The sequence below is a fragment of the Pseudomonas fluorescens genome (genome assembly GCF_003732425.1).
Classification (GTDB): domain Bacteria; phylum Pseudomonadota; class Gammaproteobacteria; order Pseudomonadales; family Pseudomonadaceae; genus Aquipseudomonas; species Aquipseudomonas fluorescens_BE.
Genome location: NZ_MOBX01000001.1, coordinates 83,073 through 139,601 on the forward strand (window position 1 = coordinate 83,073; position 56,529 = coordinate 139,601).

Below are 56,529 nucleotides of genomic sequence, written 5' to 3' on the forward strand. Positions count from 1 at the left end.
AGATAAATGGCCACAGCCGCGACCACGATCCACAAGGCGTTGATTGCCTCGCCGCGGCGCAATGCCACTACGCCCAGGGCGCACGCTCCTACGATTGCCAGCACTAGCCAGGGTAAGTGGCGTAGCAGGCTATTATTATTTTTCATTTTATTATTCCAGCCAGGGTGGACAAGAAAGACAGCCACCCCGAGTTTAGCGCTTACGGCGCCAAAGGCCATACCCCGACGTTGGTCTAGACGGCTTGTTGATTGGCAGCCACCCGCGAGTCGGGTCTATAGTCAGCGAACTCTTCCGAGGATTGCGCCATGAGCGAACACCCAGCCAATCGCCGTCGCTTCAAACGAATTGCGTTCGATGCCAGAACCGAGCTGAGTCAGGGCGAGTACATCTGGCCGGTCAATTTGATCGACCTGTCACTCAAAGGATTGCTCATCGAGCGGCCGGAGCCGTGGCTTGGGGATCGGGAAAAGGATTTTTTCGTCCACATTCATCTGAGCAAAGACGTCGATATCGAAATGGATGTGCATCTGGCCCATGAAGAAAATGGCCAATTGGGTTTTGTTTGCCGGCATATCAGTCTGGAATCAATCCAGCGGTTACGGCGGTTGATCGAGCTCAATCTGGCTGACGAAGCCGAACTGGAACGCGAACTGGGCGCCCTGATCGAAATCTGAGCCCTGACTCCTGCAGGAGCTGCCGAAGGCTGCGATCTTCTGATCTTGCTTTTGATTCCAGGAAATCCAGGATCAAAAGATCGCAGCCTGCGGCAGCTCCTACACAGGGATTGGTGTTACTCGAAAAGTGCGTCGAGCGCCTGTTCAAGGCGGGTCACGGCGATGATCTGCAAACCCGCAGGGGATTCTTTCGGCGCATTGCCCTTCGGCACAATCGCCCGTTTGAAGCCATGCTTGGCCGCTTCCTTCAAACGCTCCTGCCCGCTCGGCACCGGACGCACTTCACCCGACAGCCCGACCTCACCGAACACCAACAGATCATGCGGCAACGGCCGGTTGCGCAGGCTCGACATGACCGCCGCCATCAACGCCAGATCCGATGCCGTCTCCAACACCTTCACCCCCCCGACCACGTTGAGGAACACATCCTGATCGTGAGTCGGAATGCCACCGTGGCGATGCAAAACCGCCAACAACATAGCCAAACGGTTCTGATCCAGCCCCAACGTCACCCGCCGCGGATTGGCCAGATGACTGTCATCGACCAGCGCCTGCACTTCCACCAGCATCGGCCGCGTGCCTTCCCACGTGGCCATGACCACGCTGCCCGGGACTTCTTCCTGCGCACGAGTCAGAAATATCGCCGAAGGATTGGAGACTTCTTTCAAACCCTTGTCGGTCATGCCGAACACGCCCAACTCGTTGACCGCGCCGAAACGGTTTTTCACCGCGCGCAGCAAGCGCAAACGGCCATCGGACTCACCTTCGAAATACAGCACGGTGTCGACCATGTGTTCGAGAACACGGGGACCGGCCAACGCGCCTTCCTTGGTAACGTGGCCGACGAGGAAAATCGCCGTGCCGCTCTGCTTGGCATAACGCACCAGCAGCGCCGCGCTCTCACGTACCTGGGAAACGCCGCCGGGGGCCGATTGCAATTGTTCGGTGAAGATCGTCTGGATCGAGTCGATCACCATCACCTTGGGTTTTTCCTGACGGGCGGTGGCGATGATGGTTTCGATGCAGGTTTCGGTCATTACCCGCAGTTGATCCTGCGGCAATCCGAGACGCCGGGCGCGCATCGCTACTTGTTGCTGGGATTCTTCACCGGTGACGTACAGGGCGGGCATGCTTTTGGCGAGGTTGCACAGGGTCTGCAACAGGATCGTCGATTTGCCGATGCCCGGATCGCCGCCGATCAGCACCACCGAGCCGTCGACCAGACCGCCGCCGAGGACCCGATCCAGTTCACCGGAGGCGGTGGAAAAACGCGGAATCTCTTCGATGCTGACTTCGGCCAGGGTCTTGATCTGCGCCTGCTGCCCGGCCCAACCGGTGCGCCCGGTCGGTGCCGTGGCCCCGCCGCTCTCGATCATGGTCTCGGTCAGGGTGTTCCAGGCGCCGCACTCGCCGCACTGGCCCGCCCACTTGGGAAAGGTTGCGCCGCACTCTGTGCAGCCGTACATGCGCTTGGCCTTGGCCATCTGGATCCCCCGGCAAAAACCGCGATGATAACGCAGCCACCGCTCAGCGCGGCGCGGCCGTGCGGATTTCGCCGTTGGCCAGACGCGCGGCGCTATTGCCCAACGGATCTTCAGCGTTGAGGTCGGCGCCCTTGGCCTTGAGCGCGTCGAGCAGTTCGACGCGCTTGAACAGTCCGGCGTACATGGCGGCGGTCTGACCGGCGCCGTTGCGCTGATCGGGGCTGCAATCAGTGGCCATCAGCCGCTGGGCAATCCGCATCTCGCCCTTGAAAATTGCCCCCATCAGCGCCGTGTTGCCACGCTGGTCCTGGGCGCAGGCATCCGCCCCGGCGGCGAGCAGCCTTTCAACCGCCGGCGCCTGACCGTGATACGCCGCCAGAATCAGCGCGGTGTAGCCCTTGCTGTCGCGGGTATCGAGGGAATAGCCGGACTCGATGAAGGTGTCGAGCATCGGCACGTCACCGCGCCGGGCGGCATCGAAATAGTAATCCTGCAATTGGGCCTTGATCGCCTCAGGGCTTTGCCCGGCCTGCGCCGTCAGGGACAGACATCCGAGCAACAGAAAAAGACAGGAACGCATAAACGCTCTCCTTGGACAGAACGGGGCCAGAATCAGGCCCCGTTGCATAGCGTCGAGATCAGTCGGCCAGTTTGGCCGCCAGCGCCTTGACCCGGCTCAGGTCACCCTTGGCCACTTTGGTCACGCCGGTCCCGTATTCCGGGTCGGCCTTATAAAGGAAGGACAGGATGATGTGCTTGCTCTCGTCATCGGTGGTCGCCAGCGAGCCGCCGAAGCTGTCGATCAGGTCCTGACGCTCCTGCTGGCTGAACGAGCGGTACAGATCACCGGCCTGCTTGAAGTTCTGCTCACGCTGGATCTTCGCCTGTTGCGTGCTGCCCGACAGCGCCAACTGGCTGTAGCGCGCGTCAGTTGTCTCGTCACGGGGTTGCAGGCGGCTCGGCTGATAGTTCACACCGCTGTTGCTGGCGCCGAAGTTCATCGCACCGTCCTGATTGCCATTATTCACGGCAACTTTCGGTGCATTAATCGGTAATTGCAGGGCATTGGCACCCAGGCGATACATTTGCGTATCGGCATAAGAGAACACTCGACCTTGCAACAAGCGGTCTTCCGAAGGTTCGATACCCGGAACAACATTGGCTGGCGCCATGGCAACTTGTTCGGTTTCCTGGAATACATTTGCCGGATTACGGTTCAACACCATTTGTCCAACTTTTCGCTCCGCAATACCCGGCCAGATCTTGGTTGCGTCCAGAGGATCGAAATCAAACTTGGACAAATCTTGTGGTTTCAGCACCTGAATGTACAAGTCCCATTTCGGGAAATTGCCTTTGTTTATATTCGTCACCAAGTCATTGGTCATATGACTGTAATCTTGACCCTGAACTTTTGTGACTTGTTCAGGTGTGAGATTTTTGATGCCTTGCAAACTCTTCCAGTGAAACTTTACGTAGTGCACTTCGCCTTTGGCATTGACCAACTTGTAGGCATGTACTCCGTTGCCGTCCATTTCGCGATAACTGGCTGGAGTGCCTGAGTTGGAATACAACTCGGTCAGCGTACGTGTGGCTTCCGGTACATGGGAGAAGAAATCGAACCGGCGCGAGTCATCATCAAGGTTGGTGCGAGGGTCCGGTTTGAACGCATGCACCATGTCCGGAAATTTGATCGCGTCACGGATGAAGAAGGTCGGGAAGTTGTTGCCCACCAGATCCCAGTTGCCGTCAGCGGTGTAGAACTTGGTGGCGAAGCCGCGCGGATCACGCAGGGTTTCCGGGGAATGGTTACCGTGAACCACGGCGGAGAACCGCACGAATACCGGTGTGCTCTGGCCGGCAGCAAATACCTTGGCCTTGCTCAGGTCGCTGAGATCGTTGGTCACCGTGAAAGTGCCATGGGCGCCGGTGCCGCGCGCGTGAACCACACGCTCCGGAATGCGCTCGCGGTCGAAACGCTGCAGTTTCTGGATCAGTTGCACATCCTGCAGCAGCACCGGGCCGTTGGCGCCGGCGGTCTGCGAGTTCTGATTGTCACCCACCGCTGCGCCGTTGTCGCGGGTCAGGGGGGCAGCATGCACGGAAAAGGTCAGCAGGCTGGCGGTGAGCATGCCAAGCGTACGGCGATGGGGAAAAGCCCCCAGTCCAAGAGTGGAATTCATATCAGGATCCTCTGGTTTTTTTGGGCGCATCCAGGTGCGCCAACCCAAGGCTAGAGGCCTGTGCCGTCGAACATAAATAGAAAGAACGTACCGCCATGATTGAAAAATTTGGCTTCCCGATCAGCGAGTTAACGCGTATTCCGCGCGCGATTAGTGGCACTTTGCAAACTAATCGTCGATTATTGTGTCGATAAAAACGGGCATTGTAAGAAGGTGTTTCGCGCAGGACGCGTTTTGCTGATTTACACTGCGTACACCAAACTCATCTGTGACAAGGAAATAACCTATGGGCGTGCTAAATGAGTTCAAGGCCTTCGCGGTCAAGGGCAATGTGGTCGACATGGCTGTCGGTATCATCATCGGTGCAGCCTTCGGCAAAATTGTTTCATCCTTTGTCGGTGATGTGATCATGCCTCCGATCGGCCTGCTGATCGGTGGAGTGGATTTCAGTGACCTGGCCATTACGCTCAAAGCTGCCCAAGGCGAGGCCCCTGCGGTCATGCTGGCTTACGGCAAATTCATCCAGAGCGTGCTCGATTTCATGATCGTCGCTTTCGCTATTTTCATGGGTGTCAAAGCCATCAACCGCCTGAAACGCGAAGAAGCCGTGGCGCCTACCCTGCCACCGGTGCCGACCAAGGAAGAAGAGCTGCTGGGGGAGATCCGCGATCTGCTCAAGGCCCGCAACAATCAGCCCTGAATCAACTGCAGCATGAAACAACGGCGCCTTCGGGCGCCGTTTTTTTACCAGTAGTTTTCTACGGCCACCTGGCCCGGCCGGCGGGTGAGGCTGAGGCTCATGTGCCGTTTTTTCAGCAACGCACGAGTGTCGTCGATCATCTGCGGATTGCCGCACAACATGACCCGCGAATGTTCAGGCGATAACTCCACGCCCGCGGCCCTCTCCAGCTCACCGTTTTCGATCAGTGTAGTGATGCGACCGTTCAACGCGCCGGGGTGGGCTTCACGGGTGACTGTCGGGATGAAACGCAACTTGTGTGCGTGTTCACTCAGATACTCACGTTGCGCCAGCCCGCCAATCAGCTCCTGATACGCGAGCTCCCGCGCTTCGCGCACGCTGTACACCAGAATGATCCGTTCGAATTTTTCCCAGACCTCGAAGTCCTGCAGGATCGACAGAAAAGGCGCCACCCCGGTACCGGTGGATAACAGCCACAGATCACGGCCGTCGACGAAACGATCAAGGGTCAGATAGCCGAACGCCTGGCGATCCACCAGCAAGGTATCGCCGATCTGCAGTCGGCTCAGCTCGCTGGTGAACTCGCCACCCGGCACCACGATGGAGAAGAACTCCAGAAACTCGTCAAAGGGTGACGAAACCATAGAATAGGCGCGCCACACGGTGCTGCCGTCGGCCTTGGTCACGCCGAGCCGGGCGAATTGCCCTGCCCGGAAACGAAAACCGGCATCACGACTGGTGCGCAAGGTGAACAGGCTCGGGGTCAAGGGCTGCACGTCGAGCAAGGTCTGAGCGGTAAACTTCTCTGCACTGGCGGTCATGGGGCACTCCGTTGAACGATTAACAGCAGTGTCCCGCAAACCTGCACGCTTAAACACTGATGATTGGTAATGGCTTTCATCAACGCACGCTGCGATAAAAATCACCCTCATTTAAAGCGTACAAAGCACAGCCAAACTAAGCTTCAGGATGGTAACGTTATCACTTAGATGCCCTTATATCCTCATCATCGACTGTCGAGAGTAAAAAAAAATCAGCGTTTTCGTAGGAAACGTCCTACAATCCGACGCGTGCCGGATTTTTGGATCCATTCGGCAGACCCGGCAATAGCAATGGAGAGTTTGTAATGGAAACATGGAAGGAGTCACAGTTGAAGCAACTGACTTTCGCCAAGGGAATAGATTCGGCCTATCCGATCTTACTGAGATTTGCCGAGAATCTCGGGTTTAACTTTTGCGAAATTTCAGTCACTTCACCCCGCCGGGAGATTCATCTTAACAACCAGCAAATCAACAACTATCCTGAAGAATGGAATCAACAATATGCACAAAAAAATTTCAGAAACATTGACCCGGTAATAGCACACTGCAATCACTCAATGTTACCGATCGTATGGAATGAGTCGGTCTTTGCCAAGACGCCGCAATTATGGGAAGCACTGAAGGAACATAAACTTCAACACGGCTGGTCCCAGGCGTTCCATCATGAAGAAAGTGGCTTGTGCAGCATCATCAGCCTCGCCCGAAAGCACTGCCCGATCAGTCCTCTCGAGTTGTATGAGCATTTTGGCTATATGTTCTACGCCACCAGCCACTTGAGCGAACTGTTCGCCAAGGCTTTGCCCGCTCAGCCAGCCAAAGCCCAACCGCATCTTTCCCCCCGGGAACTGGAGGTTCTGCAATTTTCCGCCAGTGGCAAAACGGCTTATGAGATTTCGAGAATTCTCAGCTTGAGCGAACGCACCGTGAACTACCACGTGCAGAACGTGATCGAGAAGCTCAACGTCTGCAACAAGATTTCTGCTGTTATCGCGGCCGCCAGAGCGGGAATCATCTGAATGCAGGCATTCTCCCGGAATAAAACTTGCGGGTGTTCCCGCAGAAAAAAAAGTACCATTTGTGCCCTTCCTGAGTGATGACGCAAACCGCTTGCGTCGTAGTTCACTTGGTCGGGTTCCGCCGCAACACCCTGGCTGCGGGACACCTGTTGATTACCTGAGTCCCCGCCCCATGCCTTTGCTCGATACGCCCTTCGCCCAACTCGACTTGATCCGCCAGCCTGAACAGCAGAATGAACCGCTGCAGGCGTTCGATGCCGCTGACGAATATTTGCTCAATCATCTGGCAGCGCAGCACCCGACGGCTGACACGCGGGTCCTGGTGCTCAACGACAGCTTCGGCGCGCTGGCTGCCAGCCTGCTCGGCAAGGTTTCGGTCTGCAGCAGTGGTGATTCGTTTCTGGGCTTTCAAGGGCTGGAAAAAAACCTGCTGCGCAACGGCCAGGCATTCGATGCGATCCGTGGTATCCCGGCCAGTGAGCCTTTGCTCGGGCCGTTCGATCGGGTATTGATCCGCGTACCGAAAACCCTGGCTTTGCTGGAAGAACAACTGATTCGCCTGCAAGGGCAACTCGCGCCCGGCGCTGAAGTGGTCGCAGCGGCGATGGTCAAACACCTGCCTCGCGCGGCGGGTGATTTGCTGGAACGCTACATAGGTCCTGTACAAGCCTCGCTGGCGGTGAAAAAGGCCCGTCTGTTGATTGCCACCCCTGAGCCGAAAGCGCCGGCAGTGTCGCCCTACCCGTCCCGTTATCGCCTCGACACACCTGCCATCGAGTTGCTCAACCACGCCAACGTGTTCTGCCGCGAAGGCCTGGACATCGGCACCCGCGCCTTTCTCCCGCATTTACCAAAGAACCTTGGCAGCGCTCGCGTGGCCGACCTCGGTTGCGGCAACGGGGTGCTGGCCATTGCCAGCGCGCTGCAGAACCCCGACGCGCATTACACGCTGGTCGATGAATCGTTCATGGCCGTGCAGTCGGCCGCCGAGAACTGGCGTGCCGCGCTCGGTGATCGCGACGTGATCGTGCGTGCCGGTGATGGCCTGGCCGGTCAAGAGCCGCAATCTCTGGACGTGGTGTTGTGCAATCCGCCGTTCCATCAGCAGCAGGTAGTCGGTGATTTCCTCGCCTGGCGCATGTTCCAGCAAGCCCGCGAGGCGCTGGTGGTGGGCGGCGCGTTGTACATCGTCGGCAACCGCCATCTGGGCTACCACAGCAAACTGGCGCGGTTGTTCCGTGGCGTCGAGCAAGTGGCCGCCACGCCGAAATTCGTGATCCTCAAAGCACGCAAGTAAACCGTCAGGCAAAAAAAACCCTCCGCAAGGAGGGTTGCAAAACCGTACCCGAAGGCGCCGGGACGGGATGATTCAGTGTGTGGTCAAGCCTGCCGCATTCATGAACATACGCATCAGGCTGGCAGCGATAAACAGTACGCCAACGCTACCGACCCAGATCAACGCCAGCCAGCCGAGCCGCTGCCACAGCGGTTTTTTTTCGGCCTCTTCAATGTCGTGCAGGGAATGTTTGCCGGTCATTGCTTCATCCTCCATTTGAGGGAGATGGCGCTGCGGGCAGCGCCATCGTGATCACGACTAGTGATAACCGTCTTCATGGGTGACCTTGCCGCGGAACACGTAGTAGCTCCAGAAGGTGTAACCCAGGATGAACGGGATGATGAACAGCGTGCCCACCAGCATGAAGCCCTGACTTTGCGGCGGTGCGGCGGCGTCCCAGATCGAAATCGACGGCGGCACGATGTTCGGCCACAGGCTGATGCCCAGGCCGCTGTAGCCAAGGAAGATCAGCACCAGGGTCAGCAGGAACGGCATGTAGTTGGCGTTGCGCGCCACGGCACGGATCAGACCGTACATCGTCACCAGCACCAGAATCGGCACCGGCATGAACCAGAACAGGTTCGGCATGCTGAACCAGCGGGTTGCAATATCCGGATGAGCCAGCGGCGTCCAGATACTGACAATACCGATCACGGCGAGCAGCACGAAAGCCAGTGGCCGTGCCAGATCATGCATCTGCTCCTGAAGCTTGCCTTCGGTTTTCATGATCAGCCAGGTGCAGCCGAGCAAGGCATAGGCCACGACCAATGCGGCACCGCAGAACATCGTGAACGGCGTCAGCCAATCCAGTGAGCCGCCGGCGAACTGGCGATTGACCACCGGCAGGCCATCGATGAACGCCCCCAGCGCCACGCCCTGGAAGAAGGTTGCCGCGACCGAACCGCCGATGAACGCCTTGTCCCACAGATGACGTTTGTCGTCCTTGGCCTTGAAGCGGAACTCGAAAGCCACGCCGCGGAAGATCAAGCCGATCAGCATGAAAATCAGCGGCAGGTACAGCGCCGACAACACCACCGAATAAGCCAGCGGGAACGCGCCGAACAACGCTGCGCCCCCCAGCACCAACCAGGTTTCGTTGCCGTCCCAGACCGGGGCGACGGTGTTCATCATCACGTCACGGTCGACTTTGCCGGGGATGAACGGGAAAAGAATCCCGATGCCCAGATCGAAGCCGTCCATGACCACGTACATCATGATGCCGAAGATGATGATCACGGCCCAGATCAGCGGAAGATCAATACCCATGGCTCAATTCTCCTTGGTCAGGCTGGGGGTGTCGTGATCGGCATCGGCCGAATCGTCGGCGGCGGACAGCGGACGCGCCGGTGTGCGCTGTTTGCCAGGACCACCGTCCGGCGTCTCGGCGCCTTCGCTGATCTTCGGCCCCTTGCGCACCAGGCGCATCATGTAGCCGAGACCTGCGCCGAACAGGGCGAAATACACCACCACAAACATGATCAGCGTGATGCTCATCTGCATGAAGCTGTGGTTGGAAGAGGCGTCTGCGGTGCGCATCAAGCCGTAAACCACCCACGGCTGACGACCGATTTCCGTGGTGAACCAGCCAGCGAGGATCGCGATCAGACCGGACGGCCCCATCCACAACGCCAGATAAAGGAACGGACGTGAGGTATAGAGGCTGTCACGCTTGCGCAGCCACAGGCTCCACAAACCGGTGAAGATCATCAGGAAACCGAGGCCGACCATGATCCGGAACGACCAGAACACAATGGTCGAATTCGGCCGGTCTTCCGGCGGGAATTCCTTGAGCGCCGGGACCTGTTTATCCAGCGAGTGAGTCAGGATCAGGCTGCCGAGGTACGGGATCTCCACGGCGAACTTGGTTTTCTCTTCTTTCATGTCCGGCCAGCCGAACAGGATCAGCGGCGTCGCTTCGTCGCCTTTGTTTTCCCAGTGACCTTCGATCGCGGCGATTTTCGCCGGCTGATGCTTGAGGGTGTTGAGACCATGGAAGTCGCCGATGACGGCCTGGATCGGTGCGACGATCAACGCCATCCACATCGCCATCGACAGCATGGTGCGGATCGCCGGGTTGTCCTTGCCGCGCAGCAAGTGCCAGGCCGCCGAAGAACCGACAAAGAATGCGGTGGCGACGAACGCTGCCGTCGCCATGTGCATCAGGCGATACGGGAATGAAGGGTTGAAGATGATTGCCAGCCAGTCGGTAGGGATGACTTGACCGTTGACGATCTCGAAGCCCTGCGGGGTCTGCATCCAGCTGTTGGAAGCGAGAATCCAGAACGTCGAAATCAGCGTACCGATCGCCACCATGACAGTGGAAAAGAAGTGCAGTCCGCGCCCGACCTTGTTCCAGCCAAACAGCATCACGCCGAGGAAACCGGCCTCGAGGAAAAATGCCGTAAGCACTTCATAGGTCAGCAACGGCCCGGTGACGGCGCCGGCGAAGTCCGAGAAACGACTCCAGTTGGTGCCGAACTGGTACGCCATGACCAGCCCCGAGACCACGCCCATGCCGAAGTTGACGGCAAAGATCTTCGACCAGAAATGGTAAAGGTCACGGTAGGTGTCGTTATGGGTTTTCAGCCACAAGCCTTCGAGCACCGCGAGGTAACTCGCCAGGCCGATGGTGATGGCCGGGAACAGGATGTGGAACGAGATGGTGAACGCGAACTGAATTCGGGCGAGATCGAGTGCCTCTAAACCGAACATAAGTCTTCCTCTGTCAGGTAATACCGGCGTCTGGGCTTGTGGCCCCTGCGCCTACTGCCCCCACGGATATGGAGTGCGGCGAATTCTGATTCGTTCTTTTTAAACAACCATCGCAACGCAGGGAGTCTGGCCAACGGGCCACCAGAGCATCGCCCGGGAGGGTTTTGATCTGGATCAAGCAACGTTGAAAGAGTAGTCCCATTTCCGACGAAGAACTGCGTGGTCGTTTGCCGCGTGACAAGTTGCCTCATCGGCGTGGCAATGCTCTGCAATGGATTTCTTGCGGCGAGCTTGAGGAAATCGATGTCTGGCTAACTAAATTTTTCGTCTTAGCAACTTCCTGTTACAGACTGGTGATAACCTCGCGGTTCCCCTCGAGCCAGACCTGCCTTCAGATGCCCAGCCAAGAGCCCCTGCTGTTACGTCACCATCGTCCGTTTCTCGCTTTCTGGTTCGCGCGGATTTTCACCGCCAGCGGCTTTCAGATGCTCACCGTGGCAATTGGCTGGAACCTCTACCAATTGACCGGCAACGTTCTCGATCTGGGGCTGGTCGGCCTGGTCGAATTCGCCCCGCGAGTGCTGTTCATGTTGCACACCGGGCATGTCGCCGACCGCTATGACCGACGCAAAGTCGCCGCGATCTGTCAGTCGCTGCAGGCGTTGATCGCCCTGGCGCTGGCCATCGGCAGCGCCACCGATCACGTCACCCGCGAGATGATCTTCATCCTCGCCTTCCTGCTCGGCGCGGCGCGTTCGTTCGAGATGCCGACCACTCAGGCACTGCTGCCGAGCATCGTGCCCAGTGCGCTATTCCCTCGGGCAGTGGCAGCGGCACAATCGGCGCAGCAGTCGGCAACCATCGTCGCCCCGGCGCTGGGCGGTTTGCTCTACGCGTTCGGCAGCGTCTGGGTGTATGGCCCGACCGTGCTGCTGTATGTCATTGCCTGCACCTTGATGCTCAACCTGCCCGCGCGGCAAACGCCGCTAAACAAAGGCAAAGCGACGCTGGATTCGTTGCTGGCGGGAATTCGCTTCATTCGCAGCCGCCCGGACATCCTCGGGGCGATTTCGCTGGATTTGTTCGCGGTACTGCTCGGCGGGGCCACGGCGTTGCTGCCGGTATTCGCCAAGGACATCCTGCTGACCGGACCGTGGGGCCTCGGCCTGCTGCGCTCGGCACCGGCAGTCGGCGCACTGGGAATGTCGCTGTTCCTCGCGCGATTTGCCGTGGAGCGCAACGTTGGCCGGGTAATGTTCACGGCGGTCGGGGTATTCGGCGTCGCCACCATCGCCTTCGGCCTGTCGACTTCGTTCTGGTTTTCGCTGGCGGTGTTGGTGGTGCTTGGCGCAGCGGACATGATCAGCATGGTCATCCGTGCCTCCTTCGTACAACTGGAAACCCCGGACGAAATGCGCGGCCGGGTCAGCGCGGTGAACGGGCTGTTTATCGGTGCTTCGAATCAACTCGGCGAATTCGAATCCGGCCTCACCGCCCACTGGTTCGGCACCGTGCCAGCGGTGGTCATGGGTGGGATCGGCACGCTGGTGGTGACGGGGACGTGGATCAAGTTGTTCCCGACACTGGCGAACCGGGACCGGATGCATGTGCCGGCGGAAGAGGCGAAGGTCTGACAACCTCCAAAGCACAAGACGACTAAAAATGTGCGGTACATAGTTACCGCACTGAGTGTAATGTATCGCCTTACACTCGAACCCATGATCAAATCCTTTCAGCACAAAGGCCTTCGCGGCTTCTATGAAACAGGTTCGACTCGCGGGATTCGTGCCGACCACGCACAACGGCTGTCGCGCATGCTGCAGTTCATGGATCGCGCTACGCTTCCCGCAGATCTGGACCTTCCGGGTTGGCGCCTGCATCGATTGAAAGGTGAACTGACGGAGTACTGGTCGCTGAGCGTTTCAGGCAACTGGCGAGTGATCTTTCGTTTTGTCGGTTCGGATATCGAACTGGTCGATTATCTGGACTACCACTGACAGGAGGCAGGCTTATGCCCATGCACAACCCGCCACATCCCGGCGAAACACTACTAATGGATGTTTTGCCCGAGTTAGGAATCAGCGTTACCGAATTGGCCCGGCACCTTGGCTTCGCACGCCCGCATCTTTCCCGTGTATTACACGGACATGCGCCAATCAGTCCGGATCTGGCTGTGCGCCTTGAGCGTGCCGGCATTGGAAAAGCGCGCGTGTGGCTAGGCGTACAAACCGACTACGATCTGTGGCAAGCGGAGCATCGCGAGCAACCGGTTATCGAACTGATCGCTGTCCACGCCTGACACCTCCAGCCACTACAACTCCCCCGCCACTTGCGCCCGCAAGGCCTTGCCGCCTAGTTGCTCGACCAGCGTCAAGGCAAATTCCAGCGCAGCGCTGGAGCCTTGGGCTGTGACGCAGTTGCCGTCGACCACCACCGGTTGATCAACAAATGTACAGCCCGAGAGTTGATGACTGACGCCGGGCAAACAGGTCATGCGCCGCTGGCGCAGCACGCCAAAGGTTTGCAGGGCGATGGCCGGGGATTCGGCGATGGCGGCGAACAGGCGTCCGGCGCTGGCCTGATCCTTGAGCAACTGTTGCAGCGGTTGATGCGCCGCCAGGTGTTGTGAGCCGACGGCGCCGCCGGGCAAGACGATCAGGTCGAAGGTTTGCGCCAGTACATCGACCAGCATGCCGTCGGCGGTCAGGCGCGTGCCACGCGCGCAGGTGAGCATACGTCGCCCTTCAATACTGGCCGCCACCACTTCGATACCGGCCCTGCGCAGCACGTCGATCAGGGTCACACTTTGCAGATCATCGATGCCCTCGGCGAGGGTAATCAGGGCTCTAAAGGTCATGGGCGTTATCCGCTGGGTGATCTTCCAAGCGTAGTCAGCTTTGTCCGGCCCTGTTCGCAGACAGCCGTTACTTGATGTAAAGCTGGGTCGACATCGTGTTGCGTGGCGCATTGATCGAGGTGTTGCTGAAGCTGAAGGTGCCTTCCTGCTTGCCCGCCAGATCAAAGGTATAAAGAGACCCGACGGTGTTGCGGCCCGGGGTGCACTCGGTCAGGTTGCCATTATCAAAGGCACAGACCGGCGCTCGGGTACCGTTCACTTCGAAGCCATCCAGCGTGGCATGCGGCTGACTCTGGCCGTATCCGACTTCCAGTACATAGACCTTGATGCTCGGCCCACTATGATTGCATTGGGTCTGCGTCTGCCCATCACCAATGTCTTCCAGGCCACAGGCCGGCGATTGCACCTTGATCACTTTCACTTGGGTCAACGGCGCCGCCGAGGCCGCCGACGCTACCGGAGCCACGGCCAGCAGCGCTGCAATCAAACCCGAAACCTTTATCCAGCACCTGCTCATACCCTTCCCGCCCCGAAAAAATCAGCGCGCAGTATGGCGCAGTTGCCTTCAACGCAAAACTTCGCCGACGATCGACACCAACAACCGCCATATTCCTCACGCTGCTGGTATGATGCGCGGCTTTTTCCGGCCCACCACAATTTTTCAGGCGCTTACGACGGTCTGTGCTTTGCTGTTGAGGTCGATACATTCACGGCGCCACGCGCGCCACGGGGAGCAGACATGCTGGAAAGGCTGTTTCAACTCAAGGCACACAACACCAACGTGCGCACCGAGATTCTGGCGGGCATCACGACTTTCTTGGCCATGGCCTACATTCTGTTCGTCAACCCGAGCATCCTCGGCGAGACCGGCATGGACAAAGGCGCGGTGTTTGTCGCCACCTGCCTGGCCGCCGCGATCGGTTCGACGATCATGGGCCTGATCGCCAACTATCCGATTGCCCTCGCTCCGGGCATGGGTCTGAACGCCTTCTTCACTTACACTGTGGTTCTGCACATGGGCCACACGTGGCAAGTGGCGTTAGGCGCGGTATTCATCTCGGCGGTGTGCTTCTTCCTGCTGTCGATCTTCCGCATCCGTGAATGGATCATCAACAGCATTCCGCTGCCACTGCGCTCGGCGATTGCCGCCGGTATCGGCCTGTTCCTGGCTCTGATCGCCCTGCACAACGCCGGTATCGTGGTCAGCAACCCGGCGACCATGGTCGGCCTCGGTGAGCTGAGAGCGCCGGCACCGATCCTTGCCACCCTCGGTTTCGCCCTGATCGTTGCCCTCGAAGCGCTGAAAGTGCGTGGTGCGGTGTTGATTGGCATTCTAGCGGTGACCATCACTTCCATCGCCTTTGGCTTCACCGCGTTCAACGGCGTGACGTCGATGCCACCTTCGCTGGCCCCGACCTTCATGCAACTAGACATCAAAGGCGCACTGGACATTGGTCTGGTCAGCGTGATTTTCGCCTTCCTGTTCGTCGACCTGTTCGACAACTCCGGCACCCTGATCGGCGTCGCCAAGCGCGCCGGCCTGATGGGCAAGGACGGCCACATGCCGAAAATGGGTCGTGCGCTGATCGCCGACAGCACCGCGGCCATGGCCGGTTCGCTGCTGGGCACCTCGACCACCACCAGCTACATCGAGTCCGCTGCGGGCGTGAGTGCTGGCGGCCGTACCGGTCTGACTGCTGTTGTCGTCGCGATTCTGTTCCTGCTGGCGTTGTTCTTCTCGCCACTGGCGGCCAGCGTTCCGGCTTTCGCCACGGCACCGGCGCTGCTGTTCGTCGCCGTCTTGATGATGTCGGGCCTGGCGGAAATAGACTGGGACGACATCACCGTCGCCGCGCCGGTCGTGGTCACCGCGCTGGCCATGCCGTTCACTTACTCGATCGCCAACGGCATCGCGTTCGGCTTCATCGCCTGGACCGTGATCAAGTTGCTGTCCGGCCGCGCTCGTGAGCTGAACCCGGCGCTGGTGATTCTGTCGATTCTGTTTGTGATCAAGTTGGGTTGGTTCAACGCATGACTTTCGATTCCCAGGCTTACGCCGAGCAACTTGAAGCCAAGGTCACGCGTTTGCGTGACCTGCTGGCGCCGTTCGATGCCCCCGAGCCGACGGTGTTCGACTCGCCGCTGCAGAACTTCCGCCTGCGCGCCGAATTCCGCCTGTGGCGCGAGGGTGGCGAGCGGCATTACGCGATGTTCTCCCAGGACGACAAACGCACGCCGATCCTGATCGAAGAGTTCCCGATCGCCAGCCTGCGCATCAATCAATTGATGCCGCAACTGAAGGCGGCATGGCAGGCCAGTTCGGCGCTGAGCCACAAGCTGTTTCAGGTCGAGTTCCTGACCACGCTGTCCGGCGATGCAATGATCACCCTGTGCTATCACCGCCCGCTGGATGCCCACTGGCATGCCGCTGCGACTCAGTTGTCGGCAGATCTGGGCGTCAGCATCATTGGTCGCTCGAAGGGTAAACGCGAAGTGCTGGGCCTCGATTACGTGGTCGAGAAACTTGAGGTCGGCGGCCGCACCTTCAGCTATCGCCAACCAGAAGGCGCGTTCACCCAGCCTAACGGCACGGTGAACCAGAAGATGCTCAACTGGGCGTACGAAGCACTGGGCGATCGCAGCGATGATTTGCTGGAGCTGTATTGCGGCAATGGCAACTTCACCCTGCCGCTCGCCACGCGCGTGCGCAAAGTGCTGGCCACCGAAATCAGCAAGACCTCGGTCAACGCCGCCCTGAGCAACCTCAGCGAAAACGCTGTGGATAACGTCACATTGGTGCGCTTGTCCGCCGAAGAACTGACCGAAGCGCTCAATGACGTGCGCCCGTTCCGTCGCCTGCAGGGTATCGACCTGAAGAGCTACGAATTCGGCACCGTCTTCGTCGACCCGCCACGCGCCGGCATGGACCCGGACACCTGCGAGCTGACCCGCCGCTTCGACAACATCCTGTACATCTCCTGCAACCCGGACACCCTGGCGGCGAACATCGCCCAGTTGCACGACACGCACCGCATTACCCAGTGCGCGTTGTTCGACCAGTTCCCGTGGACGCATCACATGGAATCGGGTGTGCTGCTGAGCCGCCGTTGATTGCTAATGCAGGAACGAAAAAGCCGTCGTGATTGACGGCTTTTTTGTGGGTGATGATTTTTGTTTGTGCGATCACCGAACAAAATACGCCGACGTAAACGTCGTCTAATTGACCGATGTAACCATCTAGTACATTTTATCTCCACAGGCTGAAACCCTCGGCCAAAGCCAAAAACAATAAGTGGAGTTACCCCTCATGCCCCCTATCGTTCTGGTGCTCAACGGCCCGAACCTGAACCTGCTCGGCACTCGCGAGCCGGCGACTTACGGTCACGAAACCCTGGCAGATATCTCGGCGTTGTGCGGTCGCGCCGCCGAAGAGTTTGGCTTGGCCGTGGAGTTTCGCCAGACCAATCACGAAGGCGAACTGCTCGACTGGATTCACGCCGCCCGTGGCCGTTGTGCCGGGATCGTGATCAATCCGGCCGCGTGGACGCATACTTCGGTGGCGATTCGCGATGCCTTGGTAGCCAGTGAGTTGCCGGTGATCGAAGTGCACCTGTCCAACGTCCACGCCCGCGAGCCGTTTCGTCATCACTCATTCGTCTCGGCGATCGCCACGGCGGTGATGTGTGGATTTGGCAGTCATGGCTATCGCTTGGCGCTGGAGCATTTCAGCCAGCGGTTGAAGGGGTAACGCGCATGTCTCGCTCTAAGGTGATACTCGCCGGGCTGATCGGCGCCGGCATTCAGGCTTCGCGCACGCCGGCGCTGCATGAGCACGAAGGTGATGCACAAGGCATGCGTTACCTGTACCGACTGATTGATCTCGATCAGCTGAAAATCGACAGCACCGCCCTGCCCGACCTGCTGCTGGCGGCCGAGCGGATGAACTACACCGGACTGAACATCACGTTTCCGTGCAAGCAGACCATCATCCCGCTGCTCGACGAATTGTCGGAGGAAGCCAAGGGCATCGGCGCGGTGAACACGGTGGTGTTGAAGGACGGTAAACGTGTCGGCCATAACACCGACTGCCTTGGTTTCGCCGAAGGTTTTCGCCGCGGTCTGAAGGACGCTGCCCTTGAACGCGTCGTCCAGATGGGCGCCGGTGGCGCAGGCGCTGCAGTGGCCCACGCACTGTTGAGCGAAGGCGTACAGCAACTGAGCATTTTTGATGTCGATCGTGAACGTGCCGAGAGTCTGGCGAACAATCTCAATCAGCATTTCGGCTCAGGTCGCGCGGTGGCCGGGCGGGACCTGCCGGGCACGCTGAATCAGGCCGATGGTCTGGTCAACACCACGCCGATGGGCATGGCCAAACTGCCGGGCATGCCGGTGCCGGTCGAGCTGTTGCGCAAGGAATTGTGGGTGGCGGAGATTGTGTACTTCCCGCTGGAAACCGAACTGCTGCGCAACGCGAGAGCGCTGGGTTGCCGGACGCTGGATGGCGGCAATATGGCGGTGTTTCAGGCGGTGAAGGCGTTTGAATTGTTCAGCGGCGTGGCGCCGGATGCGCAGCGGATGCTCGCGCATTTTCAAAGCATGAATGGCTGAACGCTTTCCCCCTGTGGGAGCGAGCCTGCTCGCGAAGGCGTACGGCCAGCCAATACATCTATTGACTGACACACCGCTTTCGCGAGCAGGCTCGCTCCCACAGGGGAATGTGTCAGGCCTGCAGGTAACGCAACACCGACTCGCAAATCATCTCGCGATGCCGCTGCTTGATGCTTTCATCCGGCAGATCGATCTGAAAAATCTCGCCAAACGTGTGCCGGTTCGACACACGGTAGAAGCAGAACGAACTGATCAGCAAATGCACATCCAGCGCATCCAGCCCCGCACGGAAAACCCCTTCAGCAGCACCACGACGCAGAATCTCGCCGAGTGAATCGAGGATGGTGTTGTTCATCGCCTTGATCGCGTCGGAACGCTTCACATATTCGGCGTTGTGGATGTTTTCGATGCTGACGATGCGCACGAAATCGACGTTACGGTCGTGGTGATCGAAGGTGAACTCCACCAGTCGCCGAATCGCCTCGACCGGCGCCAGTTCGGCCAGGTGCAGACGGTTTTCGGTGCTGCGGATATCGCCGTAAAGTTTCTCCAGCACCTCGACGTACAACTGCTCCTTACTGCCGAAGTAGTAATAGATCATGCGCTTGGAGGTGTGGATGCGCTCGGCGATCGCGTCGACGCGGGCACCGGACAAGCCTTGCTGGACGAACTCGACGATCGCCTCCTGCAAGATGTTCTCGCGGGTCTTTTCCGGGTTGTTCTTGCGACTCTTGCGCGGCTCTAAAGCGGATACGACAGGAGCTGCGGAAAGTTCTGGATTTATTGTCATTGCGGGCTCACGGCCATCACTGCACAGGTTGGCGATTATGGGCCGCGCTGCACAGTGAAGGAAGCCACGCGGCCCGTGTTTACTCCCGCGTTTACGAATTTCCTACAACTTCGCCTGGCGCACGGCGCCGCTGCGTGATTTGGCCATCGCCGCCAGACGCACCGCAACGTTCGCTGCGCCGTAACCGGCATAGCCGTTCTTGCGCTGGATGATCTCGAAGAAGAAACGCCCTTCAAACGGTTCGGTGTAGACGTGAAACAGCTCGCCGCCCTGCGCATCACGGTCGTAGAGCACGTTGAAATACGCCAGCTCACTGAGAAACTCATCGTCGAAATCGAAGCGCGCAGCGAGGTCATCGTAATAGTTGAGCGGGATATCCAGCAGCGGCACGCCGGCTTCTTTGGCGCGACTGACTTCGGCGAAGATGTCGTCACAATCGAAGGCGATGTGGTGCACACCGGAACCGCGATAACTCGACAGCGCGTGGGAAATGGCGGTGTTGCGGTTCTCGGAAATATTCAGCGGCAAGCGGATCGAACTATCGCGGCTACGCAAGGCGCGGCTCTTCACCAGACCGTATGGGTCGGGCAACACCACTTCGTCATCCGCCTCGAAATCCAGCAGACTTTTATAGAACAGCACCCAACTGTCGAGGCTGTCGGCCGGCAACGCCATGGCCATGTGGTCGATGCGTTTCAGACCGCCACGGGCCGGAGCATCTGCCAGCAGATTGAAGTCGGTGCCATAAACGTCGGCTTGTTCATCCACCAGATAAATCAGGCTGCCATCCGGCGCGCGCACCGCTGCCAGTTCCAGCTCGTTGGGGCCGACCAGTCCGCGATACGGTTGACCTCTGTAAGCGACGGCGCGGGCCAATGCACTGGCGCTGTCCTTGACCCGCACAGCCGTCGCGCACAGCGACGGGCCGTGAGCCTCGAAGAAGCTGTGAGCGAATGAATACGGTTCGGAGTTGAGGATCAGATTGATGTCGCCCTGACGCAACAGGCTCACGCTCTTGGAGCGATGCTGCCCGGCCTTGACGAAACCGAGGCGCTCCAGCCAATGGCTGAGTTTCGCGCCGAGTGCTTCGTCGACGGCAAACTCGAGAAACTCGATGCCGTTGTACTCGCTGGCTTTCGGTGTTTCGAACAGGATTTCGCGGTTGGCCACAGGCTGGGCTTCCTGCTCCAGGCGTTGGCGGGTTTTCTCTTCCAGGTACAGCAGCGAGCGCAAACCGTCCGCAGCATTGGCCCGTGGCGGTGCGGCGCGGAAGCCGTCGTTGAAGATTTCCAGCGACAGTGGCCCGGTGTAGCCACTCTGGATGATCGGCGCGAGGAAGCCCGGCAGATCGAATTCGCCTTGCCCCGGGAAGCAGCGGAAATGCCGGCTCCACTCCAGTACATCCATGGCCAGGATCGGCGCGTCGGCCATTTGCACGAAGAAGATCTTGTCGCCGGGAATGTCGGCGATTGCGCGCGGATCGCCCTTCAGCGACAAGGTATGAAAGCTGTCGAGCAACACGCCGAGGCTCGGGTGATCGGCCTGACGCACGATGTCCCAGACCTGTTGATAAGTGTTCACATGCCGGCCCCAGGCCAGCGCCTCGTAACCGATGCGCAAACCGCGCGCGCCAGCATGCTCAGCCAGCAGGCGCAGGTCATCGACGAGGATTTGCTGATCACCGACACTGTCAGCAGAAGCGTTACTGCAGACCAGCACCAGGTCGGTGCCCAGTTCCTGCATCAGGTCGAACTTGCGCTCGGCCCGCTCGAGATTGCGCGCCAGCCGATCGCGGCGGCAGCCTTCGAAATCGCGGAACGGCTGAAACAGGGTGATGGCGATGCCGAGGTCGGCGCACATCTGTTTAATTTCCCGCGGACTGCCGTCGTAGTACAGGAGGTCGTTTTCGAAAATTTCCACCCCGTCGAACCCGGCGGCGGCGATGGCTTCGAGTTTTTCCGGCAGGGTGCCGCTCAAGGAGACGGTGGCAATGGAACGCTGCATGTTTCAACTCCCGGACTGCGCCGTTCTTATCTTCAATGTAGGAGCTGCCGAACGCTGCGATGGTTTGATCTGATTCTCGGAAAAGCAAAATCAAAAGATCGCAGCCTGCGGCAGCTCCTACACGGGATGGTTTTTTTATCGTAGGGAAATTATTGGCTGCATCCTTTCCGGCAGCAATTTAAAGTGTACTACCCGGTTAGTTTTGCGTGCGATTATCGAACACAATGGCGGTTTGGCGAATTGACGATTTTTCGTCCACTGCCCAACATCGACCGCACATTGAGTCCGGATCTGAACCACCGGTCGCAGCGTGCAAGTAACAAGCACACCAAATAACAAATCCAAAAACGGGTGGAACACATGATTCCTTCACAGACTTCCCGCATGGCTCCGGCCATGAGCACTGCCACGGGTGGCATTGGCGACAAGATCCGCGGCGCCATGGCCGTCGGCAAAACCCGTTGGGGCATGCTGGCGCTGGTGTTTTTCGCCACTACCCTGAACTACATTGACCGCGCCGCCCTCGGCGTCATGCAGCCGATCCTCGCCAAGGAAATGAGCTGGACGGCGATGGATTACGCCAACATCAACTTCTGGTTTCAGGTCGGCTACGCGATCGGTTTCGTCCTGCAAGGTCGCTTGATCGACCGGGTCGGCGTCAAGCGCGTGTTCTTCTGCGCCGTGCTGCTCTGGAGCCTGGCTACCGGCGCTCATGGTCTGGCAACCTCAGCCGTTGGCTTTATGGTCTGCCGCTTTATCCTCGGTTTGACTGAAGCGGCCAACTACCCGGCCTGCGTGAAAACCACGCGTCTGTGGTTCCCGGCCGGCGAACGTGCGGTCGCCACCGGCATCTTCAACGCCGGCACCAACGTCGGTGCGATGTTCACGCCGATGCTGCTGCCACTGGTCCTGCATGTCTGGGGCTGGCAAGCGGCATTCCTGTGCATGGCGGCGCTGGGCGGGATCTGGTTGCTGTTCTGGGGCTTGAAGTACTTCAACCCGGAAGATCACCCGAGCGTGAAACAGTCCGAGCTGGACTACATCCAGCAAGAAGTCGAACCGGAACAGGCCCGCGTGCCGTTCTCGAAAATCCTGCGGATGCGCGGCACCTGGGCCTTCGCCCTCGCCTACTCGCTGACCGCGCCGGTGTTCTGGTTCTACCTGTACTGGCTGCCGCCGTTCCTCAATCAGCAATACAACCTGGGCATCAACGTTACCCAGATGGGTATTCCGCTGATCATCATCTACGTCACGGCCGACTTCGGTAGCGTCGGTGGCGGCATCCTGTCTTCGTTCCTCATCGGTCGCGGGATGAACTCGATCAAGGCGCGGCTGCTCTCGATGTTCCTGTTTGCCTGCTGCATCATCGGTGTGGTTATGGCCGCCGGTTCTGCCAATCTTTGGGTGGCAGTGGCCGCGATTTCTCTGGCGATCGGCGCGCATCAGGCGTGGACGGCGAACATCTGGAGCCTGGTGATGGACTACACGCCCAAGCACATGATGAGCACCGTGTTCGGTTTCGGCGGCATGTGCGCAGCGATCGGCGGGATGTTCATGACCCAGATCGTCGGCCACATCCTCACCGTGACCAACAACAACTACACCGTGTTGTTCACCATGATTCCGGCGATGTACTTCATTGCGCTGACGTGGATGTACTTCATGGCACCGCGCAAAATCCCTACCGTCACCGAGTAACCTGCCTACACACCACTCCCTTGTAGGAGCTGCGGCACGCTGCGATCTTTTGATCTTGATTTTGAAGATCAAAAGATCGCAGCCTCGTTTCACTCGTCAGCTCCTACACGGGTTGATGTTTTCTGCTCTGTTGCCACGCTGCCGCCAGTCCACTGCAACAGATCACCGCAATGCCGATCACCGTCAACAGACTTGGCGTGTGATTGAACAGCAACCAGCCCAACAACCCGGCAAACACGATCTGGCAATAACCGAACGGCGCCAGCAGCGCCGGCGCGGCATGGCGAAACGCCTGGGTCAGAAACAAATGCGCGGTCATTCCGCAACTGCCCAGCGCCAGCATCAGCCCGGCATGGGTCAACGTCGGCACCTGCCAGAAGAACGGCACCAGTGCACTCATCACCAACGTGTTGCACAACCCGGCGAAAAAATTGCTGGTGGTCGGGCTATCCACCTCGGCCAGCTTGCGGGTCAGCAGTTGATAGAAACAGAAAAACAGCGCCGAACAGAACGGCAGCAACACTGCCGGGGTGAACAACTCACCGCCGGGATGGATGATGATCAGCACGCCGATAAAACCGCAGATCACCGCGATCCATTGACCGCGCGTCACCCGCTCTTTGAGCAGCGGCACGGACAAGGCTGTCACCAAAACCGGCGCGAGAAAGTTGACCGCCGTGGCTTCCGCCAACGGGATGTACAGCAACGCCGTGGTGAAAAACAGGCTAGTGCCGAGCAGGCAGAGTGCCCGGACCAACTGCCATAGCGGCTTCTTGGTGCGCAGGACGCGCAACCCGGACTGCGGCAGAAAAATCCCCGCCATCAGTAAGGTGTGCACCAGATAGCGCGCCCAGACCACCATCACGATCGGATAAAAACCGGACAGGTATTTCGATAATGCGTCGTGGCTGGAGAACAGGAAGGTTGCCACGACAATCAGCAAGATCCCTTTGAAGGGTTGGTTGACACCGGAGAGCGGGGTGCTGACGGTCATTGGTTATCTCTGTTTGAAAAACAATACGGCGGCGAAGGGGATCGCGCAGCGGTTACCGATTCGGGACGGCTACGCAGTCCAGCGGGAGCACGCTCCCTCGCCACAAAAAAGACTCACAGTCGCGCCAACAATTCCCGCGTCCTGTCGATCGCCATCTGCGCTCGCTCCAATCCGCCCACGCCCTGCTCCAGCAGTTTTACCGTAGGAATTTCCAGACTCAATGGAATATTAGTCGGCAGCGCTCGCAGCAACCCGAGCAGATCGCAATCACCCTCGCCGGGAAACCGCCGCTCGTTGCGCGCCTGACGCAAGATCTCGGCCATGTCTGATGGCCTCGGCCCCGCGACATCACATAATTGCGCATAACGCAGGCGCGACGCCGGCACTTCAGCCAGATCCTCCAAGCGAGACGCCGAACGATCAAAGTGGAACGCATCGACCAGCACCGCGGCGTTTTCCCGATCAGCGTGTTCGACAATTCGCAGCGCTTGTTCGAGGTTGCGCGCATCGGTCCAGGGCATGAACTCCAGATGCGGGTACAACCCGTAAGGCGCGGCCAGATCGCAAAGCGCCGCCAAGTTATCGCTGAGCCGCTGCTCGTCAGGATCGTTACCGGCGACCAGCAATTCGCTAGCGCCAAATTCCGCACCGACCGTAAGCAGTTTCTCGAAATCGGCGACGACGGTTTGCGGCTTCAACCGCAGGATTTCCACATCGAGCACACGGATGCCGGTATCGCGCAGCCGCTGCAACGTCTGTCGGCGCAATTCAGCATCGGCGACCAACGGGAAGTGATACTCCTCGGGCGTCGCCGGTTCCAGACGCAGGCCGACATGGCTGTAACCGGCACGCGCGGCCACTTCGACCATTTGCGGTGGCGACAACTCCAACACGGTGAGGCTGGCCAGAGACAGGATTCGTTCGTTCATGTTCAAGCCTCAATCAGTGCAGGGGCGCAGGCGCGGCCGGTGGCGGCGGCCTCGCGGATCGCTTCGACCAGCGCCAGGGTGCGGGCGGCATCGACCGCACTGACCAGCGGTTCGACTTCACGCCGCGCCACGCGTACGAAATGCTGTAACTGCAAGCGCAAAGCGTCGTCACCGCTGCAGGACTCTTCGACCATCAACAAGGGTTCGTGCCAACCGGCATCGACCTGATCAGCAGCGTAATGCCAGCGCTTGAGCTGCGGGATGCTCAAGGCGCCCGCTGTCCCGGCCAGCAGGTAGCACGGCTGATCGGCCTGACGGGGGTACACCGGGTTCTCACCGGAATCCAGCTCCCAACTCCATGGCGCTGCTACTGCATCGGACCCGCTCAGCGTACCCAGCGTGCCACCTTCGAATTGCAGCAGCACCGCCGCGCTGTCTTCATTGGCAAAACCGCGCACGCTGTTGTCGGTGATCGCTTGCACCGAGCGCACTTCACCGCACAGATGCCGTAGCAGGTCGAGGTCGTGAATCAGGTTGGTCAGCAACATCCCGGCGCCCGGTTCGCGGCGCCACGGGATCTCGAAATAGCTGTCCGGTTTGCGCAACTGGAACAGCGCGGTCACCGTGGTCAGCCGCCCAAGCGCCCCGCTCTGCACCAACTCATGGGCGCGAACGATCAACGGATTGTGGCGCCGATGATGGCCAACCAGCACCGGCACGCCGCTGCGTTTAACCGCAGCGACCAGCTCACGCGCTTCGTCCAGATGCACACCCACCGGTTTTTCCAGCAGAACCGCTACACCCGCCGCCAGACAATCGAGCGCCGTGCTGACATGTTGATTGTTCGGATTGGCGACGATGACTGCGTCTGGCCGGATTTGCTCCAGCATCTGACGATGATCCGCGAAATGCCTTACGCCCCATTCGGCCGCAAGCCCTGCTGCTTGCGGCCCAGGATCCGCCACCGCACACAGCGTCGCTTCGCTGAGGGTTTGTAGATGCCGATAATGTTGCTGGCCCATGTTGCCAGCGCCGATCAGGGCGATTCGAAGGGGCGAATTCAAGGCGCGGTCCTCTTGTGATTGTTGTGGGAAAACACTCCAGCAACAATTTAGAACCGAGTTCCAGAATCAAACAGCCGAGAATCATAAAACCGTGCGAACACCGCACAACTTCGCGCCAAATGAATATCCATGCAGGAGATGCCGAAGGCTGCGATCTTTTGATTTTCCCATTGAAAGACAAGATCAAAAGATCGCAGCCTTTGGCAGCTCATACAGGGGATTGGCGGCGAATCAGATAAACAATTCGGAAGCCAGACTCGCCGCCGACATTTCCTCGGTAAACTTCAGCAATAACGGCGCCAGCTCATGCAACCGCGCCCCCGGCATCCGCGCACTCGGCCCGGCGATACTCAGCACGCCAATCACCCGCCCATCCGTTGGATGCCTGACCACCGCGGCAATCGCCGAGGTCCCCACCGCCGAACTCTCCTCGACACAGGCATAGCCCTGCTCGCGCGCCAGACGAAGCCGCTCCAGCAACTCAATATTGGAACGTGGCGCATTCGGCCCGACGCCCACCGGCACCTCCGCCGCTTGGCGCTCGACCATCGACAGCGCTTCGGCGTCGCTCATGCACGCCAGCCACGCATGCCCGGACGCGGTGTAGAACAGCGGCGCATCACGGCCCATGTCCGGGTCATAACGCAGACCGGTGCGCGCGCCTTGTGCCTTGGCGATCCAGGTCTGGCGCTCACCGTCGATCACCCCCAGACGCACCAGTTCGCCGGTTTCCTGCGCCAGTCGGTCGAGCACCGGCTGGACGATATCGGCACCGCTGCTCGACAAATACTGGAAGCCCATCGCAACCAGTTTGGTTGACAGGTGATAGCGCAATGTTTCCGCGTTCTGGCGCACGTAGCCCAAGCGAATCAGCTCGGCGAGCAAGCGGTGCGTCGCACTTTTGGGGATATCCAGTTGCTCGGCCAGGGTCTGCATGGGCAGCCCGCGTGGATCACTGGTGAGGCTTTCCAGCACGCTGAAAACCCGTTCGATTTGACTGCCGGCCATGGGGACATCCAAAGGAAATTTCGCCGATTCTAGAAGACATCGGCCGTAAAGCGAAATCTGGAACCGTGCGTTCGATAACCGCCCGCTTTGTGCACTCAAAACTTGTCGAGTGGCCAAGGCGATGGTTATTTTCCGGAATCAGATTCCAAAAATAATTCACTGTTGGAGCGTTGTTTGATGTCTGCCGAACACCCTGATATCGACTGCGACGTGTTGATCGTCGGTTCCGGTGCCGCCGGTTTATCGGCCGCCGTGACCGCCGCATGGCACGGCTTGAAAGTCATCGTCGTCGAAAAGGATCCGGTGTTCGGTGGCGCCACGGCCTGGTCCGGGGGCTGGGCATGGGTGCCGTGCAATCCGCTGGCCCGTCGGGCCGGGATCGTCGAAGACATCGAACAACCGCGCACCTATTTGCGCCATGAACTGGGCGAGCACTTTGAACCGGCGATGATCGACGCCTTCCTTGAAGCGGGGCCGCGCATGGTCGCGTTTTTCGAGCAGAACACCGCGCTGCAATTTGCCGATGGCAATGCCATTGCCGACATTCATGGCGACACCCCGGGCGCCGGCACCGGTGGCCGATCGGTCATCGCTGCGCCTTACGATGGACGCAAGGCCGGACGCTTGCTCAAGCGCCTTCGTCCAACGATGCGCGAAACGTCCTTTATGGGCATGCCGATCATGGCTGGTGCCGATCTGTCGGCGTTCCTTAATCTGACTCGTTCACTGAAAGCCGCGTGGCATGTCACCCGGCGCTTTACCCGACATTTGCTGGACCTCGCGGTCCATGGCCGGGCCATGCAATTGGTCAACGGCGTGGCGCTGGTGGCAAGGCTGGCGAAGTCCGCCGAAGACCTTGGCGTTCTGCTCTGGGAGTCGGCACCCGTGACAGCGTTGCTGCGTGATGGCTCACGCGTCTCGGGCGCTGTGGTCAAAACAGGCAAAGGCTCGATCCGCATTCATGCACGCAAAGCTGTGGTACTCGCCGCTGGCGGTTTTGCCAATGATATCGAGCGGCGCAAAGCGTTGTTCCCACGCACACCGACCGGCCATGAACATTGGGCGCTACCGCCTCTGGCGGTAAATGGAGATGGCTTGCGCCTGGGCGAGAGCGTCGGCGCACGAATCAATACCGATGTGGCTTCGCCCGTGGCGTGGGCACCGGTATCACAAGTGCCACATTCCGACGGCAGCATCGGCCATTTCCCACACATCATTGAGCGCGGTAAACCCGGGATCATCGGCGTGCTGCGAAACGGCCAACGGTTCGTCAACGAAGCCAACGGTTACTACGACTACGTCAGTGCCATGGTCGCCGCAGCACCAGAAGGTGAAGAAGTCGCCTCCTGGCTGATCTGCACCCATGCCTTTCAACGGCGTTATGGCTTGGGCATATCGCGGCCGTTTCCGCTGCCGGTGTCAGAATTTATCCGCAGCGGCTATCTGAAAAGTGGCAACAGCGTTGAAGAATTGGCCCTCGTCTGCGGGATCGACCCGAGCGGATTGCGCCACACCGTCGACGATTACAACCGCCATGCCCGCCGTGGCGAGGACCCGCTGTTCGGGCGTGGCACAACACCCTACAACCGCAAGCAGGGTGATCCGGCGAACCTTCCCAACCCCTGCGTTGCCCCAATAGACACCGGCCCGTTCTACGCCGTGAAAGTCCAACCCGGATGCTTCGGCACCTTCGCCGGACTCAAGGTCAACCCGCACGCGCAAGTGCTGGACGCCCACCAACAGCCGATCACTGGCCTCTACGCAGCGGGGGGCGACATGGCCAGCATCATGGGCGGCCACTACCCGGCGGGCGGCATCAACCTCGGCCCGGCGCTGACTTTCGGTTACATCGCCGCCCGGCATATTGCCGGCATGACTGCTTTCGAACAGGAGATCGACCATGCAGCACATCGTTAATACCCAAGGCTTGAACATGCCGAAACTCGGCCTCGGCACCTGGCCGATGCTCGGCGACGAGTGCACCCGCGCCGTGGAGCAAGCGCTGGAACTGGGTTATCGACACATCGACACGGCGGCGGCCTACAACAATGAAGACGCTGTCGGACAAGCACTGGCGAATACGCCGACACCACGCCAACAGATTCACGTCACCACCAAGGTCTGGTGGGATCAGCTGCAACCCGACGCGATGCGCCACTCCATGGACCGCAGCCTTACCGCGTTGCGCAGCGACTACGTCGACTTGTTCATGATCCATTGGCCGACCACCGACTGGGACCTGCCACGTACCCTCGATACATTGGCCTCGTTCAAAGAACAGGGGCTGGCACGCAACATCGGCGTGGCGAATTTTCCGCTGCCGTTGCTGCGCAAAGTCGTCGAGGAATATGGGATTGATCTGTCAGCGATTCAGGTCGAGTACCACGTCCTGCTCGGCCAAAATGCCCTGCTCGATTACGCCCGTCGACACAACCTGGCACTGACGGCTTACACCCCGCTGGCGCGCAACAAGGTCTCGGACATCCCGCAGATTCAACAGATCGCCGAAAAGCACGGCGTGCTGCCGACTCAGGTCGCACTGAAATGGCTGCTCGATCAGCCCAATGTCGCAGCGATTCCCAAAGCCAGCAGCCGGGCCAATCAACTGGCGAATCTCGCATCGCTGCAGGTTGAACTGGATGATGAAGACCGCGCAGTGATCGCCGCGCTGTCGAAACGCGAGCGTCAGGTCAGTCCGGATTTTGCTCCCGAGTGGGATGCGTTTGATCGCTGATTAATGATCCGGCGATAGAAATCCGGCGCCGGATTGAATTTGCCGCACGCCAGACCGTCAATAACAGGCCCGACCTCGTCAGCACGAGGCCGGGCCTGTTTGCGTGTGGCCAATAGACGGACGACCGGACTGGCGCCACACTCCCACAGCAGCAACACTCATCACCACCCGACACAAACAGAGGATTCCCACATGCTATGGAAAAAAGGCCGACGCAGTGACAACGTCGTCGACGCCCGTGGTGATGATGCCGGCGGTGGCGGCGGCATGCGTTTTGGCGGCGGCAAAGGTCTGAGTCTGGGGGCGATTCTGCTGATCGTCGGCATCGGTTGGATCACCGGGCAGGATCCGCTGCAGATTCTCGGTCAGCTCGCCGGGCAATCCACACAACAATCGGCACCCACTTCGCAAACCCGCCAGGCGCCGCCGGCCAACGATGAACAGGCCGAATTCGTCCGCTCGATCCTTGGCGATACCGAGGACACCTGGGGCTCGATTTTCCAGCAGGCCGGCCGGCAATATAAGGACCCGACCCTGGTGCTGTTCAGCAATCGGGTCAATTCCGCCTGCGGTCTGGCGACCTCGGCCACCGGCCCGTTCTACTGCCCGGCCGACCAGAAGGTCTATCTAGACATGGCGTTTTTCCAGGAAATGTCACAGCGCTTCAAAGCCGCTGGCGACTTCGCCCAGGCCTACGTGATCGCTCACGAAGTCGGGCACCATGTGCAGACGCTTCTCGGCGTCTCGGCGAAAATTCAGACAGCCCGTCAGCAAGGCCGGCAGATGGAAGGCGACGGCGGTTTGCTGGTACGTCAGGAATTGCAGGCCGACTGCCTCGCCGGCGTTTGGGCCTACAACGCGCAGAAGCGTTTGAACTGGCTGGAACCGGGTGACATCGAAGAAGCCTTGAATGCGGCCAACGCCATCGGTGATGATCGCCTGCAACAACAAGGTCAGGGCCGTGTGGTGCCGGACTCGTTTACCCACGGTACGTCGGCGCAAAGGGTGCGCTGGTTCAAAACCGGATTCGCGCAAGGCCAGGTCGGCCAGTGCGACACCTTCGCGGCGAAAAACCTGTAAATGCATAAATGGCTTTTGGCGTTACTGATCGTTGGCAGCACCGCGCACGCCGCCGGTGTCGATGCGGTCAGCCCCGGTCGTTTGCAATTCAAGGCCGGGGAAATGGCGGTAGGCATTGGTCCTGCGCCGGAGAAGATCGAGCGCGTGCTGATCGTCATTCATGGCCGTTTGCGCAACTCGGAAACCTATCGCAAAAGCGCCGAGAGCGCCGCCGAGCTGGCAGGACAAAGCGCCCACACGCTGGTGATCGCGCCGCAGTTCCTCAATCAAAGCGATGTCGCGCTGTACTCGTTGCCCACCACGTTGCTGCGCTGGCAAGGCAACGACTGGATGGGCGGCGGCTTATCCACAGGGCCGAACCCGTTGAGCTCCTATGCTGCGCTTGACGAGATCGTCGGACGGATCAGCGATCGCAAACAGTTTCCCGACGTCAAGCAGATCGTGATCTTCGGGCACTCCGGCGGCGGCCAAGTGGTGCAGCGTTATGCCCTGCTCGCCAAGGAGCAGCCGGCACTGAAAGCCAACGGCATTCGTCTGCGCTATGTGGTCGCCAACCCGTCGTCGTACGCCTATTTCAATGAGCAACGGCCAGTGGCGTTCGATCACGCCAAGTGCGCGGGTTTCAATCGCTGGAAGTACGGTCTGTCAGACATGCCGGTGTATGCCGGTGGGCAAACGCCGTTGCAGCTTGAGAGCAGTTACATCAAACGCGAGGTGATTTATCTGCTTGGGCAGCAGGACATCGATCCCAATCATCCGGCGCTGGACAAGCGTTGTGAAGCCGAGGCGCAAGGTGCGTATCGCCTCGAGCGTGGCAAGTTGTACTTCGGCTATTTGCTGCGCCGACATCCGGAAGGGGTGAATCAGCGACTGGTGGAAGTGCCCGGGGTCGGGCATAACGGCGATGGGATGCTGACCTCGCCGGAGGGGCAGAAGGCGTTGTTCGATCAGTAAGTTGTGCGGTGGATGATCTGGCCTCTTCGCGAGCAGGCTCGCTCCCACATTGGATTGATGCATTACACAAAATCTCTGTGCACCGAATATCTAATGTGGGAGCGAGCCTGCCCGCGAAGGCGTCCCTTCTGACAACATAAATCTCAGGCCAGCAGCATCCGCCGCAACTCGACACAATCCTTCGCATGCCAATCGGTCAACTCAGGCCACGGGTTTTCCGGCAAATTCACCAACACCGTCCGCGCCCCTGCCGCTCGCCCGCAATCCAGATCAAAACGGTAATCACCGACCATCACCATATCGCTGGCCGGCACAGCCCAGGCCTCTGCCAACTTCAACAGTCCACCCGGATGCGGCTTCGGCGGCGCTTCATCGCGGCCCAACACATCGTCCACCGCAAAGCAGTCGGCGAGGCCAATTGCTTGCAGCGTCACGTGTGCCAGTTCCCGCGCATTGCGGGTCAGAATGCCGAGGCGATAACCGCGTGCGTGCAGGTCACGCACCAGCTCCACCGCCCCGGTGGCCGGGGTCGAACCCAGCGCCAGATCCCTTTCGTGTTCCAGCAGCCAGGCGTGTTTCGCCGCCGCCTCGTCCGCCGGCAATGCCGCGAGATGAGTGAGGATGTCGTCCTCCGGCGGAATCGCCAGCGCCACGCGAATCGCCGCAAAATCATGCACGGCGACGGTCAGCGTGCCGTCCATGTCGAACACCCAGTGCTTCACCTCTTGCAGGCTCATGCCCAATCCTTGCGATGGCGGATCAGGCCTTCCTGCGTCACCGAAGCAACCAGTTGCCCGGCGCGGTTGTACACGCTGCCACGGGAGAAACCGCGCGAATTGCCGGCCCACGGACTGTCCATCGCATAGAGCAACCAGTCGTCGGCACGCAGATCGTTGTGGAACCACAGCGCGTGATCGAGGCTGGCGACCTGCATGTCTTTCTGCCAGACCGATTTGCCGTGAGGCAGCATCGAGGTGGTCAGCAGACCGAAGTCCGAGGCATACGCCAGCAAGTATTTGTGCAGCGCCGGAATGTCGGCCAGTGCGCCATCGGCACGGAACCACACATATTTGATCGGATCGGCCGGGTGCGGGTTGTACGGGTCTTTTTCGGTGACCGGGCGCACTTCGATCGGTTTCGGGCACAGCAGTTTTTCACGCATGTGCTCGGGAATCAGGTGCGCGCGTTGCTGGGTCAACTCCAGCTCCGACGGCAGGTTTTCCGGACCGACCACGACCGGCATCTGGCTCTGGTGCTCGAAGCCTGCCTCGTCGTATTGAAACGAAGCGCTGCAGGTGAAAATCGGATGGCCCTTCTGGATCGCCGTGACGCGGCGAGTGCTGAAGCTGCCGCCATCGCGCACGCGATCGACCGAGTAGACCACCGGCAACTTGGCATCGCCCGGACGCAGGAAATAGCCGTGCATCGAATGCACATGACGCGCTTCTTCAACGGTCTGACTGGCTGCCGACAGCGACTGGCCGAGCACCTGGCCACCGAACAACTGACGGAAACCGAGATCCTGGCTACGGCCACGGAACAGGTTTTCTTCGATCGGTTCCAGGGTCAGCAGGTCGACCAGATCTTCCAACACTTGGCTCATTCAGACTCTCCTCACACAAAGCTATGCCGCGCAGTCTTGGCTGCGGCGGCCGATTCAGATTCTGGCGCGGGCCAATGATATGGCGGCCATTGTAAACGTCCGTGTCGGCTTATCCATGCAAGGTTTGCAGCCATTGTTCCCGAGTAATGCGGTACAGCACATGCCTGCGCAACGGATGATCGACGGCCAGTTTCGGGTGATCGAAATCATCTTCCGGGGCGTGATGCATGCCGATCGCCTGCATGACTTTCTCCGAGGGCAGATTGGATTGCGCGGTAAAGGAGACGATTTCCTTCAACGCCAATCGATCAAAGCCGCAGCGCAGAGCGGTCCACGCGGCCTCGCTGGCGTAACCCAGGCCCCAATGCTCCTTGGCCAGGCGCCAGCCGATTTCCACTGCCGGGGTGAACAGTGCATCGAAACCGACCACGCCGAGCCCGGTGAAACCGATGAATTCACCGCTGTCCTTGCGCTCCAGCGCCCACAGGCCAAAACCGTGCTCGGCAAAATGCCCGCGCACGCGGCCGATCATCGACGCGCTTTCCAGGCGGCTCAATGGTGCCGGAAAATAGCGCATCACTTGAGGATCGGCGCACATCGCGGCAAATGCCGGCAAATCCTCGTCTTGCCACTGACGCATCAGCAAGCGCGCGCTTTCAAGTTCCAGTATCGGCTCCATCATGCCCCTCCGTTTCCATGCCGCAAGTCTACATCGCTGGTAGGATCCTTCACTCTTTCCTACGTTCCTACATGAAACCGCCATGCCACTGCCGCTGATCTACCACGAAGACTACAGCCCCGAGTTTCCGGCGGATCACCGCTTCCCGATGGACAAGTTTCGCCTGCTGCGCGATCACCTGATCGACAGCGGTTTGACCCGCGACGCTGATCTGCTGCGCCCGGAGATCTGCCCCAACGATATCCTCGCCCTCGCCCATGACCGTGCGTATATCGAACGCTACATGAGCGGCGAGTTGTCCCGCGAAGACCAGCGGCGCCTTGGCCTGCCGTGGAACGAAGCGCTGGCGCGGCGTACGGTGCGGGCGGTCGGCGGCTCGATTCTGGCGGCGGAAAAAGCTCTGGAACACGGTCTGGCCTGCCACTTGGCCGGCGGCACCCACCATGCGCACTACGACTATCCGGCGGGGTTCTGCATCTTCAATGACCTGGCGATCATCAGCCATTACCTGCTGCAAAGCGGCCGAGTGAATCGCATGCTGATCTTCGATTGCGATGTGCATCAGGGCGACGGCACCGCGCGAATCCTGCATGACACGCCGGAGGCGATTACCGTTTCCCTGCACTGCGAGAAGAATTTTCCTGCACGCAAGGCGGAAAGCGACTGGGACATCCCACTGCCCAAAGGCATGGGCGACGCTGATTACCTGAAAGTGGTCGACGACACGCTCAACTATTTGCTGCCGCTGTATCAACCGGATCTGGTGCTGTATGACGCTGGCGTCGATGTGCACAAGGACGATGCCCTCGGTTATCTGCAGTTGACCGACGCAGGCGTCGCCGCCCGCGATGAAAGCGTGATGCGCCATTGTCTGGGCCGCGACATTCCGGTGATGGGTGTGATTGGCGGCGGTTACAGCAAGGATCGCCACGCCCTCGCCCGCCGCCACGGCATCCTTCATCACAGCGCGCAACGGGTCTGGCAGTCACACGGTTGTCATTGAGTTGTGCTGCGTTACCCACAATCGCTGTGGAACGGCCTGTGGATAACCTGAGTGAAAGGGACTACAGGCCATACCAATTGCGGCCCACAGAGCACTGGCTATTTTTTAACCAGACACTGAATCCAGCAAAATCCTACTGTGGGAGCGAGCCTGCTCGCGAAGGCGTCGGTACACACAACATTTCACTGACTGACCCACCGCTTTCGCGAGCAGGCTCGCTCCCACAAGGATCTCCCACATTGGTTTGCGCTGTTAGAATGCGCGCCTTATCCCGCCATACCGCAGCGCACGCCATGACCCAGACTTCCGCCTCCTCCCCCGCTCACGTCGCCATCATCGGCGGTGGCCCCGCCGGCCTGATGGCCGCCGAAGTGCTGAGCCAGGCCGGAATCCGCGTCGATCTCTACGACGGCATGCCCTCGGTGGGCCGCAAGTTCCTGCTCGCTGGCGTCGGCGGCATGAACATCACCCACTCTGAAGCCTACCCGGCGTTCCTCTCGCGCTATGCCGAACGCGCACCGCAGATCGCACCGTTGCTGCGCGGCTTCGACGCCGATGCGTTGTGCCAATGGATTCATGATCTGGGCATCGAAACCTTCATCGGCAGCTCCGGCCGCGTGTTTCCCACCGACATGAAAGCCGCGCCACTTTTGCGCGCCTGGCTCAAACGCCTGCGCGACAGTGGCGTAGTTATCCACACCCGCCATCGCTGGCTCGGTTGGGATGAACACGGCGCGCTGCGCATCGACAGCCCCGATGGCGAAATCACCGTAAAACCCGCCGCCACCCTGCTCGCCCTCGGCGGCGGCAGCTGGGCGCGCCTCGGCTCCGACGGCGCGTGGATGCTGGCGCTGGAGCAACGCGGTGTAGGACTAGCGCCTTTGCAACCGAGCAATTGCGGCTTCGAGGTGCAGGCCTGGAGCGATTTGATGGTGAGTAAATTCGCCGGCGCGCCGCTGAAAAATATCGCCATCGGCTTGAACGACGATGTGCCGCGCTTGGGCGAATGCGTGATCACCGCGACCGGCATTGAAGGCAGTCTGATTTATGCGCTGTCGGCGCCGATTCGTGAGGCGATCAATCAGTCTGGCGCGGCGGTGATTCACATCGATCTGCTGCCCGGCCGACCTGTGGATAAAGTGCAGGCAGCGTTAAGCAAGCCACGCGGTTCGCGCTCGATGGCCAAGCATCTGCACAGTCAGGTGGGGATTGATGGGGTGAAAGCGGCGTTGTTGCGTGAGTTGACTGATGCGGCGACCTTCGCCGATCCCGCGCTGTTAGCTCGGGCGATCAAGGCGTTGCCGCTGACATTGATCAAAACCCGCCCGCTGGACGAAGCAATCAGCAGTGCCGGGGGCGTGACGTTCGAGGCGATGGACGAGCGGCTGATGCTCAAGGCCTTGCCGGGGGTGTTCTGCGCAGGTGAGATGCTCGATTGGGAAGCGCCGACGGGCGGCTATTTGCTGACGGGGTGTTTTGCCAGTGGGCGGGCGGCGGGGTTGGGTATTGTGCAATGGCTAAAAATCTAAACCCTCACCCCTGCCCTCTCCCAGACGGAGAGGGAGCCGACCGAGGTGTCCGGCGCCATACATCGACCTGAAACACCAAGTCGATTATGGATTCGGTCAGCCGGCCGAGGTAACTGGCAAAGGCCCTGTCGATTATGGATTCACAGCCACAGACTCAGGTCGGCGTACTTCACAAGCATCCCCCAATCAGTCTCCTCTCCCTCGGGGAGAGGGTGAGGGGCTTTTGACCTTAAGGCTTGCGCTTGCGCGGTCCAGTGTTGAACACCGGCACTTTACGTACAGGTTTGATCGATGGCTCCGGCGCCTGCGTCTCGCCGCTGTCGACCCACTTGCCCAGATTGCGCTTGCCGCCACCACCTGAAGCTTTCGGCTTCTTCGGTTTCTTCGGCTTTTTGATCACCTGACCGCTGGCATCGGTGTCCGGCACGCGGTGTTCAGGTTCGAAGTCCGGCTCGTTCTGACGCTTCAACGTCTGGCGAGTCAGCATTTCAATCGCTGACAACATATTCACTTCATCCGCGCACACCAACGAGATTGCCTCACCCGTCGCGCCCGCACGACCCGTGCGGCCGATCCGGTGAATGTAGTCCTCAGCCACAATCGGCAAGTCGAAGTTGATCACCAGCGGCAGATCTTCGATATCCAGACCACGGGCAGCCACGTCGGTGGCCACCAGAATTTGCACTTCACTGAGTTTGAACCGATCCAGCGCACGCTGACGGGTCGCCTGTGGTTTATCGCCGTGGATACCGTCGGCATTCACACCCAGGCCCTGGAGTTTTTCCACCAGTGCATCGACACCGTTACGGGTCTTGGCGAACACCAGCACCTGCTTCCACTTGTTCTTGCGCATCAGGTGCACGAACAGTTCGGCCTTGCGCTTCTTGTCCACCGTGACGATCCACTGCTTGACGGTGTTGGCGGCGACGTTGCGCGGACTGACTTCAACAGTCAGCGGATCGTTGAGCATTTGCCCGGCCAGCAGGCGGATGTCGTCGGAGAAGGTCGCGGAGAACAGCAGGGTCTGGCGCTTTTTAGGCAGCATGCGGTAAATGTTCGCCAGTTCTTCGGAGAAGCCCAGGTCGAGCATACGGTCGGCTTCATCCAGCACCAGCGTTTGCAGTTGATCGAGTTTCAGCGCGTTCTGGCGGAACAGGTCGATCAGGCGACCTGGCGTGGCGACAAGCACATCGACGCCGCCGCGCAGCTTCATCATTTGTGGGTTGATGCTGACGCCGCCGTACACCGCATAAGTGCGCAGCGGCAGGTTTTCGGCGTACTGGAGCACAGACTCATGAACCTGCTCGGCCAGCTCGCGGGTCGGCACCAGAATCAACGCTCGCGCCGAGTTGGCAGCGACTTTCGGCCCTTCCATGCTCAGCAACTGCAACAGAGGCAAGGCGAAACCGGCGGTTTTGCCGGTGCCAGTTTGGGCGGCGGCCATCAGGTCGCGACCGGCCAGAACGGCCGGGATGGCTTGCGCCTGCACCGGCGTCGGGGTCTGGTAGCCGAGCGTCTCGAGAGAGCGCAGCAAGGGTTCGATCAGGCCAAGGGAGGCGAAAGTCATGGGAGTACCGTAGGAAAAATTCAGCGCAGTTGTGCGACACGAGTGTGCAATGCCGCGCAGTTTACCCTAATTCGCGCGCTGTTCCGCTGGAACGGCTGGCGGCGCTACGACTGGCGGTTGTGCTGGCCGGCGCCACTGCGGCAGGCCAATCAGCACCACGGCGCTGATGATCACCAGCATCGCCAAGGCTTCTTCGATACCGATGGTCTCGCCGACAAACACAATCCCCAGCAACACCGCGACCGCCGGGTTGACGTAGGCATAACTGGTCGCCGCCGCCGGACGCACGTGTTTGAGCAGGTACATGTAGGAGTTGAAGGCGATGATCGAGCCAAAGAAGATCAGATACGCCAGCGCCAGCCAGCCTTCAATCGGCGGCACGGCTTGCAGGTGTTCACCACTCGCGGCGCTACCGATCAGCAGCACCACACCGCCGACCAGCATCTCCACCGCACTGGCCATCGCGCCTTGGGGCAACGGCAGATGTTTGCTCCACACCGAGCCGAACGCCCAGGTCGCCGCCGCAAAAATCAGCAACGCCGCGCCCATCGGACTCGATTGCAGGTTGGAGCCCATGTTGAGCATGGCAATGCCGATAATCCCCAACGCCACCCCGGCCCACTCCAGCCGAGTGTTACGCGCGCCCCAGAAATAGCCGCAGAGCAAAGTGAACAACGGCACCGTCGCCACCGCCAACGCTGCAACACCGGAAGCCACCCCCGTGTGCTCGGCCACGCTCACCGCGCCGTTACCGAAACTTAGCAGCAAAATGCCGATGATCCCCGCCGCTTTCCACTGCGCCCAGGTCGGCGCCGGTGCCCCGCGCCAGCGCAGGAAGGCGTACATCAACGTGCCGGCGATCACGAAGCGCACCCCGCCGAGCATCAGCGGCGGCCAGTACTCGACACCGATGCGGATCACCAGATAGGTCGATCCCCAAATCACATACAGCGCGAAAAACGCGGCGATCAACGGCAAGGAAAAACGGCGCAAGGCAGGCATGGGCAGCTCGAAAGTCAGGCTCAGGGGATGGATTATTCTAGAAAGGCCGACGGGCAAAAATAAGCTACAAAACCTGTTTATAGCGCCGGTACACTTTGGAAATCACGGAGATCGGTGGGATAAACCGCGATTTCGAAAGTCTGGCATTTTCTGGAGTCCGGCCTTGGACAAATACGACCGCATGCTGCTCAGCGCCCTGTTGGAAAACGGTCGAGCGTCCTACGCTGACCTCGCGCGCAAAGTGAACCTCTCCGCCCCCGCCGTCGCCGAGCGCGTCGCCAAGCTTGAGGCAGCCGGGGTGATCACCGGGTATGAGGCGAAAATCGACCTGTCGAAAATCGGCCTGCCGATCCAGTGCATGATCGAACTGCGCCTGCACCAGAACGGCAGCCAGAAGGTCTACGACGAACTGGTGAAAATCCCGCAACTGACCGAGTGCTTCCGAGTGACAGGCGATCCGTGCGTGATGATGAAGGCCGCGGTGGGATCGATGACGGAGCTGGAGGAGTTGATCAATCGGGTGGCGAAGTTCGGCTTCAGCAAGACCTCGATTGTGCTGTCGAGCGCCATCGAAAAGCGCGTGCCTTTAGGCCACATCGAAAGCAACGGCAAATAGTTCAGCCCACCACAAATCCCCTGTAGGAGTGAGCCTGCTCGCGATGGCGGCGCATCAGTCGAAACAAATGTTGACTGACGCACCGTCATCGCGAGCGGGCTTAGAGTTGTTTCGCCTAATCAGAAATCAGTCTTCCAATTCTGAAATCAACAAGAGCCCTTCATCTGTAGCTCGCATCTTCCTAAGTCAACACATACGGCATGTCTCGCATGCGTATCCATGGCTCATTGCGCCAATGCAGAAGCCTCAACGTTTCCCCGGCACACATAATCAAGCGCAGATGTGGATCTGGAACTGACTTCGAATTCTGACGGAGCATTGGCACAACCTGGTGGGTCAGCCAACGACGCAGATGACGGTTCTCTGGGGAATAGTGATAAACCAGCATTGCGTAAACCCCTGACTCGCTCAGCATCAAAAACTCTTGAACGCCATCATTACCTGCCAGATGCATCATCTGCCGCTGATCCTCATCCAGCTTGAGCACTTGCCGCGCATTGATTTCCAGCCCCATCAGACGACCGATGTCTCGAGCACAGAACCAAGCCTCTGCATGTTGCAGAGTAGCCCGCAGTTGAATGTGATGACGGATGAACAATTGGGGTTGTATGAGCGGCTCACGAGGGATTGCTGAACCGAAATTTTCTGAGTGCGTGGGGACAACCTTGACCATGACAAATCTCCTTAAAACATCGGAGCTGCCCGCATCACTTGCAGATGATGGGTGGCAGCTGTGCGCGGGTCTGCAAGACCGAGTAGGAGACCTCGGCAGACCCGAAGGTCTCCCGCACACAGCTACCATAAATCGATAGTCGCTAATTGAAGCGACGCGATTATAGGTTTGCCAGTGGTCTCCTAACAAACTATCGGCGGGCTTGCAGTCCCGATCGCTGAATTTGCAGCGACGCACAGAGGTTAACGGTGGGGTTATCTGGGCTCAAGACAGATTCCCCCTAAACTTCAGTAGGATGCTTCGCCCAACCATACACATAACTAAACAACCCGATTACACGAGACTTTTGGTCGATGGACGCCACCCAGCGCAGCAGCTAATGTCCTGACTATGCAGAGAATCGGTCTGTCTCAAAAAATAAAGCCCCGATACAAATGAGAGGAACTCAGGAATGACTTGGAAGGGAACCCTACGCTCAATGCAGGCGTCAGCCAGGAGAGCTGAGCGCAACTCGAAGCGGCGCCAACGCGAATTGCAGATACGTCAGAAAGAATTCGCAAAAATGGAGGCTCTTGAGCAGGCCGCGTACGAAGTTGAGGTCTACGAAAACCACATAGATTTGTTGCTGTCTGTGCATAAAGACTGTGGCGAGAGGATCGACTGGAGTGAGTTCGCAAATCAACCGCCACCGATTAAACCCGAAGCGCTCAATACCCATGAAAACCAGGCAAGGGCAAAACAATCCAGTTATAAGCCTGGTTTCTTTGCGCGCGCCTTGAAACTTGAGGCCAGGCAACGCAAAAAAATTGAATTAGCCATTCAAGCAGCGGTTGCCAAAGATACGCAGCAGTTGGCTCAAGAATTAAGCGAGTGGGAAGCGCAGTATCAGGATTGGAAAGTAGATCACGAGCTTGCGTTGGGAATACTCGCTGGTAATGCCCAATCGAAAATTGATGCAGTCCTGCGAGTGGATCCGTTCACGGACATTTCGCACTTGGGCACGTCAATTAATTTCTCGGTTGCCGAAACCGGCATTCTCGAATGCACACTCTCGGTACACGGCATCAAAGTGATCCCTCAAGAAATCAAGTCGCTACTACAGAGTGGAAAACTATCCGTAAAAAAAATGCCGATCAGCAAATTCAATGAGCTGTTACAGGACTACGTATCCAGCTGTGTTTTGCGCGTAGGCCAGGAACTGCTGAGTATTCTTCCCGAACGACTCGTCATTGTTACGGCGGTTGACTCTCTTCTCAACTCCGCAACCGGCCATCTCGAAGATCAGCCGATCCTCAGCGTCGCGCTTGCACGCGAGACGCTATTCAAACTCAACATGCAAAGCATCGATCCATCCGACTCGATGAAGAACTTTGTACACACGATGAATTTCAAGAAAACAACCGGATTTATGCCGGTGGACAAGGTTGATAGTCAACAATTCGCCAGTCTTGCCTGACGCGAAAAGATCGCAGCCTTCGGCAGCTCCTAGACCTCGATTGTGTTTTCGAGCGCGATGGAGACGCGCGTGCCGGTCGGCCACATCGAAAGCAACGGCAAATCCTGAGGACAATGATTGCCCCTGTGGGAGCGAGCCTGCTCGCGAAAGCGGTGTATCAGACAACATCAATGTTGAATGAAAAACCGTATTCGCGAGCAGGCTCGCTCCCACAGGGGTTCTGTGTTGGATTGGGGATCAGCGGTAGCGCTGCAGGTGTTCGCTGACTTTGGCCGCCGGGACTTTCTGCAATTTGCACAGCAGGTCGTGCGATAGCTCGCTGACGCCGTGCTTGTGCCGTAACTCTTCCGCCAAATGCGCCATCAGGTTGGCCGCCATCTCGGCATCGGCCATGGCCCGGTGAGCCTGACCTGTATGCGGCAGGCGCGCGAATGTGGTCAGGGTGCCGAGCTTGTGATTCGGCGCCGTGGGCATCAACCGGCGGGCCAGCAGCAGCGAACAGGCAAAGTTCTGCAACCGCGTGCGCTTGATCCGCCCCAGTTCAAAGTCCCAGAACTTCTGGTCGAACGAGGCGTTGTGCGCCACCAGCGGCGTGCAGCCGACAAACTCGTTAACCTCATTCATCACCTGTTCCGCCGACGGCGCGGTGCGCAGCATGGCGTTGCTGATGCCAGTCAGTTGCTCGATAAACGCCGGGACGCGTACGCCGGCGTTCATCAGGCTCTGGTAACGCTCGACGATGCGGCCGTTTTCCAGCATGACCACGGCGATTTCCGTGGCGCGGCAGTTGCTGTTCGGCGACAGGCCAGTGGTTTCAAAGTCGATGACTGCAATGCGTTCCAAACCGGGTTGTACTCCGTTCAAATCAATTCTTCAGTAGCAGCGCGCCTTCGATCGGCACGTAACGGCTGGCGGCGCGGATCAACGAGTTGGCGGTCAGGCCGGGCACGCCGTAGGCGACCGCTTGCACACCGTGTTTGCTGATGATGCGCTCGAGCAGCATGTCGAAATCGCCGTCACCGGAAGCCAGGACGATTTCGTCGACGTGGTCGGCGGCGTCCATGATGTCGAGGGTGATGCCCACGTCCCAGTCGCCCTTGGCCGAGCCGTCGCTGCGCTGGATGTAGGGCTTGAGTTTCACGGTGAAACCGAGGTTGCGCAGGATCTGCTGGAACTGCTGCTGTTTGCTGTCGCCACGGTCGATCGCGTAGGCGTAGGCCTCGACGATCTGCCCGTCCTTGCTGATGTCCGCCCACAATGCGGCGTAGTTGAAGTGACAACCATAGGCCTGACGCACGGTGTAGTAGAGGTTCTGCACGTCGGCGAACACTGCGATTTTTTTCACCGGAGTTCCTGTGGGCGCGCAAGCGCACGAAGCGGGATCAGGCGCAGGGCCCGAAAAAGGCGCTCAGTATGCCAGTAAAAGGCAGTGTGGCGAGGGAGCTTGCTCCCGCTGGACTGCGCAGCAGGCCATTCTTTTTAAAAGAAAGGGCCGCTACGCGCCCCAGCGGGAGCAAGCTCCCTCGCCACAAGGTTCGATGCTGACCGTTGGTCAGACGAAGGAGTCGTCGTCATCGAAGAACGATGAGTTGTCGTCGCTGTAGTCGGTGTCGGTGAACCCGCTCTGATCATTGCCAGAGAAGCCGTTATCGGCCACACGCTGATCATCGCCCCAGCCGTTGTTGCTCTGGTCGGCGACCTGCGCCGGCTCTTCCTTGATCACTTCAACGATTTCTTCCGGCTGCTGATTGTGATGGAACAGGCTGCTGATGCCCTGCGCCAGCATCACGCCACCGGCCACACCGGCAGCGGTTTTCAAGGCGCCGCCAAGGAAGCTGCTGCCCGCCGCCGGAGCCGCTTGCTGCGCATAGTTAGGCGGCGGCGCAGCGAAGTTCTGTTGGGGCGCCGGGGCCGCGTAATTCTGCTGCGGGGCCGGTTCACGCCAGCCGCCGGTCGACGCCGGGGCGGCACTCTGAGTTGGCGCCGGACGCGCGCTGCCGCCAAAGATGCTCGACAGGAAACCACCGCCGCTGCTTGGCGCCGGTGCAGCACTCTGCGCCTTGGCCGACTGCAACTCAGCCTGCAAGCGCTGGACTTGCTGAGTCAGTTGCTTGTTCTGCTCGTCGAGGCTCTTGAGCGCAGCCTCTTGCACCAGAATCGCCTGGGTCATGAAATAACCTGCCGCTGGCTGGCGGGTCAGGTGTTCCTTGATCCGCGCCTCAGCCTGGGCGTCGCGCGGGGCTGCCTCCGTTTCGGCCTGTTGCAGCCGGGAAAACAGTCCATCGATCAGGGTTTGCTCTTCGCTGTTCATGGCGACCTCGTAGATTGCCGGGGATAACATTGCCCTCGCCCACTGTAGGCAAGGTGCTCTCCCGTAATGGAGACAGTGACAGGATGTTTCAATGACCTTTACCGAATGTTTACGTTTGTGTCGCCCCCGCCATCATCGGTTAAAGTGAGCCACTGTTTTCGACCTGCGATACCGACTGATGAATGCCCTCGAAGTACTGCGCGACTCTCTGTATTTTTTCAAACGCCATTTGGGCAGCATCGTGCGGTTGTGCCTGCCGCTGGTGATTTTCGAAGCGTTCCTGCAACAAATGGTCGATCACGCCAGCGGCCCGGAAAACATCTCGGCGATCAGTATCGTCGTCGGTCTGCTGGTGTATCCGCTGTACACCGCGGCGCTGATCCTGTTCCTTGATGCGCGCAGCCGTGGCGAGGCGCCGCGCAACCGTGATCTGTTGGCGATGGCCGCTACCCTGTGGCCGCGTTTCGCCCTGCTCACCGCGTTGAACACCTTGCTGATTCTGCTGGGTCTGTCGCTGTACTTCCTGCCGGGCCTGATGCTGATGGTGATGCTCGCGTTCGGCGAATACTTGCTGGTGTTGCGTGGCATGGGGCCCCTGCAGGCGATGAAGGAAAGCCTGCGCCTGACCCGCGGACATTTCTGGCGGATCCTGCTGTGCATTCTCTGCGTCATGACGCCGTTGTGGTTGCTCAAAGGCGCGACGCTGGCGGTGTACCCCGAGCCGCAAAACCCGGTGATCGCGATACTGATCGACAGCGCTCACAGCTTCCTGCAACTGTTCACCAGTGTGGTGTTGTTCCGCCTGTTCATGCTGATCAGCGAATTGCCTGACAAACGTGACAGAGCAATCTGACCGCTCTGCGCTTGGGCTTCGAGACGGCCGTCAGGTATGCTCGGGGCCACTTTCTGTAACGCTATAAGCCGAGCCATGACCCGTCTACTGCGCTACACCCTGTTGCTTGTCGTGCTCGCCATCGTCCTGATCGGCGGGCTGCTGTTCAGCCTGACCTGGCGCCCCGACGCCCGCGAAACCCTGCCGGTCAGCTGCACCGGAACGCCACCGACACTGGTGCCGGGGCAGGCGCTGAAAGTCATGACCTGGAACGTGCAGTACCTCGCCGGCAAACGTTACGTGTTCTGGAATGATCTGGCCCAGGGCAACGATGAAACACCGACCCTGGAAGACATGGCCTTCAGCCTCGACGAAGTGGCGCGGGTGATCCGCGATGAGCAGCCCGATGTGGTGCTGTTGCAGGAACTCGATGACGGCGCCAAGGCCAGCGACTATCAGAACCAGCTCAAGCTGCTGCAGGAACGGGTCGCCGACCTGTATCCGTGCAGCGCCAGTGCGTTCGACTGGAAAGCCGAATTTGTCCCCGATCCGCATATTTACGGCAGCGTCGGCCGACAACTGGCGACCCTGAGCCGCTACCGCATCGAACACGCCGAACGCCTGCAATTGCCGGTCGCTGCGGCCAATATCATCAGCCGTCAATTCCAGCCAAAAGACGCCCTGCTCGCGACCAAACTGCCCTTGAGTGATGGCGGGCAACTGACCGTGTTCAACACGCATCTGGAGCGTGCCAGCCAACCGGACGACACCTTGCAGGCGCAAGTGAGCGCAGTCGCCAAGGTGCTCGACAAGTACGAGGGCCAGGGCCTGCCGTGGTTGATCGGTGGCGACTTCAACCTGTTGCCGCTCGGCCAGTATCGTCGTCTCCCCGCCGAACAGCGCACGCCCTACTCCGTCGACAGCGAACTGCATCTGCTGTGGGACAAGTACCCGATGATCCCGACCAACAACGAAGCCAGTGGTATCGACCGTGCACAGTGGCTGACCCACTACCCCAACGACCCCGGCCTGAATGGCCCGGATCGTACGGTCGACTATCTGTTCTACAGCCCGAAAATCAAGCGGGTCGAAGCGAAGGTGCGCCAGGACGATACGTTGCGCATTTCCGATCACCTGCCGGTGATTGCACGCTTCCTCCTGCCCGCCGCTCCGTAATTCCTGTAGGAGTGAGCCTGCTCGCGATAGCGCCGTATCACGCAACAGAGACGGCGACTGACACTACGCCATCGCGAGCAGGCTCACTCCTACAAGGTTCGGTGTCGGCCCAGATTCAGTGCACTTCTTCCAGGTCGTCATGCAGCAGTCCGAAGATCTGCCGTTTCATGTCGATGAACGAGCGCTCCATGACCATGTCCAGTGAGCGCGGACGCTCGATCGGCACATCGAGAATCTGTTTGATACGCCCCGGTTTGGCGCCCATCACGTAGACACGGTCGCCGAGCAGAATCGCTTCGTCGATGTCATGGGTGACGAACAACACGGTCTTCTTGCTGTTGCCCCAGACCCGCAGCAACAACTGCTGCATCTGCAGACGCGTCTGGCTGTCGAGCGCGCCGAACGGTTCGTCCATCAGTAGAATTTGCGGGTCATTGGCCAGCGCTCGGGCAATCGCCACGCGCTGCATCATCCCGCCCGACAGCTGCTTGGCGTAGTTGTCGGCGAACCCGGCGAGGCCGACTTCGTTGACGTAGTAATCGACAATCTCCTTGCGCCGCGCCGCCGGCATGCCCCGGCGCTTGAGGCCGAACTCGACGTTCTGCCGCACGGTCAGCCACGGGAACAGTGTGTAGCTCTGAAAGACCATGCCGCGATCCGCGCCGGGGCCTTGCACTTGCTGACCACCGACGTAGATCTCGCCGGAGGTCGGCTCAGCCAGCCCGGCAGTCAGGTACAACAGGCTCGACTTGCCGCAGCCCGATGGCCCGACCAGCACAGCAAACTGCTGATCCGGCACTTCGAACGACACTTCCTCCAGCGCCGTAAACGTGCCGCCGTCAGGTTTCTTGTAACGCAGGCTGACCTTGTCCACCTGCAAGCGCGGCGCCGCTTGCGCCGGGGTTGCGACGGGTTCGATGAAACGATGATTGGCAGCAGTCACTGAGCCCATGCGGCAATCCTCAGGCGGAGAAAACGGAACAGTTGATCGGTGACCAGACCGAGCAGGCCGATAATCGCGATGGCGAGGAAAATCACGTCGACCTGAAAACCGCGCATGGCTTTCAGACTCAAGTAACCCAAACCGCTCGAGGCGGCGACCAGTTCAGCTACTACCAGATAGGTCCAGGCCCAGCCCATGGTCACCCGCAACGTGTCGAGTACACCCGGCACTGAGGCGGGCGCTATCACATGCAACACCGCATCGCGGCGGTTGGAACCCAAGGTGTAAGAAGCGTTGATCAAATCCTTGGAAATGCCCTTCGACACATCAGCGATCATCACCAGTTGCTGGAAGAACACGCCAAAGATAATCACCGACACCCGCTGTTCCAGACCGATGCCGATCCACAAAATGAACAGCGGCACGAACGAGGTCACCGGCAGGTAGCGAATGAAGTTCACCAGCGGTTCAAGAAACGCCTGGACGATGCGGAAGCTGCCCATCAGCAACCCCAACGGCACCGCCACCAGCGACGACACAATGAAGCCGACCATCACCACTTCGACACTCGCCCACACATGCGTGCCGAGCGTGCCATCACGGCTCAGGCGCACGGCGGCCTCAACCACCGCACCCGGCGTCGGCAAGAACATCCCCGGCACGATGCCGCCATAAGAAAGCCCGGCCCACAGGCCAACCAACAACACCCAGGCCAGACCGCTGGCGCTCCACACCACTTGCACCGGCAATGCGGTTTTCGGTGTGAGGCTGCGGCTCAGCCACGAATTGCGCTTGAACATTGCAAGCCTCCTAGAGCGGGCTGACAAAACGGTTGTCGACCAGCTCGTCGTTGCTGACGTTGTAAGGTTTGCCCTGCAATTCGCTGGCCGTTTCGTTGGCCAGTTTGATCAGCGGCGCGCTGTCACCCGGTTTGCCCGGTGAGCCCAGGAGTTTCTCGCTCATGGCTTGATCGTAGAAGCGCACGCCTTGTGCGGCAGCGGCCAGTTCCTTCGGATCGGACAGATAGCCGCCGACACCTTTGGCCATGATCCTGTAAGCGTCTTCCGGGTGATCTTTGGTGTACTGCACGGCTTTGTACAAACCGGCGACCAGCGCCTTGACGTCCTCGGGCTGCTTCTCGATAACACTGCAATTGAGCGCGACCACATCGACGATCACGCCGGGAGTGCTGCTGCTGTCGATCAACACTTTACCCTGCTGCTTGTTGCGGACCATCGACAGGTGCGGTTCCCAGGTCACGGCGGCAGGCACGCGACCGGCGATGAACGCGGTGGCGGCATCGTCAGCGGTCATGTTCTGCACGGTGATGTCGCTCATCTTCATACCGTTCTTTTTCAGCAGGTACGAGAGCCAGAACTGCGAGGTCGAACCCTCGTTGACCGCCACGGATTTGCCTTTGAGCTCTTGCAGGCTTTTCACATCCTTGCCGACCAGCACGCCGTCACCGCCATGGCTGTCATCCAGCGCCGCGACGGCTTTGAAGCAGAACTGCGGGCGGTATTTGAGTATCTCGTCGATGGTCGACGCCGAGCCGGACAGTTGCCCGGACGCCTGCGCCGCCATGTACATCGAGGCCTCTTCAACCACTGGCAATTCGACGGTCAGACCGTTTTCCTTGAAGTAGCCCAAGTCTTGCGCCAGATAGAGGGTGCCGTAGCCGACCCACGTGGTGTGGCCGATGGACAGGGTGCCGGCCTGAGCGCTGGTCGCGACCGTGGCGGCAAGGGCGGTGATTGCCAGAGGATGAGTGAGACGAATACACAAGGACTTGATCATGGAGCACTCCCGACGCTGTTGATTTAGTTTTGTCATGGGCAGTACGGTCGCCGGCCGTTGTGCAGTTGCTGCCGTTGGTCTCTTGCGGACACTTGGGCGGACAACATTCGGCTGGCGGGCAAGATCGATGGTGGCCCATGTGCGCGGTGAGGAAAATCAGGAAATTGTTGGCTGCAAATGATGAAAAAACTGGGTAGTGCGCACTGCTAACGGGCGGGGATTGCCGAGGTGCGCAAGGTGGGTGCAGATCGCGGATTTTCTGTGGCTGGGAGAATGCCATCGCTGGCAAGCCAGCTCCCACAGGGATCGCGAGTGTGCTCTGGATTTGCGTACACCACTAAAAACTGTAGGAGTGAGCCTGCTCGCGATGGCGTCAGGTCAGTCGATAACCTGGCTGCCTGAGCCACCGCTATCGCGAGCAGGCTCACTCCTACAGGGATCTCGGGTGTGCTGCGGTTTTTTTGGATACCACCAAACCCTGTGGGAGCTGGCCTGCCAGCGATAAGGGCGACTCGGTGTCAGCGCAACTGGAACCAGGTAGTTTTCAGTTGGGTGTATTTGTGGAACGAGTGCAGCGACAGATCCCGGCCAAAACCCGATTGCTTGCCGCCGCCAAACGGCACGGTCACATCCAGCGCATCCACCGTGTTGACCGACACCGTACCCGCGCGCAACTGCCGCGCCACGCGGTGTGCGCGGTTGAGGTCATCGGTCCACAGCGACGCAGCCAGTCCGTACACGCTGTCATTGGCCAGCCGTATGGCCTCGGCCTCATCATCGAACGGCATCACCGCCAGCACCGGCCCGAATACCTCTTCGCGAAACAGCGGCATGTCCGCGGTGACGCCGGTGAAAATCGTCGGCTCAATGAAGTTGTCCGACCCGTTGAAGCGCCGCTGCTGACCGCCACAAACCTGCGTCGCCCCCGACTGCTCGGCGCTGCGAATGAAGCGCATGATGCTCGCCGTTTGCTGGTGGTCAACGATGGCGCCAGCGCTGCTTTGGGGATCCAGCGGATCACCCGGCAGCCAACGCTCGGCCTGCGCTTTCAGGCGTTCGACGAACGCATCATGAATCGAACGCTGCACCAGCAAGCGCGAGTTGGCCGAGCAGACTTCGCCCTGATTGAAGAAGATCCCGAACGCCGCTTTCTCCGCCGCCAGATCCAGATCCTGACAATCGGCGAACACCAGGTTGGCGCTCTTGCCACCGCACTCCAGCCACACCTGCTTGAGATTCGACTGCGCGGAATACTGCATGAAATATTTGCCGACCTGGGTCGAGCCGGTGAACACCAGACAATCGACATCCGTGTGCAAACCCAACGCCTTGCCAGTCTGCTCGCCAAGCCCCGGCAACACGTTGAGCACACCCGGAGGCAACCCTGCTTCCAGCGCCAGCTCGGCCAGACGCAACGCCGAAAACGGTGACTGCTCGGCCGGTTTGAGGATCACTGAATTGCCCGCCGCCAACGCCGGCGCAAGCTTCCACGCCGCCATGTCCAAGGGGAAATTCCACGGCACCACAGCGGCCACCACCCCCAGAGCTTCACGGGTAATCGTCGCCAGCACATTCGGTGCACTGGGTGCGACCTGATCGTAAAGTTTGTCGATAGCTTCGGCGTACCAGCGGAACACCCCGGCGGCGCCCGGGACATCGATGTTGTAGGCGTCCATCACCGGTTTGCCCATGTTCAGCGAGTCGAGCAGCGCCAGTTCTTCGCGATGCGTCATCAGCAAATCAGCCAGACGCAGCAGCACTAGCTTGCGCTCGGCCGGAGAGCGTTGCGACCACGTACCCGCCTCGAACACTTGTCGCGCATTGCGTACTGCTGTGTCGACATCCTCCACGTCACACGCCGCGACATTGGCCAGACACTCGCCAGTCGCGGGATTGATCGCGGCAAACGTCTGCCCCGATTGCGCGGCGCAATGCTTGCCGTCGATCACGGCCTGGTCGGGAAACTTCAATGCAACGGCACGGCGCTGCCACTCTGCAAGCTCGAACACGACGGATGCTCCTGGAGGTTATTGTCCATCGATGGTCGCTCAGCCTCGCAGGCGCTAAAAATAGTAAAAATGTCTTCGCAGGCAATAAAAACACTGGGCAATGACTTCCCCCAAATGCTGCGTGGGTGGCTATGGTTGAGGGATAAGAACATCGTCGCGCAACGGACGTGGCGGCGCACAAATTGCTTGGAAGTCGAGACCGCTCGTCCTGAGGTTTGCCGTGGCCGCCTACAATTTGCGTCAGCTGAAATACTTCATCACCACCGTCGAATGCGGCAGCGTTGCCGAGGCCTCGCGCAAGCTGTACATCGCGCAGCCGGCGATTTCCACGGCGATCAAAGCGCTGGAAGACAGCTTCGCCGTACAGCTGCTGATCCGCCATCACGCCCAAGGGGTTTCCCTCACACCGAGCGGCGCACGCTTCTTGCGCAAGGCTCAGGAACTGCTGCGCATGGCCAAGGAGTTCGAGCAGAACGCCCTCGCCGACAACGACGTAGTCGCCGGGCAGATCGATATCGGCTGTTTCGAAACGGTTGCGCCGTTGTACTTGCCGCAATTGATCGCCGGGTTTTCGGCGCTGTACCCGGGGGTTCAAATCCGCATCCGCGACGGCGAACAGCAGGAGCTGGTGCAAGGCCTGACCTCGGGTGCGTTCGATCTGGTGATCCTTTACGAGCATGAACTCGACGCGACCATTCAGACCGAACCGCTGATGCCAGCGCAACGGCCCTATGCGCTGTTGCCGGCGGATCATCGTTTTGCCCAGTACAAGCAGGTTTCGCTAAGGGACCTGTGTCTGGATCCGATGATCCTGCTCGATGTGCAGCCGAGCCGGACCTACTTTGTCAGCCTCTTCGAAGAACTGGGCCTGACGCCACGCATCGAGTTCAGCTCGCCGTCGATCGAGATGGTGCGCGGGATGGTCGGCCAGGGTTTCGGCTTTTCGATTCTGGTGACCAAACCCCATTCGGAATGCACTTACGATGGCAAGAAAGTCGTGTGCGTGGACATCGTCGAAGACGTCACCGGATCGGGTCTGGTGGCGGCGTGGCTCAAGCGTGGGCAGTTGACCAAACCTGCGCAGTTGTTCGCCGACTATTGCCGCGAACAACTGACGGCCAAGACCCACCTTTAACAGCAAAAAAGATCGCAGCCTGCGGCAGCTCCTACATGAGCAAACTCAATCCCATGTAGGAGCTGCCGCAGGCTGCGATCTTTTGCTCTTCACGTACCACGCGGTTTGGCCCGTGCGGTCGCCTCGGCCACCAACGGATCGTCCGGCCAATAATGCTTCGGATAGCGCCCCTTCAAATCCTTCTTCACCTCGGCATAGGTGCTGCGCCAGAAATTCGCCAGGTCCTGGGTGACCTGCACCGGGCGCCGCGCCGGCGACAGCAGATGCAACTTGACCACCTGCCGCCCGCCGGCAATTCGCGGGGTATCCGCCAGTCCGAACAATTCCTGCAAACGTACTGCGAGGATCGGCGGAAACTCGCTGTAGTCCAGACGAATCGATGATCCCGACGGCACGCTCAGGTGATGCGGTGCCAGCTCATCAAGCTTTTGCGGCAACGGCCACGGCAGCAGGTTACGCACAATGCTCGACAGATCCAGATTGGCAAAATGGCTGAGCCGCGAGACCTTGCCCAGATACGGCATCAGCCAATCTTCGAGGGTAACCAGCAACGTCGCGTCGCTGACGTCCGGCCATTGGCTGTCGCTCTGATTGTTCAATTCCAACTGCCGCAACAACGCCACGCGCGCCTGCCACTGGCGCAGCTCCGGCGTCCACGGCAGTAGCTCCAGACCTTTGCGCCGCACCAGATTGACCAGCGCCTGACTGCGTGCATTTTCATCGAGACCGGTCAGCGGTTCACGGCTGAGAATCAGCTCGCCGACCTTACGCTGACGCTCGGCGCGCAGCACGCCTTCGCGCTCGTCCCAGTCGAGTTGATCGACGTTACGCACTTGTTCGGCGAGCACTGAATCGAACAGCGCCGGGTCGAAATCCGCCGCCAGATAAATGCGTTCTTCGCGCTGGCCCTGACGGCTGCCGAGGTCGGCGATGACGATCCACGGCTCTTTCATCAGGCTGTCGGCTTCGGCGAACAGCGCCGCGCGACCGTTGGCCAGACGATATTCAGCGCCACCGGTACGCCGCTGTTGCGCGACGCGATCGGGATACGCGAGCGCCAACAATGCGCCGAGCCAGCGCGGATGCTCGGGATCGCTGACCGGCTCGCTCGCCTTGCCGCGCAGATAACCGCGATATTGCCGTGCCAGTTGCTTGGCCCGTTGCACCCCACCCTGCGCACCACGGGCGGCGCGTTCTTCGCCGGACAGCAGCACCAATCGACTGTGCAAATCCGCCCCGGCACCGCGCAAAATATCGCGCTCGCCGAGCAACGCGGCGACATCGCACGCCATGTTCGCCAGCCCCAACGCCTGACCGCGCAACAACAAATGACCGATGCGCGGATGCGCGGGCAACTCAGCCATGGCCTGACCGTGAGAAGTCAGCGCCTCACCTTCCAGGGCGCCGAGCCGCTGCAACAAATCCTGCGCCTGGGCATAAGCGGCCGCTGGCGGAACATCCAGCCAGACCAGTTCGCCCGGCGTCACCCCCCAGCGGCCCAGTTGCAGGGCCAGGCTGGCGAGATCCGCCGAGAGGATTTCCGCACTGCCATACGCGGCCAGTTGTTCGTGCTGATCCTGCGACCACAAGCGATAGCAAACGCCCGGCTCCAGACGCCCTGCCCGACCCGCGCGCTGAGTGGCACTGGCCTTGGAAATTCGCTGGGTATCGAGGCGCGTCATGCCGCTGCCGGGATCGAAACGCGGCACCCGCGCCAGCCCGGCATCGATCACCACGCGCACGCCGTTGATGGTCAGACTGGTCTCGGCAATGTTGGTGGCCAGCACCACTTTGCGCTGGCCGGCCGGGGCCGGATCGATCGCCGCGCGTTGCGCATTGAGGTCGAGTTCACCGTGCAACGGGCAGAGCAACACATCACTGCGCTCACCGATCGCGTCGGCCAATTGTTGATGCACACGACGGATTTCCGCCTGTCCCGGCAGGAACACCAACAGGCTACCGCTTTCGTCATGCAGCGCTTCAAGCACGGTTTGAGTGACGCGCTGATCGATATACTCGCCAGGCTGATACGGCCGACCCCAACGCATCGTCACCGGGTACATGCGCCCTTCGCTGCGCAGGATCGGCGCATCATCCAGCAGCCCGGCCAGACGTTCGCCTTCCAGCGTGGCCGACATCAGCAGAATCTTCAGCGGCTGTTCAGCCCGAAACAGCTCGCGACCGTTCAGACTTAACGCCAACGCCAGATCGGCGTCGAGGCTGCGCTCGTGGAATTCGTCGAAAATCAGCAGGCCCACGCCTTCCAGCGCCGGGTCGTCCTGCAAGCGGCGGGTGAGAATGCCTTCGGTGACCACTTCGATACGGGTGTTGGGGCCGACCTTGCTGTCGAGACGGATGCGATAACCGACGGTTTCCCCGACCTTCTCGCCCAACTCACTGGCCAGTCGTTCCGCGGCGGCACGCGCGGCGAGACGGCGCGGTTCAAGCATCAGAATGGTCTGCCCGGCCAGCCAGGCTTCATTGAGCAAGGCCAACGGCACACGGGTGGTTTTACCGGCGCCGGGCGGTGCTTCCAGCACGGCTTCGTGGCGCGTCGCCAAGGCTTCACGCAGGGCGGGTAAAACTTCATCGATTGGCAAAGAATTCATGCTGGCTCCCCAGGGCGTGCCCACAGTAAATTGCGAGTCGCGTTAAAGCTGTGAGCGTGCCAGGCAAGGCGCGGGACGCAGGTAAGGGTCGTTTCCTTGCCAAGTCCCGCAACGCAGCATGGCGCGCTCACAGCTTTAGCCCGGAGGGCCGAACCCCGATAGAATTCATTAGCCTTCACACGGTGTCGATCTGGAGAAAACAACTTCAATCCTCAACGTATTTCGGTAGGGGGTGAGACGAGGCCGCAATTTACTGTGGGCACGCCCTGCCAGCGCCGAGTATAACGGCGAACTGCTTGGCGTTCGTCAGGGTCTTAACTTCACACGACGACGCTTCGTTCTTAGATGAATCAGGAGATTTCCCATGCGCTTACCTTTTCGCCTGATCGGCGGTGTACTGGTCGCCACCCTGCTCACGCAAATCACCGCGTGCGGTTCGATTTTCTACCCGGACCGGCGCGGGCAGATCGACGGCAAGATCGACCCGGCGATTGCCGTGCTCGACGCCGTGGGCCTGCTGTTCTACGTCATTCCCGGGCTGATCGCGTTTGCCGTCGACTTCGCCACCGGTGCGATCTATTTCGAACCGGGCCACACCGCGCAGATCGACCCGGCCAAACTCAAACAAGCCATCGGTCCAGACGGTCAGGTCGATAATCACAAGTTGCAGGCTATTCTCGAAAGCGAGTTGGGCCGAGACTTCCCTCTCGACGATCCACGCCTGATTCAACACAAGGGCAGCACTCAACAACTGGCGATGTTCGGCCTGCAACCTGCCGCTTAAAAAGGACATTCAATGACATCCAGCCCCGAACACGCCCGCCTGCTCAGGCTGGCGACCCGCGCCTCGGTGGCGGTGGCGTGCACCCTGATCATCGCCAAAGCCATCGCCTGGTGGCTCAGTGGTTCGGTGAGCATGCTCGCCGGCCTCACCGACTCGGCACTGGATGGCGTCACTTCGCTGCTGAATCTGCTGGCGGTGCATTACGCGCTGCGCCCGGCCGATGACGATCACCGTTATGGCCACGGCAAGGCGGAATCGCTGGCGGGGATGGCGCAGGCGCTGTTCATTGGCGGCAGCGCGGTATTGATCGCGTTTCAGGCCTATGAGCGCATCCAGCAGCCGGAACCGCTTGGCGCGCCATGGATCAGCATTGGCGTGATCATTTTCTCATTGTTGCTGACGGTGGCCTTGCTGGTGCTGCAGCATCGAGTGATCAAGCAGACCGGTTCCAACGCCGTGCGTGCCGACTCACTGCATTACCGATCCGACCTGTTACTCAACGGCAGTATTCTGGTGGCGCTGGTGTTAGCCGGGTTCGGCTGGCATCAACTGGATGCCTGGTTCGGACTCGGCATTGCCGCCTACATTCTGTGGAGTGCGATCCAGATCGCCCGGGAAAGTTTTTCGGTGCTGATGGATGAGGAACTGCCCACCGACGTCAGCCAGCACATGCTCGAACTGGCCTGCGGTGTGCCGGGGGTATTGGGCGCGCATGACTTGCGCACGCGGATCTCCGGCAACCATTGGTTCGTGCAGTTGCATCTGGAGTTGCCGGGGGAATTGACCCTGTCAGTGGCGCACGGCATCAGCGACCAGGCCGCCGATGCCATTCACCAGGCCTACCCGCGGGCCGAAGTGCTGGTGCACGCCGACCCGCAGGAAGTGGTCAAGTCAGAGCAGGCGCAAACCCGGCTTCAGTAACTGACCTGATAACCGCGACTGCTCAGGCAATTGCCCTGAGCCTGACGGTACGCCTGAACCACTTCGGGCGCCGGCTGATAGGTCGCGGTGCGCGGGTCAAAACCGCTTTGCTGCACGGCGTATTGGTAGCACTGATAACCGTCCTGCTGAACCTGCTCCGGGGACTGACCGTTGGCCGGATACGCCTCGACGTCATAACCCTGGGATTGCGGCTGCGGTTGCGGCGGTTGCTGCACCGGCG

At 59.8% G+C, this 56,529-nt stretch carries 56 protein-coding genes (2 of these 56 running past the window's edge); 25 read left to right on the forward strand and 31 right to left on the reverse strand.

Translation table 11 applies throughout. From position 1 onward, the window contains the following. On the reverse strand, nt 1-146 hold the 5' end (the start) of the coding sequence (locus tag BK670_RS00420; RefSeq protein WP_038361749.1) for a carbon starvation CstA family protein. It extends 1,921 nt beyond the left edge of the window; 146 of the gene's 2,067 nt are visible here — the first part of the coding sequence; it begins with the start codon at nt 144-146; the stop codon falls past the left edge of the window. A 159-nt stretch (nt 147-305) separates the two neighbouring features. Between BK670_RS00420 and BK670_RS00425 the strand changes: the two genes are divergently transcribed. Continuing rightward, nucleotides 306-674, forward strand: a complete 369-nt coding sequence (locus BK670_RS00425; RefSeq protein WP_123448190.1) for a PilZ domain-containing protein — start codon at nt 306-308, stop codon at nt 672-674. Between the two features lie 116 nt (nt 675-790). On the opposite strand, the gene radA is transcribed toward BK670_RS00425, so the two are convergent. The 3 genes from radA to BK670_RS00440 are packed head-to-tail and all read right to left on the reverse strand — an operon-like array spanning nt 791 to nt 4,338. Next, nucleotides 791-2,158, reverse strand: a complete 1,368-nt coding sequence (radA, locus tag BK670_RS00430; RefSeq protein ID WP_095181861.1) for a DNA repair protein RadA — start codon at nt 2,156-2,158, stop codon at nt 791-793. A gap of 43 nt (nt 2,159-2,201) precedes the next feature. Beyond that, nucleotides 2,202-2,738: an ankyrin repeat domain-containing protein gene (locus tag BK670_RS00435; RefSeq protein ID WP_123448191.1), complete on the reverse strand. Its 537-nt coding sequence runs from the start codon at nt 2,736-2,738 to the stop codon at nt 2,202-2,204. A gap of 58 nt (nt 2,739-2,796) precedes the next feature. Next, nucleotides 2,797-4,338 (reverse strand): catalase, encoded by a 1,542-nt coding sequence (locus tag BK670_RS00440; protein WP_123448192.1) that lies wholly within the window; start codon nt 4,336-4,338, stop codon nt 2,797-2,799. A 286-nt stretch (nt 4,339-4,624) separates the two neighbouring features. Between BK670_RS00440 and mscL the strand changes: the two genes are divergently transcribed. Beyond that, a complete protein-coding gene (gene mscL / locus BK670_RS00445) occupies nt 4,625-5,038 on the forward strand; it encodes a large-conductance mechanosensitive channel protein MscL (RefSeq protein WP_123448193.1) in 414 nt (137 codons plus the stop codon). Nucleotides 5,039-5,082: 44 nt separating this feature from the next. Here the strand turns inward: mscL and BK670_RS00450 are convergent, their stop codons facing one another. Then, on the reverse strand, nt 5,083-5,859 hold the full coding sequence (locus tag BK670_RS00450; protein WP_123448194.1) for a ferredoxin--NADP reductase: 777 nt from the start codon (nt 5,857-5,859) through the stop codon (nt 5,083-5,085). A gap of 305 nt (nt 5,860-6,164) precedes the next feature. Here BK670_RS00450 and BK670_RS00455 point away from each other — a divergent pair, with 305 nt between their 5' ends. Beyond that, a complete protein-coding gene (locus BK670_RS00455) occupies nt 6,165-6,875 on the forward strand; it encodes an autoinducer binding domain-containing protein (protein ID WP_123448195.1) in 711 nt (236 codons plus the stop codon). 172 nt (nt 6,876-7,047) lie between these two features. Then, nucleotides 7,048-8,172: a methyltransferase gene (locus BK670_RS00460; RefSeq protein ID WP_123448196.1), complete on the forward strand. Its 1,125-nt coding sequence runs from the start codon at nt 7,048-7,050 to the stop codon at nt 8,170-8,172. A gap of 72 nt (nt 8,173-8,244) precedes the next feature. On the opposite strand, the gene BK670_RS00465 is transcribed toward BK670_RS00460, so the two are convergent. The 3 genes from BK670_RS00465 to BK670_RS00475 are packed head-to-tail and all read right to left on the reverse strand — an operon-like array spanning nt 8,245 to nt 10,923. Then, on the reverse strand, nt 8,245-8,412 hold the full coding sequence (locus BK670_RS00465; protein ID WP_016773090.1) for a DUF2474 domain-containing protein: 168 nt from the start codon (nt 8,410-8,412) through the stop codon (nt 8,245-8,247). A gap of 57 nt (nt 8,413-8,469) precedes the next feature. Further along, on the reverse strand, nt 8,470-9,477 hold the full coding sequence (gene cydB, locus BK670_RS00470; RefSeq protein ID WP_007909749.1) for a cytochrome d ubiquinol oxidase subunit II: 1,008 nt from the start codon (nt 9,475-9,477) through the stop codon (nt 8,470-8,472). Nucleotides 9,478-9,480: 3 nt separating this feature from the next. After that, nucleotides 9,481-10,923 (reverse strand): cytochrome ubiquinol oxidase subunit I, encoded by a 1,443-nt coding sequence (locus BK670_RS00475; RefSeq protein ID WP_123448197.1) that lies wholly within the window; start codon nt 10,921-10,923, stop codon nt 9,481-9,483. A gap of 395 nt (nt 10,924-11,318) precedes the next feature. Here BK670_RS00475 and BK670_RS00480 point away from each other — a divergent pair, with 395 nt between their 5' ends. The 3 genes from BK670_RS00480 (at nt 11,319) to BK670_RS00490 (ending at nt 13,222) form a co-directional block, all read left to right on the forward strand. After that, entirely contained in the window at nt 11,319-12,557 is a 1,239-nt protein-coding gene (locus BK670_RS00480) for an MFS transporter (RefSeq protein ID WP_123448198.1), read from the forward strand. Between the two features lie 84 nt (nt 12,558-12,641). Next, a complete protein-coding gene (locus BK670_RS00485; RefSeq protein ID WP_123448199.1) occupies nt 12,642-12,920 on the forward strand; it encodes a type II toxin-antitoxin system RelE/ParE family toxin in 279 nt (92 codons plus the stop codon). 14 nt (nt 12,921-12,934) lie between these two features. After that, on the forward strand, nt 12,935-13,222 hold the full coding sequence (locus BK670_RS00490; protein WP_095048728.1) for a HigA family addiction module antitoxin: 288 nt from the start codon (nt 12,935-12,937) through the stop codon (nt 13,220-13,222). Between the two features lie 12 nt (nt 13,223-13,234). Here BK670_RS00490 and BK670_RS00495 read toward each other — a convergent pair whose 3' ends face one another. Both BK670_RS00495 and BK670_RS00500 read right to left on the reverse strand, forming a co-directional pair. Then, on the reverse strand, nt 13,235-13,780 hold the full coding sequence (locus tag BK670_RS00495) for a DJ-1 family glyoxalase III (protein ID WP_123448200.1): 546 nt from the start codon (nt 13,778-13,780) through the stop codon (nt 13,235-13,237). Nucleotides 13,781-13,847: 67 nt separating this feature from the next. Next, nucleotides 13,848-14,297: a DUF4879 domain-containing protein gene (locus tag BK670_RS00500; RefSeq protein WP_123448201.1), complete on the reverse strand. Its 450-nt coding sequence runs from the start codon at nt 14,295-14,297 to the stop codon at nt 13,848-13,850. A gap of 222 nt (nt 14,298-14,519) precedes the next feature. Between BK670_RS00500 and BK670_RS00505 the strand changes: the two genes are divergently transcribed. The 4 genes from BK670_RS00505 (at nt 14,520) to BK670_RS00520 (ending at nt 18,388) form a co-directional block, all read left to right on the forward strand. Next, the gene (locus tag BK670_RS00505; RefSeq protein WP_123448202.1) at nt 14,520-15,815 is read left to right on the forward strand and encodes an NCS2 family permease; all 1,296 of its coding nucleotides are present in this window, start codon (nt 14,520-14,522) and stop codon (nt 15,813-15,815) included. Continuing rightward, nucleotides 15,812-16,891, forward strand: coding sequence for a tRNA (uridine(54)-C5)-methyltransferase TrmA (trmA, locus tag BK670_RS00510; RefSeq protein WP_123448203.1), 1,080 nt, complete (start codon nt 15,812-15,814; stop codon nt 16,889-16,891). Before BK670_RS00505 ends, trmA begins: the two co-directional genes overlap by 4 nt. A gap of 196 nt (nt 16,892-17,087) precedes the next feature. Further along, a complete protein-coding gene (gene aroQ / locus BK670_RS00515; protein ID WP_102899935.1) occupies nt 17,088-17,528 on the forward strand; it encodes a type II 3-dehydroquinate dehydratase in 441 nt (146 codons plus the stop codon). A 5-nt stretch (nt 17,529-17,533) separates the two neighbouring features. Beyond that, on the forward strand, nt 17,534-18,388 hold the full coding sequence (locus tag BK670_RS00520; protein WP_123448204.1) for a shikimate dehydrogenase: 855 nt from the start codon (nt 17,534-17,536) through the stop codon (nt 18,386-18,388). Between the two features lie 112 nt (nt 18,389-18,500). Here BK670_RS00520 and BK670_RS00525 read toward each other — a convergent pair whose 3' ends face one another. Continuing rightward, entirely contained in the window at nt 18,501-19,178 is a 678-nt protein-coding gene (locus tag BK670_RS00525) for a TetR/AcrR family transcriptional regulator (RefSeq protein WP_123448205.1), read from the reverse strand. A gap of 102 nt (nt 19,179-19,280) precedes the next feature. Beyond that, the gene (gene quiC, locus BK670_RS00530; RefSeq protein ID WP_123448206.1) at nt 19,281-21,182 is read right to left on the reverse strand and encodes a 3-dehydroshikimate dehydratase QuiC; all 1,902 of its coding nucleotides are present in this window, start codon (nt 21,180-21,182) and stop codon (nt 19,281-19,283) included. A gap of 360 nt (nt 21,183-21,542) precedes the next feature. Between quiC and BK670_RS00535 the strand changes: the two genes are divergently transcribed. Continuing rightward, nucleotides 21,543-22,880 (forward strand): MFS transporter, encoded by a 1,338-nt coding sequence (locus BK670_RS00535; protein WP_123448207.1) that lies wholly within the window; start codon nt 21,543-21,545, stop codon nt 22,878-22,880. Between the two features lie 103 nt (nt 22,881-22,983). On the opposite strand, the gene BK670_RS00540 is transcribed toward BK670_RS00535, so the two are convergent. The 4 genes from BK670_RS00540 to BK670_RS00555 form a co-directional block, all read right to left on the reverse strand. After that, nucleotides 22,984-23,874, reverse strand: a complete 891-nt coding sequence (locus BK670_RS00540; protein WP_123448208.1) for a DMT family transporter — start codon at nt 23,872-23,874, stop codon at nt 22,984-22,986. Between the two features lie 113 nt (nt 23,875-23,987). Next, nucleotides 23,988-24,803, reverse strand: coding sequence for a sugar phosphate isomerase/epimerase family protein (locus BK670_RS00545; protein ID WP_123448209.1), 816 nt, complete (start codon nt 24,801-24,803; stop codon nt 23,988-23,990). Nucleotides 24,804-24,805: 2 nt separating this feature from the next. Further along, nucleotides 24,806-25,867 (reverse strand): Gfo/Idh/MocA family protein, encoded by a 1,062-nt coding sequence (locus BK670_RS00550; protein ID WP_123448210.1) that lies wholly within the window; start codon nt 25,865-25,867, stop codon nt 24,806-24,808. Nucleotides 25,868-26,098: 231 nt separating this feature from the next. Continuing rightward, nucleotides 26,099-26,875, reverse strand: coding sequence for an IclR family transcriptional regulator (locus BK670_RS00555; RefSeq protein WP_123448211.1), 777 nt, complete (start codon nt 26,873-26,875; stop codon nt 26,099-26,101). Between the two features lie 177 nt (nt 26,876-27,052). Here BK670_RS00555 and BK670_RS00560 point away from each other — a divergent pair, with 177 nt between their 5' ends. The 4 genes from BK670_RS00560 (at nt 27,053) to BK670_RS00575 (ending at nt 31,643) form a co-directional block, all read left to right on the forward strand. Further along, nucleotides 27,053-28,792 (forward strand): FAD-dependent oxidoreductase, encoded by a 1,740-nt coding sequence (locus BK670_RS00560; RefSeq protein WP_123448212.1) that lies wholly within the window; start codon nt 27,053-27,055, stop codon nt 28,790-28,792. Next, on the forward strand, nt 28,776-29,609 hold the full coding sequence (locus BK670_RS00565; protein WP_123448213.1) for an aldo/keto reductase: 834 nt from the start codon (nt 28,776-28,778) through the stop codon (nt 29,607-29,609). The genes BK670_RS00560 and BK670_RS00565 overlap by 17 nt, the downstream gene beginning before the upstream one ends. A 192-nt stretch (nt 29,610-29,801) precedes the next feature. Next, nucleotides 29,802-30,689: a KPN_02809 family neutral zinc metallopeptidase gene (ypfJ, locus tag BK670_RS00570; protein WP_123448214.1), complete on the forward strand. Its 888-nt coding sequence runs from the start codon at nt 29,802-29,804 to the stop codon at nt 30,687-30,689. Further along, entirely contained in the window at nt 30,690-31,643 is a 954-nt protein-coding gene (locus BK670_RS00575; protein WP_123448215.1) for an alpha/beta fold hydrolase, read from the forward strand. Nucleotides 31,644-31,786: 143 nt separating this feature from the next. On the opposite strand, the gene BK670_RS00580 is transcribed toward BK670_RS00575, so the two are convergent. From BK670_RS00580 to BK670_RS00590, 3 genes are all read right to left on the reverse strand, one after another. Then, nucleotides 31,787-32,380: an HAD family hydrolase gene (locus BK670_RS00580; RefSeq protein WP_123448216.1), complete on the reverse strand. Its 594-nt coding sequence runs from the start codon at nt 32,378-32,380 to the stop codon at nt 31,787-31,789. Beyond that, a complete protein-coding gene (gene tesB / locus BK670_RS00585; RefSeq protein WP_123448217.1) occupies nt 32,377-33,246 on the reverse strand; it encodes an acyl-CoA thioesterase II in 870 nt (289 codons plus the stop codon). Before tesB ends, BK670_RS00580 begins: the two co-directional genes overlap by 4 nt. A 109-nt stretch (nt 33,247-33,355) precedes the next feature. Beyond that, nucleotides 33,356-33,925, reverse strand: coding sequence for a GNAT family N-acetyltransferase (locus tag BK670_RS00590; RefSeq protein ID WP_123448218.1), 570 nt, complete (start codon nt 33,923-33,925; stop codon nt 33,356-33,358). An 82-nt stretch (nt 33,926-34,007) separates the two neighbouring features. Between BK670_RS00590 and BK670_RS00595 the strand changes: the two genes are divergently transcribed. Continuing rightward, nucleotides 34,008-34,928, forward strand: a complete 921-nt coding sequence (locus BK670_RS00595; RefSeq protein WP_123448219.1) for a histone deacetylase family protein — start codon at nt 34,008-34,010, stop codon at nt 34,926-34,928. Between the two features lie 293 nt (nt 34,929-35,221). Further along, nucleotides 35,222-36,457 carry a TIGR03862 family flavoprotein gene (locus tag BK670_RS00600; protein ID WP_123448318.1) on the forward strand — a complete coding sequence of 412 codons (1,236 nt, stop codon included), beginning with the start codon at nt 35,222-35,224 and terminating at the stop codon, nt 36,455-36,457. 229 nt (nt 36,458-36,686) lie between these two features. On the opposite strand, the gene BK670_RS00605 is transcribed toward BK670_RS00600, so the two are convergent. After that, complete coding sequence (locus BK670_RS00605) at nt 36,687-38,024, reverse strand: RNA helicase RhlE1 (RefSeq protein WP_123448220.1); 1,338 nt, start codon at nt 38,022-38,024, stop codon at nt 36,687-36,689. 66 nt (nt 38,025-38,090) lie between these two features. Next, entirely contained in the window at nt 38,091-39,026 is a 936-nt protein-coding gene (gene yedA / locus BK670_RS00610; RefSeq protein ID WP_123448221.1) for a drug/metabolite exporter YedA, read from the reverse strand. Nucleotides 39,027-39,189: 163 nt separating this feature from the next. Here yedA and BK670_RS00615 point away from each other — a divergent pair, with 163 nt between their 5' ends. Beyond that, complete coding sequence (locus BK670_RS00615; protein ID WP_095048752.1) at nt 39,190-39,642, forward strand: Lrp/AsnC family transcriptional regulator; 453 nt, start codon at nt 39,190-39,192, stop codon at nt 39,640-39,642. A 181-nt stretch (nt 39,643-39,823) separates the two neighbouring features. Here the strand turns inward: BK670_RS00615 and BK670_RS00620 are convergent, their stop codons facing one another. Continuing rightward, nucleotides 39,824-40,315: a BRO-N domain-containing protein gene (locus BK670_RS00620; RefSeq protein WP_123448222.1), complete on the reverse strand. Its 492-nt coding sequence runs from the start codon at nt 40,313-40,315 to the stop codon at nt 39,824-39,826. Nucleotides 40,316-40,766: 451 nt separating this feature from the next. On the opposite strand from BK670_RS00620, the gene BK670_RS00625 reads away from it, so the two are divergent. Next, nucleotides 40,767-41,771 (forward strand): hypothetical protein, encoded by a 1,005-nt coding sequence (locus BK670_RS00625; RefSeq protein ID WP_123448223.1) that lies wholly within the window; start codon nt 40,767-40,769, stop codon nt 41,769-41,771. Between the two features lie 237 nt (nt 41,772-42,008). On the opposite strand, the gene BK670_RS00635 is transcribed toward BK670_RS00625, so the two are convergent. The 3 genes from BK670_RS00635 to BK670_RS00645 all read right to left on the reverse strand — a co-directional run bounded on the left by BK670_RS00635 (nt 42,009) and on the right by BK670_RS00645 (nt 44,082). Further along, nucleotides 42,009-42,614 carry a 3'-5' exonuclease gene (locus tag BK670_RS00635; RefSeq protein WP_123448224.1) on the reverse strand — a complete coding sequence of 202 codons (606 nt, stop codon included), beginning with the start codon at nt 42,612-42,614 and terminating at the stop codon, nt 42,009-42,011. Nucleotides 42,615-42,636: 22 nt separating this feature from the next. Next, on the reverse strand, nt 42,637-43,116 hold the full coding sequence (locus tag BK670_RS00640; protein ID WP_007949802.1) for a LabA-like NYN domain-containing protein: 480 nt from the start codon (nt 43,114-43,116) through the stop codon (nt 42,637-42,639). 207 nt (nt 43,117-43,323) lie between these two features. Next, complete coding sequence (locus BK670_RS00645) at nt 43,324-44,082, reverse strand: DUF2076 domain-containing protein (RefSeq protein WP_123448225.1); 759 nt, start codon at nt 44,080-44,082, stop codon at nt 43,324-43,326. Nucleotides 44,083-44,260: 178 nt separating this feature from the next. On the opposite strand from BK670_RS00645, the gene BK670_RS00650 reads away from it, so the two are divergent. Together BK670_RS00650 and BK670_RS00655 are read left to right on the forward strand one after the other, a co-directional pair. Next, nucleotides 44,261-44,935: a YciC family protein gene (locus BK670_RS00650; RefSeq protein ID WP_123448226.1), complete on the forward strand. Its 675-nt coding sequence runs from the start codon at nt 44,261-44,263 to the stop codon at nt 44,933-44,935. A gap of 75 nt (nt 44,936-45,010) precedes the next feature. Beyond that, on the forward strand, nt 45,011-46,090 hold the full coding sequence (locus BK670_RS00655; protein WP_123448227.1) for an endonuclease/exonuclease/phosphatase family protein: 1,080 nt from the start codon (nt 45,011-45,013) through the stop codon (nt 46,088-46,090). A gap of 115 nt (nt 46,091-46,205) precedes the next feature. Here BK670_RS00655 and BK670_RS00665 read toward each other — a convergent pair whose 3' ends face one another. The 4 genes from BK670_RS00665 to BK670_RS00685 form a co-directional block, all read right to left on the reverse strand. Then, nucleotides 46,206-47,042: an ABC transporter ATP-binding protein gene (locus BK670_RS00665; protein WP_034153794.1), complete on the reverse strand. Its 837-nt coding sequence runs from the start codon at nt 47,040-47,042 to the stop codon at nt 46,206-46,208. After that, on the reverse strand, nt 47,030-47,833 hold the full coding sequence (locus BK670_RS00670; RefSeq protein WP_123448228.1) for an ABC transporter permease: 804 nt from the start codon (nt 47,831-47,833) through the stop codon (nt 47,030-47,032). Before BK670_RS00670 ends, BK670_RS00665 begins: the two co-directional genes overlap by 13 nt. A gap of 10 nt (nt 47,834-47,843) precedes the next feature. After that, entirely contained in the window at nt 47,844-48,830 is a 987-nt protein-coding gene (locus BK670_RS00675) for an ABC transporter substrate-binding protein (RefSeq protein WP_123448229.1), read from the reverse strand. Nucleotides 48,831-49,348: 518 nt separating this feature from the next. Next, a complete protein-coding gene (locus tag BK670_RS00685) occupies nt 49,349-50,839 on the reverse strand; it encodes an aldehyde dehydrogenase (protein WP_123448230.1) in 1,491 nt (496 codons plus the stop codon). A 220-nt stretch (nt 50,840-51,059) separates the two neighbouring features. Between BK670_RS00685 and BK670_RS00690 the strand changes: the two genes are divergently transcribed. Continuing rightward, nucleotides 51,060-51,974 (forward strand): LysR substrate-binding domain-containing protein, encoded by a 915-nt coding sequence (locus BK670_RS00690; protein WP_123448231.1) that lies wholly within the window; start codon nt 51,060-51,062, stop codon nt 51,972-51,974. Nucleotides 51,975-52,063: 89 nt separating this feature from the next. On the opposite strand, the gene hrpB is transcribed toward BK670_RS00690, so the two are convergent. Next, nucleotides 52,064-54,583, reverse strand: a complete 2,520-nt coding sequence (gene hrpB / locus BK670_RS00695) for an ATP-dependent helicase HrpB (RefSeq protein WP_123448232.1) — start codon at nt 54,581-54,583, stop codon at nt 52,064-52,066. A gap of 364 nt (nt 54,584-54,947) precedes the next feature. Between hrpB and BK670_RS00700 the strand changes: the two genes are divergently transcribed. Further along, entirely contained in the window at nt 54,948-55,367 is a 420-nt protein-coding gene (locus BK670_RS00700) for a hypothetical protein (protein ID WP_007909665.1), read from the forward strand. Between the two features lie 12 nt (nt 55,368-55,379). Further along, a complete protein-coding gene (locus tag BK670_RS00705; protein WP_123448233.1) occupies nt 55,380-56,288 on the forward strand; it encodes a cation diffusion facilitator family transporter in 909 nt (302 codons plus the stop codon). Here the strand turns inward: BK670_RS00705 and BK670_RS00710 are convergent. After that, on the reverse strand, nt 56,282-56,529 hold the end of the coding sequence (locus tag BK670_RS00710) for a DUF6515 family protein (protein ID WP_123448234.1). 817 nt of this gene lie beyond the right edge of the window; the window shows 248 of its 1,065 coding nt (coding positions 818-1,065); its start codon lies beyond the right edge, outside the window; the stop codon is at nt 56,282-56,284. The genes BK670_RS00705 and BK670_RS00710 overlap by 7 nt on opposite strands.

Coding starts and splice junctions, on each gene's coding strand:
- BK670_RS00500 (WP_123448201.1), bottom strand. CDS start 14,297: ATGAGCAGGTGCTGGATAAAGGTTTCGGGTTTGATTGCAGCGCTGCTG.
- BK670_RS00580 (WP_123448216.1), bottom strand. CDS start 32,380: ATGAGCCTGCAAGAGGTGAAGCACTGGGTGTTCGACATGGACGGCACG.
- BK670_RS00440 (WP_123448192.1), bottom strand. CDS start 4,338: ATGAATTCCACTCTTGGACTGGGGGCTTTTCCCCATCGCCGTACGCTT.
- BK670_RS00505 (WP_123448202.1), top strand. CDS start 14,520: ATGCTGGAAAGGCTGTTTCAACTCAAGGCACACAACACCAACGTGCGC.
- tesB (WP_123448217.1), bottom strand. CDS start 33,246: ATGAGCCAAGTGTTGGAAGATCTGGTCGACCTGCTGACCCTGGAACCG.
- BK670_RS00605 (WP_123448220.1), bottom strand. CDS start 38,024: ATGACTTTCGCCTCCCTTGGCCTGATCGAACCCTTGCTGCGCTCTCTC.
- BK670_RS00645 (WP_123448225.1), bottom strand. CDS start 44,082: ATGAACAGCGAAGAGCAAACCCTGATCGATGGACTGTTTTCCCGGCTG.
- BK670_RS00480 (WP_123448198.1), top strand. CDS start 11,319: ATGCCCAGCCAAGAGCCCCTGCTGTTACGTCACCATCGTCCGTTTCTC.
- yedA (WP_123448221.1), bottom strand. CDS start 39,026: ATGCCTGCCTTGCGCCGTTTTTCCTTGCCGTTGATCGCCGCGTTTTTC.
- BK670_RS00450 (WP_123448194.1), bottom strand. CDS start 5,859: ATGACCGCCAGTGCAGAGAAGTTTACCGCTCAGACCTTGCTCGACGTG.
- BK670_RS00490 (WP_095048728.1), top strand. CDS start 12,935: ATGCCCATGCACAACCCGCCACATCCCGGCGAAACACTACTAATGGAT.
- BK670_RS00435 (WP_123448191.1), bottom strand. CDS start 2,738: ATGCGTTCCTGTCTTTTTCTGTTGCTCGGATGTCTGTCCCTGACGGCG.
- BK670_RS00425 (WP_123448190.1), top strand. CDS start 306: ATGAGCGAACACCCAGCCAATCGCCGTCGCTTCAAACGAATTGCGTTC.
- quiC (WP_123448206.1), bottom strand. CDS start 21,182: ATGCAGCGTTCCATTGCCACCGTCTCCTTGAGCGGCACCCTGCCGGAA.
- BK670_RS00535 (WP_123448207.1), top strand. CDS start 21,543: ATGATTCCTTCACAGACTTCCCGCATGGCTCCGGCCATGAGCACTGCC.
- BK670_RS00545 (WP_123448209.1), bottom strand. CDS start 24,803: ATGAACGAACGAATCCTGTCTCTGGCCAGCCTCACCGTGTTGGAGTTG.
- hrpB (WP_123448232.1), bottom strand. CDS start 54,583: ATGAATTCTTTGCCAATCGATGAAGTTTTACCCGCCCTGCGTGAAGCC.
- BK670_RS00625 (WP_123448223.1), top strand. CDS start 40,767: ATGACTTGGAAGGGAACCCTACGCTCAATGCAGGCGTCAGCCAGGAGA.
- mscL (WP_123448193.1), top strand. CDS start 4,625: ATGGGCGTGCTAAATGAGTTCAAGGCCTTCGCGGTCAAGGGCAATGTG.
- radA (WP_095181861.1), bottom strand. CDS start 2,158: ATGGCCAAGGCCAAGCGCATGTACGGCTGCACAGAGTGCGGCGCAACC.
- BK670_RS00485 (WP_123448199.1), top strand. CDS start 12,642: ATGATCAAATCCTTTCAGCACAAAGGCCTTCGCGGCTTCTATGAAACA.
- BK670_RS00590 (WP_123448218.1), bottom strand. CDS start 33,925: ATGGAGCCGATACTGGAACTTGAAAGCGCGCGCTTGCTGATGCGTCAG.
- BK670_RS00460 (WP_123448196.1), top strand. CDS start 7,048: ATGCCTTTGCTCGATACGCCCTTCGCCCAACTCGACTTGATCCGCCAG.
- cydB (WP_007909749.1), bottom strand. CDS start 9,477: ATGGGTATTGATCTTCCGCTGATCTGGGCCGTGATCATCATCTTCGGC.
- BK670_RS00540 (WP_123448208.1), bottom strand. CDS start 23,874: ATGACCGTCAGCACCCCGCTCTCCGGTGTCAACCAACCCTTCAAAGGG.
- BK670_RS00655 (WP_123448227.1), top strand. CDS start 45,011: ATGACCCGTCTACTGCGCTACACCCTGTTGCTTGTCGTGCTCGCCATC.
- trmA (WP_123448203.1), top strand. CDS start 15,812: ATGACTTTCGATTCCCAGGCTTACGCCGAGCAACTTGAAGCCAAGGTC.
- BK670_RS00455 (WP_123448195.1), top strand. CDS start 6,165: ATGGAAACATGGAAGGAGTCACAGTTGAAGCAACTGACTTTCGCCAAG.
- BK670_RS00560 (WP_123448212.1), top strand. CDS start 27,053: ATGTCTGCCGAACACCCTGATATCGACTGCGACGTGTTGATCGTCGGT.
- BK670_RS00700 (WP_007909665.1), top strand. CDS start 54,948: ATGCGCTTACCTTTTCGCCTGATCGGCGGTGTACTGGTCGCCACCCTG.
- BK670_RS00475 (WP_123448197.1), bottom strand. CDS start 10,923: ATGTTCGGTTTAGAGGCACTCGATCTCGCCCGAATTCAGTTCGCGTTC.
- ypfJ (WP_123448214.1), top strand. CDS start 29,802: ATGCTATGGAAAAAAGGCCGACGCAGTGACAACGTCGTCGACGCCCGT.
- BK670_RS00525 (WP_123448205.1), bottom strand. CDS start 19,178: ATGACAATAAATCCAGAACTTTCCGCAGCTCCTGTCGTATCCGCTTTA.
- BK670_RS00620 (WP_123448222.1), bottom strand. CDS start 40,315: ATGGTCAAGGTTGTCCCCACGCACTCAGAAAATTTCGGTTCAGCAATC.
- BK670_RS00465 (WP_016773090.1), bottom strand. CDS start 8,412: ATGACCGGCAAACATTCCCTGCACGACATTGAAGAGGCCGAAAAAAAA.
- aroQ (WP_102899935.1), top strand. CDS start 17,088: ATGCCCCCTATCGTTCTGGTGCTCAACGGCCCGAACCTGAACCTGCTC.
- BK670_RS00520 (WP_123448204.1), top strand. CDS start 17,534: ATGTCTCGCTCTAAGGTGATACTCGCCGGGCTGATCGGCGCCGGCATT.
- BK670_RS00670 (WP_123448228.1), bottom strand. CDS start 47,833: ATGTTCAAGCGCAATTCGTGGCTGAGCCGCAGCCTCACACCGAAAACC.
- BK670_RS00665 (WP_034153794.1), bottom strand. CDS start 47,042: ATGGGCTCAGTGACTGCTGCCAATCATCGTTTCATCGAACCCGTCGCA.
- BK670_RS00575 (WP_123448215.1), top strand. CDS start 30,690: ATGCATAAATGGCTTTTGGCGTTACTGATCGTTGGCAGCACCGCGCAC.
- BK670_RS00565 (WP_123448213.1), top strand. CDS start 28,776: ATGCAGCACATCGTTAATACCCAAGGCTTGAACATGCCGAAACTCGGC.
- BK670_RS00595 (WP_123448219.1), top strand. CDS start 34,008: ATGCCACTGCCGCTGATCTACCACGAAGACTACAGCCCCGAGTTTCCG.
- BK670_RS00555 (WP_123448211.1), bottom strand. CDS start 26,875: ATGGCCGGCAGTCAAATCGAACGGGTTTTCAGCGTGCTGGAAAGCCTC.
- BK670_RS00650 (WP_123448226.1), top strand. CDS start 44,261: ATGAATGCCCTCGAAGTACTGCGCGACTCTCTGTATTTTTTCAAACGC.
- BK670_RS00675 (WP_123448229.1), bottom strand. CDS start 48,830: ATGATCAAGTCCTTGTGTATTCGTCTCACTCATCCTCTGGCAATCACC.
- BK670_RS00495 (WP_123448200.1), bottom strand. CDS start 13,780: ATGACCTTTAGAGCCCTGATTACCCTCGCCGAGGGCATCGATGATCTG.
- BK670_RS00600 (WP_123448318.1), top strand. CDS start 35,222: ATGACCCAGACTTCCGCCTCCTCCCCCGCTCACGTCGCCATCATCGGC.
- BK670_RS00705 (WP_123448233.1), top strand. CDS start 55,380: ATGACATCCAGCCCCGAACACGCCCGCCTGCTCAGGCTGGCGACCCGC.